The sequence below is a fragment of the Nonomuraea sp. NPDC004186 genome, from assembly GCF_053603495.1.
In genome coordinates, this window is the sequence record NZ_JBSGFQ010000027.1 from 57,672 (window position 1) to 112,121 (window position 54,450).

Annotated in this window: 59 protein-coding genes and 3 tRNA genes (2 of these 62 running past the window's edge); 32 read left to right on the plus strand and 30 right to left on the minus strand. The window is 71.7% G+C overall.

Going from position 1 to position 54,450, the window contains the following annotated elements:
* On the plus strand, positions 1 to 259 hold the end of the coding sequence (locus tag ACWEPL_RS22575) for an ABC-F family ATP-binding cassette domain-containing protein (protein ID WP_452437367.1). Its footprint begins 1,427 nt before the window's first position; only the last 259 of its 1,686 coding nucleotides appear in the window; the start codon falls outside the window, past its left edge; it ends in the stop codon at positions 257 to 259.
* Between the two features lie 37 nt (positions 260 to 296).
* Here the strand turns inward: ACWEPL_RS22575 and ACWEPL_RS22580 are convergent, their stop codons facing one another.
* Complete coding sequence (locus ACWEPL_RS22580; protein WP_452437368.1) at positions 297 to 1,109, minus strand: LLM class flavin-dependent oxidoreductase; 813 nt, start codon at positions 1,107 to 1,109, stop codon at positions 297 to 299.
* Positions 1,110 to 1,585: 476 nt separating this feature from the next.
* On the opposite strand from ACWEPL_RS22580, the gene ACWEPL_RS22585 reads away from it, so the two are divergent.
* Positions 1,586 to 1,858 (plus strand): hypothetical protein, encoded by a 273-nt coding sequence (locus ACWEPL_RS22585; protein ID WP_363972357.1) that lies wholly within the window; start codon positions 1,586 to 1,588, stop codon positions 1,856 to 1,858.
* Between the two features lie 137 nt (positions 1,859 to 1,995).
* Here ACWEPL_RS22585 and ACWEPL_RS22590 read toward each other — a convergent pair.
* The 4 genes from ACWEPL_RS22590 to ACWEPL_RS22605 form a co-directional block, all read right to left on the minus strand.
* Positions 1,996 to 2,070, minus strand: a tRNA-Val gene (locus tag ACWEPL_RS22590).
* Position 2,071: 1 nt separating this feature from the next.
* A tRNA-Cys gene (locus ACWEPL_RS22595) sits at positions 2,072 to 2,145 on the minus strand.
* 16 nt (positions 2,146 to 2,161) lie between these two features.
* A tRNA-Gly gene (locus tag ACWEPL_RS22600) sits at positions 2,162 to 2,233 on the minus strand.
* A gap of 65 nt (positions 2,234 to 2,298) precedes the next feature.
* Positions 2,299 to 2,934, minus strand: a complete 636-nt coding sequence (locus tag ACWEPL_RS22605; RefSeq protein WP_355198235.1) for an ACT domain-containing protein — start codon at positions 2,932 to 2,934, stop codon at positions 2,299 to 2,301.
* Between the two features lie 241 nt (positions 2,935 to 3,175).
* Here ACWEPL_RS22605 and dusB point away from each other — a divergent pair, with 241 nt between their 5' ends.
* Entirely contained in the window at positions 3,176 to 4,288 is a 1,113-nt protein-coding gene (gene dusB, locus ACWEPL_RS22610) for a tRNA dihydrouridine synthase DusB (RefSeq protein WP_452437369.1), read from the plus strand.
* A 21-nt stretch (positions 4,289 to 4,309) separates the two neighbouring features.
* Here dusB and ACWEPL_RS22615 read toward each other — a convergent pair whose 3' ends face one another.
* A complete protein-coding gene (locus ACWEPL_RS22615) occupies positions 4,310 to 5,089 on the minus strand; it encodes a phytanoyl-CoA dioxygenase family protein (protein ID WP_363972350.1) in 780 nt (259 codons plus the stop codon).
* 56 nt (positions 5,090 to 5,145) lie between these two features.
* Between ACWEPL_RS22615 and ACWEPL_RS22620 the strand changes: the two genes are divergently transcribed.
* On the plus strand, positions 5,146 to 6,042 hold the full coding sequence (locus ACWEPL_RS22620) for a helix-turn-helix domain-containing protein (RefSeq protein ID WP_452437370.1): 897 nt from the start codon (positions 5,146 to 5,148) through the stop codon (positions 6,040 to 6,042).
* A gap of 10 nt (positions 6,043 to 6,052) precedes the next feature.
* On the opposite strand, the gene ACWEPL_RS22625 is transcribed toward ACWEPL_RS22620, so the two are convergent.
* On the minus strand, positions 6,053 to 7,207 hold the full coding sequence (locus ACWEPL_RS22625) for an ROK family transcriptional regulator (RefSeq protein WP_363972344.1): 1,155 nt from the start codon (positions 7,205 to 7,207) through the stop codon (positions 6,053 to 6,055).
* Between the two features lie 166 nt (positions 7,208 to 7,373).
* Between ACWEPL_RS22625 and ACWEPL_RS22630 the strand changes: the two genes are divergently transcribed.
* From ACWEPL_RS22630 to ACWEPL_RS22660, 7 genes are read left to right on the plus strand one after another with little or no spacing between them, the layout of a single operon-like run.
* Complete coding sequence (locus ACWEPL_RS22630) at positions 7,374 to 8,675, plus strand: glycoside hydrolase family 36 protein (RefSeq protein WP_452437371.1); 1,302 nt, start codon at positions 7,374 to 7,376, stop codon at positions 8,673 to 8,675.
* A complete protein-coding gene (locus ACWEPL_RS22635) occupies positions 8,672 to 9,598 on the plus strand; it encodes a carbohydrate ABC transporter permease (protein ID WP_397371849.1) in 927 nt (308 codons plus the stop codon). Before ACWEPL_RS22630 ends, ACWEPL_RS22635 begins: the two co-directional genes overlap by 4 nt.
* 7 nt (positions 9,599 to 9,605) lie before the next feature.
* Positions 9,606 to 10,415, plus strand: coding sequence for a carbohydrate ABC transporter permease (locus tag ACWEPL_RS22640; RefSeq protein WP_363972336.1), 810 nt, complete (start codon positions 9,606 to 9,608; stop codon positions 10,413 to 10,415).
* A gap of 14 nt (positions 10,416 to 10,429) precedes the next feature.
* On the plus strand, positions 10,430 to 11,728 hold the full coding sequence (locus ACWEPL_RS22645; protein WP_452437372.1) for an ABC transporter substrate-binding protein: 1,299 nt from the start codon (positions 10,430 to 10,432) through the stop codon (positions 11,726 to 11,728).
* A gap of 8 nt (positions 11,729 to 11,736) precedes the next feature.
* Entirely contained in the window at positions 11,737 to 13,281 is a 1,545-nt protein-coding gene (locus ACWEPL_RS22650) for an alkaline phosphatase D family protein (protein WP_452437373.1), read from the plus strand.
* 10 nt (positions 13,282 to 13,291) lie between these two features.
* Positions 13,292 to 15,241, plus strand: a complete 1,950-nt coding sequence (locus ACWEPL_RS22655) for an NPCBM/NEW2 domain-containing protein (protein WP_452437374.1) — start codon at positions 13,292 to 13,294, stop codon at positions 15,239 to 15,241.
* Positions 15,242 to 15,252: 11 nt separating this feature from the next.
* Positions 15,253 to 16,848, plus strand: a complete 1,596-nt coding sequence (locus ACWEPL_RS22660) for a beta-N-acetylhexosaminidase (protein ID WP_452437375.1) — start codon at positions 15,253 to 15,255, stop codon at positions 16,846 to 16,848.
* A 52-nt stretch (positions 16,849 to 16,900) separates the two neighbouring features.
* Here the strand turns inward: ACWEPL_RS22660 and ACWEPL_RS22665 are convergent, their stop codons facing one another.
* Complete coding sequence (locus ACWEPL_RS22665; RefSeq protein WP_355198256.1) at positions 16,901 to 17,410, minus strand: DUF2087 domain-containing protein; 510 nt, start codon at positions 17,408 to 17,410, stop codon at positions 16,901 to 16,903.
* Positions 17,411 to 17,427: 17 nt separating this feature from the next.
* On the opposite strand from ACWEPL_RS22665, the gene ACWEPL_RS22670 reads away from it, so the two are divergent.
* Positions 17,428 to 17,991 carry a hypothetical protein gene (locus ACWEPL_RS22670; protein ID WP_452437376.1) on the plus strand — a complete coding sequence of 188 codons (564 nt, stop codon included), beginning with the start codon at positions 17,428 to 17,430 and terminating at the stop codon, positions 17,989 to 17,991.
* Positions 17,992 to 18,227: 236 nt separating this feature from the next.
* Here the strand turns inward: ACWEPL_RS22670 and ACWEPL_RS22675 are convergent, their stop codons facing one another.
* The 3 genes from ACWEPL_RS22675 to ACWEPL_RS22685 form a co-directional block, all read right to left on the minus strand.
* A complete protein-coding gene (locus tag ACWEPL_RS22675; protein ID WP_355198584.1) occupies positions 18,228 to 20,735 on the minus strand; it encodes a DEAD/DEAH box helicase in 2,508 nt (835 codons plus the stop codon).
* A gap of 41 nt (positions 20,736 to 20,776) precedes the next feature.
* On the minus strand, positions 20,777 to 21,274 hold the full coding sequence (locus ACWEPL_RS22680; protein WP_363972322.1) for a GNAT family N-acetyltransferase: 498 nt from the start codon (positions 21,272 to 21,274) through the stop codon (positions 20,777 to 20,779).
* Between the two features lie 73 nt (positions 21,275 to 21,347).
* Complete coding sequence (locus ACWEPL_RS22685) at positions 21,348 to 22,619, minus strand: acyltransferase family protein (RefSeq protein ID WP_452437377.1); 1,272 nt, start codon at positions 22,617 to 22,619, stop codon at positions 21,348 to 21,350.
* A gap of 270 nt (positions 22,620 to 22,889) precedes the next feature.
* Here ACWEPL_RS22685 and ACWEPL_RS22690 point away from each other — a divergent pair, with 270 nt between their 5' ends.
* A complete protein-coding gene (locus ACWEPL_RS22690) occupies positions 22,890 to 24,125 on the plus strand; it encodes a sensor histidine kinase (RefSeq protein WP_350727057.1) in 1,236 nt (411 codons plus the stop codon).
* Positions 24,116 to 24,763 (plus strand): response regulator transcription factor, encoded by a 648-nt coding sequence (locus ACWEPL_RS22695; RefSeq protein ID WP_350727058.1) that lies wholly within the window; start codon positions 24,116 to 24,118, stop codon positions 24,761 to 24,763. Before ACWEPL_RS22690 ends, ACWEPL_RS22695 begins: the two co-directional genes overlap by 10 nt.
* 105 nt (positions 24,764 to 24,868) lie before the next feature.
* On the opposite strand, the gene mihF is transcribed toward ACWEPL_RS22695, so the two are convergent.
* The 3 genes from mihF to ACWEPL_RS22710 all read right to left on the minus strand — a co-directional run bounded on the left by mihF (position 24,869) and on the right by ACWEPL_RS22710 (position 27,018).
* Complete coding sequence (gene mihF, locus ACWEPL_RS22700) at positions 24,869 to 25,174, minus strand: integration host factor, actinobacterial type (RefSeq protein ID WP_043641121.1); 306 nt, start codon at positions 25,172 to 25,174, stop codon at positions 24,869 to 24,871.
* Positions 25,175 to 25,276: 102 nt separating this feature from the next.
* The gene (locus tag ACWEPL_RS22705) at positions 25,277 to 25,681 is read right to left on the minus strand and encodes a GlcG/HbpS family heme-binding protein (protein ID WP_449965200.1); all 405 of its coding nucleotides are present in this window, start codon (positions 25,679 to 25,681) and stop codon (positions 25,277 to 25,279) included.
* Positions 25,682 to 25,800: 119 nt separating this feature from the next.
* On the minus strand, positions 25,801 to 27,018 hold the full coding sequence (locus ACWEPL_RS22710) for an ROK family protein (RefSeq protein WP_452437378.1): 1,218 nt from the start codon (positions 27,016 to 27,018) through the stop codon (positions 25,801 to 25,803).
* A gap of 23 nt (positions 27,019 to 27,041) precedes the next feature.
* On the opposite strand from ACWEPL_RS22710, the gene ACWEPL_RS22715 reads away from it, so the two are divergent.
* A complete protein-coding gene (locus ACWEPL_RS22715; RefSeq protein WP_452437379.1) occupies positions 27,042 to 28,277 on the plus strand; it encodes an MFS transporter in 1,236 nt (411 codons plus the stop codon).
* Between the two features lie 30 nt (positions 28,278 to 28,307).
* Here ACWEPL_RS22715 and ACWEPL_RS22720 read toward each other — a convergent pair whose 3' ends face one another.
* Positions 28,308 to 28,457 (minus strand): hypothetical protein, encoded by a 150-nt coding sequence (locus tag ACWEPL_RS22720; protein WP_452437380.1) that lies wholly within the window; start codon positions 28,455 to 28,457, stop codon positions 28,308 to 28,310.
* A gap of 296 nt (positions 28,458 to 28,753) precedes the next feature.
* Between ACWEPL_RS22720 and ACWEPL_RS22725 the strand changes: the two genes are divergently transcribed.
* Genes ACWEPL_RS22725 through rbsK form a run of 9 tightly spaced genes read left to right on the plus strand, consistent with a single transcriptional unit; the run spans position 28,754 to position 38,236 of the window.
* Complete coding sequence (locus ACWEPL_RS22725; protein WP_452437381.1) at positions 28,754 to 29,848, plus strand: LacI family DNA-binding transcriptional regulator; 1,095 nt, start codon at positions 28,754 to 28,756, stop codon at positions 29,846 to 29,848.
* Entirely contained in the window at positions 29,845 to 30,762 is a 918-nt protein-coding gene (locus ACWEPL_RS22730; protein WP_452437382.1) for a carbohydrate ABC transporter permease, read from the plus strand. The genes ACWEPL_RS22725 and ACWEPL_RS22730 overlap by 4 nt, the downstream gene beginning before the upstream one ends.
* Positions 30,762 to 31,580, plus strand: coding sequence for a carbohydrate ABC transporter permease (locus ACWEPL_RS22735; protein ID WP_355198276.1), 819 nt, complete (start codon positions 30,762 to 30,764; stop codon positions 31,578 to 31,580). The genes ACWEPL_RS22730 and ACWEPL_RS22735 overlap by 1 nt, the downstream gene beginning before the upstream one ends.
* A 9-nt stretch (positions 31,581 to 31,589) precedes the next feature.
* A complete protein-coding gene (locus ACWEPL_RS22740) occupies positions 31,590 to 32,897 on the plus strand; it encodes an ABC transporter substrate-binding protein (protein WP_355198278.1) in 1,308 nt (435 codons plus the stop codon).
* On the plus strand, positions 32,894 to 33,853 hold the full coding sequence (locus ACWEPL_RS22745; RefSeq protein WP_452437383.1) for an ADP-ribosylglycohydrolase family protein: 960 nt from the start codon (positions 32,894 to 32,896) through the stop codon (positions 33,851 to 33,853). The genes ACWEPL_RS22740 and ACWEPL_RS22745 overlap by 4 nt, the downstream gene beginning before the upstream one ends.
* Before the next feature lie 6 nt (positions 33,854 to 33,859).
* Positions 33,860 to 34,837 carry an ADP-ribosylglycohydrolase family protein gene (locus ACWEPL_RS22750; RefSeq protein ID WP_363972292.1) on the plus strand — a complete coding sequence of 326 codons (978 nt, stop codon included), beginning with the start codon at positions 33,860 to 33,862 and terminating at the stop codon, positions 34,835 to 34,837.
* Entirely contained in the window at positions 34,834 to 35,973 is a 1,140-nt protein-coding gene (locus ACWEPL_RS22755) for an ADP-ribosylglycohydrolase family protein (RefSeq protein ID WP_357735971.1), read from the plus strand. The genes ACWEPL_RS22750 and ACWEPL_RS22755 overlap by 4 nt, the downstream gene beginning before the upstream one ends.
* Positions 35,970 to 37,355 (plus strand): ADP-ribosylglycohydrolase family protein, encoded by a 1,386-nt coding sequence (locus ACWEPL_RS22760; protein WP_452437384.1) that lies wholly within the window; start codon positions 35,970 to 35,972, stop codon positions 37,353 to 37,355. Before ACWEPL_RS22755 ends, ACWEPL_RS22760 begins: the two co-directional genes overlap by 4 nt.
* A complete protein-coding gene (gene rbsK / locus ACWEPL_RS22765; RefSeq protein ID WP_452437385.1) occupies positions 37,352 to 38,236 on the plus strand; it encodes a ribokinase in 885 nt (294 codons plus the stop codon). Before ACWEPL_RS22760 ends, rbsK begins: the two co-directional genes overlap by 4 nt.
* Here the strand turns inward: rbsK and ACWEPL_RS22770 are convergent.
* Genes ACWEPL_RS22770 through ACWEPL_RS22780 form a run of 3 tightly spaced genes read right to left on the minus strand, consistent with a single transcriptional unit; the run spans position 38,233 to position 40,101 of the window.
* On the minus strand, positions 38,233 to 38,799 hold the full coding sequence (locus ACWEPL_RS22770) for a dihydrofolate reductase family protein (RefSeq protein ID WP_452437386.1): 567 nt from the start codon (positions 38,797 to 38,799) through the stop codon (positions 38,233 to 38,235). The genes rbsK and ACWEPL_RS22770 overlap by 4 nt on opposite strands.
* A gap of 54 nt (positions 38,800 to 38,853) precedes the next feature.
* Positions 38,854 to 39,378: an NUDIX hydrolase gene (locus tag ACWEPL_RS22775; RefSeq protein ID WP_452437387.1), complete on the minus strand. Its 525-nt coding sequence runs from the start codon at positions 39,376 to 39,378 to the stop codon at positions 38,854 to 38,856.
* Between the two features lie 33 nt (positions 39,379 to 39,411).
* Positions 39,412 to 40,101, minus strand: a complete 690-nt coding sequence (locus ACWEPL_RS22780; protein ID WP_452437388.1) for a FadR/GntR family transcriptional regulator — start codon at positions 40,099 to 40,101, stop codon at positions 39,412 to 39,414.
* 54 nt (positions 40,102 to 40,155) lie between these two features.
* Here ACWEPL_RS22780 and leuA point away from each other — a divergent pair, with 54 nt between their 5' ends.
* Complete coding sequence (gene leuA / locus ACWEPL_RS22785; RefSeq protein ID WP_452437389.1) at positions 40,156 to 41,877, plus strand: 2-isopropylmalate synthase; 1,722 nt, start codon at positions 40,156 to 40,158, stop codon at positions 41,875 to 41,877.
* On the opposite strand, the gene pyrF is transcribed toward leuA, so the two are convergent.
* The gene (pyrF, locus tag ACWEPL_RS22790) at positions 41,878 to 42,702 is read right to left on the minus strand and encodes an orotidine-5'-phosphate decarboxylase (RefSeq protein ID WP_363972273.1); all 825 of its coding nucleotides are present in this window, start codon (positions 42,700 to 42,702) and stop codon (positions 41,878 to 41,880) included.
* 122 nt (positions 42,703 to 42,824) lie between these two features.
* Between pyrF and ACWEPL_RS22795 the strand changes: the two genes are divergently transcribed.
* Together ACWEPL_RS22795 and ACWEPL_RS22800 are read left to right on the plus strand one after the other, a co-directional pair.
* Positions 42,825 to 43,301 carry a DUF2283 domain-containing protein gene (locus ACWEPL_RS22795; protein WP_363972271.1) on the plus strand — a complete coding sequence of 159 codons (477 nt, stop codon included), beginning with the start codon at positions 42,825 to 42,827 and terminating at the stop codon, positions 43,299 to 43,301.
* A gap of 21 nt (positions 43,302 to 43,322) precedes the next feature.
* Entirely contained in the window at positions 43,323 to 44,126 is an 804-nt protein-coding gene (locus ACWEPL_RS22800; RefSeq protein WP_363972269.1) for an HAD family hydrolase, read from the plus strand.
* A gap of 46 nt (positions 44,127 to 44,172) precedes the next feature.
* Here the strand turns inward: ACWEPL_RS22800 and ACWEPL_RS22805 are convergent, their stop codons facing one another.
* From ACWEPL_RS22805 to ACWEPL_RS22825, 5 genes are all read right to left on the minus strand, one after another.
* Complete coding sequence (locus ACWEPL_RS22805) at positions 44,173 to 44,424, minus strand: hypothetical protein (RefSeq protein WP_350727078.1); 252 nt, start codon at positions 44,422 to 44,424, stop codon at positions 44,173 to 44,175.
* A gap of 13 nt (positions 44,425 to 44,437) precedes the next feature.
* Positions 44,438 to 45,007, minus strand: a complete 570-nt coding sequence (locus ACWEPL_RS22810) for a TIGR00645 family protein (protein WP_355198303.1) — start codon at positions 45,005 to 45,007, stop codon at positions 44,438 to 44,440.
* A gap of 50 nt (positions 45,008 to 45,057) precedes the next feature.
* On the minus strand, positions 45,058 to 45,201 hold the full coding sequence (locus ACWEPL_RS22815) for a hypothetical protein (RefSeq protein ID WP_185077192.1): 144 nt from the start codon (positions 45,199 to 45,201) through the stop codon (positions 45,058 to 45,060).
* 152 nt (positions 45,202 to 45,353) lie between these two features.
* The gene (locus ACWEPL_RS22820) at positions 45,354 to 45,563 is read right to left on the minus strand and encodes a hypothetical protein (RefSeq protein WP_363972267.1); all 210 of its coding nucleotides are present in this window, start codon (positions 45,561 to 45,563) and stop codon (positions 45,354 to 45,356) included.
* An 86-nt stretch (positions 45,564 to 45,649) separates the two neighbouring features.
* Entirely contained in the window at positions 45,650 to 45,991 is a 342-nt protein-coding gene (locus tag ACWEPL_RS22825) for a winged helix-turn-helix transcriptional regulator (RefSeq protein WP_363972265.1), read from the minus strand.
* An 84-nt stretch (positions 45,992 to 46,075) separates the two neighbouring features.
* On the opposite strand from ACWEPL_RS22825, the gene ACWEPL_RS22830 reads away from it, so the two are divergent.
* The gene (locus tag ACWEPL_RS22830; protein ID WP_452437390.1) at positions 46,076 to 46,789 is read left to right on the plus strand and encodes an NADPH-dependent F420 reductase; all 714 of its coding nucleotides are present in this window, start codon (positions 46,076 to 46,078) and stop codon (positions 46,787 to 46,789) included.
* A 105-nt stretch (positions 46,790 to 46,894) separates the two neighbouring features.
* Positions 46,895 to 47,269: a hypothetical protein gene (locus ACWEPL_RS22835; protein ID WP_350727083.1), complete on the plus strand. Its 375-nt coding sequence runs from the start codon at positions 46,895 to 46,897 to the stop codon at positions 47,267 to 47,269.
* 104 nt (positions 47,270 to 47,373) lie between these two features.
* Here the strand turns inward: ACWEPL_RS22835 and ACWEPL_RS22840 are convergent, their stop codons facing one another.
* On the minus strand, positions 47,374 to 48,033 hold the full coding sequence (locus tag ACWEPL_RS22840) for an endonuclease V (RefSeq protein ID WP_452437391.1): 660 nt from the start codon (positions 48,031 to 48,033) through the stop codon (positions 47,374 to 47,376).
* A 33-nt stretch (positions 48,034 to 48,066) separates the two neighbouring features.
* Between ACWEPL_RS22840 and ACWEPL_RS22845 the strand changes: the two genes are divergently transcribed.
* Together ACWEPL_RS22845 and ACWEPL_RS22850 are read left to right on the plus strand one after the other, a co-directional pair.
* Positions 48,067 to 49,461 carry an alpha/beta hydrolase gene (locus tag ACWEPL_RS22845; protein WP_452437392.1) on the plus strand — a complete coding sequence of 465 codons (1,395 nt, stop codon included), beginning with the start codon at positions 48,067 to 48,069 and terminating at the stop codon, positions 49,459 to 49,461.
* Between the two features lie 25 nt (positions 49,462 to 49,486).
* Positions 49,487 to 50,227, plus strand: coding sequence for a sulfite exporter TauE/SafE family protein (locus ACWEPL_RS22850; protein WP_452437393.1), 741 nt, complete (start codon positions 49,487 to 49,489; stop codon positions 50,225 to 50,227).
* Here ACWEPL_RS22850 and ACWEPL_RS22855 read toward each other — a convergent pair.
* From ACWEPL_RS22855 to ACWEPL_RS22870, 4 genes are read right to left on the minus strand one after another with little or no spacing between them, the layout of a single operon-like run.
* Entirely contained in the window at positions 50,196 to 50,996 is an 801-nt protein-coding gene (locus tag ACWEPL_RS22855; RefSeq protein ID WP_452437394.1) for a type 1 glutamine amidotransferase, read from the minus strand. The genes ACWEPL_RS22850 and ACWEPL_RS22855 overlap by 32 nt on opposite strands.
* On the minus strand, positions 50,993 to 51,820 hold the full coding sequence (locus ACWEPL_RS22860; RefSeq protein WP_363972254.1) for a bifunctional 5,10-methylenetetrahydrofolate dehydrogenase/5,10-methenyltetrahydrofolate cyclohydrolase: 828 nt from the start codon (positions 51,818 to 51,820) through the stop codon (positions 50,993 to 50,995). Before ACWEPL_RS22860 ends, ACWEPL_RS22855 begins: the two co-directional genes overlap by 4 nt.
* On the minus strand, positions 51,817 to 52,422 hold the full coding sequence (locus ACWEPL_RS22865; RefSeq protein WP_363972252.1) for a cyclodeaminase/cyclohydrolase family protein: 606 nt from the start codon (positions 52,420 to 52,422) through the stop codon (positions 51,817 to 51,819). The genes ACWEPL_RS22860 and ACWEPL_RS22865 overlap by 4 nt, the downstream gene beginning before the upstream one ends.
* Positions 52,423 to 52,450: 28 nt before the next feature.
* Positions 52,451 to 52,960 (minus strand): hypothetical protein, encoded by a 510-nt coding sequence (locus ACWEPL_RS22870; RefSeq protein ID WP_350727090.1) that lies wholly within the window; start codon positions 52,958 to 52,960, stop codon positions 52,451 to 52,453.
* Between the two features lie 144 nt (positions 52,961 to 53,104).
* On the opposite strand from ACWEPL_RS22870, the gene ACWEPL_RS22875 reads away from it, so the two are divergent.
* Complete coding sequence (locus ACWEPL_RS22875; protein ID WP_363972249.1) at positions 53,105 to 54,028, plus strand: NHL repeat-containing protein; 924 nt, start codon at positions 53,105 to 53,107, stop codon at positions 54,026 to 54,028.
* 53 nt (positions 54,029 to 54,081) lie between these two features.
* Here ACWEPL_RS22875 and ACWEPL_RS22880 read toward each other — a convergent pair whose 3' ends face one another.
* Positions 54,082 to 54,450, minus strand: partial view of a chitosanase gene (locus ACWEPL_RS22880; protein ID WP_350727092.1) — the 3' portion only. The gene runs 396 nt beyond the window's last position; 369 of the gene's 765 nt are visible here — the last part of the coding sequence; the start codon falls outside the window, past its right edge — the gene reads right to left on this strand; its stop codon occupies positions 54,082 to 54,084.

The window sequence follows — 54,450 nt, forward strand, 5'->3', positions numbered from 1 at the left end:
GCGGGACGTGGACCTGCGGGTGGGCGAGCTGTCCGTCGGCCAGCGCCGGCGGCTCGCGCTGGCGCTGCTGGTGGCGGACCCGCCGGAGGTGCTCCTGCTCGACGAGCCCACCAACCACCTCTCGCCCCGCCTCTCCGACGAACTGGAGGAGGCGATGGGCTCGGCGGGACCCGGCGCGATCGTGATCGCCAGCCACGACCGGTGGTTGCGGGCACGCTGGCAGGGCCGTCACCTCCGGCTTCACCACCGTGACAGGTGACGCCGGCACCGGCCTGGAGGCGCGAACGACAAAGGCCTCAGCCCACGTGCGGCGGCCCCGCCTTGACGCGCTCCACGAGTTGCTCCATGGAGCCCCGATATCCGTGGAGGTGCTCCAGCCACCAGGTGGCGCCCGCGTCGGCGTAAGCCCTCACCGAGGAGCCAGGCTCGCTGACCCCGATGATCGCCACGTCGAAACCCGAGGCTGAAGGCCGGTGCCGGAGCACCTCTCCGACCTGAACGGCGAGCGAGTCCGGCGACAGCGTCATGCGGCACTCCTGGTCGTCGCCGCCGACGATCCACCCGTCCCAGCGAGCGGCCCGGCGAAGAGCGCCCGGAGCCGAGCCGCCGACCCACACCGGGACCCGGGGGCGCTGGAGGGGCAGCGGCGACAGGCGTACCCCGTCGATCGTGTAGTGGGCGCCCCGGTGGTGCACCTCGGCGCCGGACCAGAGCGAGGAGATGACCTCCAGCGCCTCGTCGAGCACGTGCCCACCGGGCCGGGACGAGCCGAACGCGGTGAACTCGGCGGTCACTCCGCCCAGCCCGGCACCCAGGATCGCCCGGCCGCCGCTCAGCCGATCGAAAGTGGCCACGGTGTGAGCCAGCGTTTCCGGACGGTGCCGGGCCACGGCGGTCACCGCGGTGCCCAACCGGACACGGGAGGTTTCCTGGGCCGCGGCGGCCAGCACCACCCACGGGTCGGCCGATGGCGTCCCCCAGGCGAAGGCAAGGTGATCCCACACCACCACGGCATCCCATCCGGCGGCCTCGGCCTCCCGAGCCAGATGAACCAAGCGCGATGGCTCTGCGAGCTCACCGAGGATCGCGATGTCGATGCCGTAACGCATAGGCCCACCCAAGCACGCGGCACCGACGTTTCAGGACGACGTCGAGGGCGGGATTCCGTTGCCGAGGAGGCTCGGCAGGGCTGGCCGATCACGTCGACCTGAGCTGCGACGTCAGGTGTAACCGGCTCGGGAGGGCTGTTCTTGGCGCTCACCGCCTCAACGGTGAACTCGTCGTAGTCCCTGGGACGGATGGGCGGAAGCGTTCGCGGCTGGGCTGATCTGATCAGGGAGGTATCGAAGCCGTCGGGCCATGCGTTACCTCCTCATGGCGCTTCGGAGCACTTGCTCAGTTCGGAGCGGACGGTTAGTGTTTTTTGGCGAAGCGATCCAGAGTGATGTGCTGCGGGGATGGTCACTCAGGGCCGACGAAGCGGCTGGATCATCCGCGATGCCCGTGCTGGCGGACACGCGGTCATGGGGGGAAGACGCGCAAGCGTCTGGGAAGTGACCCAACGGACCGTGGACCGGGATCGCAGATGATCGTTCTAAACGCAACCTGGCAGCGAGTGGCGCTCGGCGCGCTCTTGGTTCTTCTCCTCATCCCGCTTGTCACCATAATGGCGCCGGCGTTGCCCATCTTGATCTGGCGGTCGGAGGGGCGTGAGTTCGTTCTTGCCCTGTTCGACAAGGTCACGGAACTTGCGCGGGCACTCGTCCCACGGGATGACGGCAACGACGAAGCCGTCGAAGGTGAGGGCCTCAAGGTCGCTCCGGCCGATCAAAAGAGCGTCGAGCCGACAGCGAGCTGAGCGTGATGGAGCGGTCGTAGTGGATGAAGCTGGGCCAGACGTCAGCACCGGTGCTGACGGCAACCATGATCAACCGAGGACAACAAGAAGCCCCAGACTCTCGGCATGTGCCGTGAGCTGGGGCTTAACTCTTGAACTGGTGGACGATACTGGGATTGAACCAGTGACCTCTTCCGTGTCAGGGAAGCGCTCTCCCGCTGAGCTAATCGTCCGTGGAGGTGGCGACGGGATTTGAACCCGTGTGGACGGCTTTGCAGGCCGCTGCCTCGCCTCTCGGCCACGCCACCGAGTCGAATCTCTCCGAGCGGAAGACGGGATTCGAACCCGCGACCCTCACCTTGGCAAGGTGATGCTCTACCACTGAGCCACTTCCGCGTTGCTGCCTCGACAACTCTAGCGCGTTCGCCGACCGGATGGTTACGCGTAGCGGTGGAGTGCGCCTATTTGCGGAGCTGGCGGGCCACGCTCCGCTCGGTGGCGGGCAGGCTGAGGAAGATCTCCAGGATGCGGGTGAGCCGGTGGACCTCGATGCGGTGGAAGGCGGGGCCTTCCGAGCGGGCCAGGAGGAGGGAGAGGGCCAGGGGCGGCAGCGGGGCGTGGATGACGTGCAGCCCCTCCTCCAGGGTGACGGCCGTCGGGCGGGACGGGGTCTCCTCCGGGACGATCAGGTCTTTCGGGGCACGCCAGCTGGCGTACAGGACGCGCCGCTCGGCGGTCGTGGCGGCCCAGTCGGCGCTGAACAGGACCGGGAGCGAGTCGACGAGCGTGGTGAGCGCGCGGTCGCCCGCCGTGGTGATGTACTTGAGAATCTCCAGCTCAGGGTACGTGCCTGGAGCCTCCCGCGTGGTCCAGATGCCCTCGACCGCCACGCCCTCCACCGTCTCCAGGCTCTTGACCAGCGACTGCCTGGGCGTGCTCTCCGCGCAGAAGACCGTGATGTCGTCAACGGCCTGGCCGGCGCCCCGGTCGAGCACGGTCACCTGCGTGATGTCGGCCCCCGACGCCCCCAGGACCTTGGTCACCTGTGCGAGCGAACCCGGCTTGTCGGGCAGCGCCACCCGTACGCGAAGAAGCATCCGTCCTCTCTCCGCTCAAGATGCGAATAACAACGTCTCTGATCAGCTTAGCCATCCTGCGTCAGGCATACCCGGCTGGGATCGTTGCCCACCTGGGCGGGGAGGCGTGGGCGCTCACCCTGAGTGACCATGAGATTACCAGGCTTTGGCCGGTGCGGGTAGAACGTGTGAGCGATGCGCGGGTGGCAACGTGACGTTTACGAATACCGGTTACGACCTGACCTGCGCTACAACTGACGGAGTGAAGATTGGGCCGATTGGGGTTTGGCCGCCCGTGGTGCTGGCGCCGATGGCGGGCATCACGAACGCGCCGTTCCGGGTGCTGTGCAGGGAGCAGGGCGCGGGCCTGTTCGTCTGCGAGATGATCACGACGCGCGCGCTGGTCGAGCGTAACCCGAAGACGCTGCGGATGATCAGGTTCGCGGAGTCGGAGCGGCCCAGGAGCATCCAGCTGTACGGGGTGGATCCCGACATCGTGGGGCGGGCGGTCAAGATGATCGCCGAGGAGGACCTGGCCGATCACGTCGACCTGAACTTCGGCTGCCCGGTGCCCAAGGTGACCAGGCGCGGGGGCGGGTCCGCGCTGCCGTACAAGAGGAATCTGCTGCGGCGGATCCTGCGGGAGGCGGTGGCCAACGCGGGGTCGTTGCCCGTCACGATGAAGATGCGCAAGGGGATCGACGACGATCACCTGACGTATCTCGACGCGGGGCGGATCGCGGCCGAGGAGGGCGTCGCGGCGATCGCGCTGCACGCCCGCACGGCCAAGCAGCATTACGGGGGAGTGGCCGACTGGGAGGCCATCGCCCGGCTGAAGGAGGCCGTGCCGGAGATTCCCGTGCTGGGCAACGGCGACATCTGGTGCGCCGACGACGCCCTGCGCATGGTGGCGCGCACCGGGTGCGACGGCGTGGTGGTCGGGCGGGGCTGCCTGGGGCGGCCGTGGCTGTTCAAGGACCTGGAGAACGCGTTCAACGGCAGCCCCGAGCGGGCCCGGCCCACGCTCGGCGAGGTCGCCGAGGTGATGGCCAGGCACGCCGAAGGGCTGACCGAGTGCTTCGACATCGAGCGGTACGCGGTCGCCGACTTCCGCAAGCACGTCGGGTGGTATCTGAAGGGGTTCACGGTCGGGAGCGAGCTGCGGCGAGAGCTGGCCACGGCCGAGTCGCTCGACGGGCTGCGCGAGGGGCTGGCGAAGCTGGAGCACGACCAGCCGTGGCCGCCGAACACGGACACACCGCGCGGGAAGTCGGGGGAGCGGACCAAGGTCCTGCTGCCGGACGGGTGGCTGGACGACCCCTGGGACTGCGTGATCCCCGAAGGCGACGCGGAGTCCGACATCTCCGGCGGTTGACCTCTTCCGCGGGTACGCGGCTTAGTGGGGGCCGGTGATCTCGGTGCCGCAGGGGCCGCCGCCCACGGACGTCTCCAGCCGGACGGGTTCGCCCGACATCGTGAGCGTCGGGTAGTACTCGGCGATCCGCTCGGCCGAGCGGCCCACGTAATGGCAGATGAAGCTGCGCCTGAAGCGGTCGGCCGTGCTGTTCGGCTCCGAGCCGTGCACCAGGCTGCCGTTGAAGAACAGCACGTCCCCGGGCTCCATGTCCACCGGCACCTTCGTCAGGCCGGGCGGCGGCGGCACGTACTCCCTGGTGAAGGAGATGTCCTGGTCCGCCTCCTCCGGGCAGAACAGGTCCATGAGGTGTGTCCCCGGCACGACCTCGAGGCCGCCGTTGGCCCGGTCCACCTTGTCGAGCGCCACCCATGCGGCCACGCACGTGCCCGGCTCGACCCGGAGGTAGAAGTTGTCCTGGTGCAGCGCCTGGCCCCTGGCGCCCGGCGGCTTGAAGTAGAACATGCTCTGGGCTGCTATCGGCTCCTCTCCTAGGATGTCGCGGAGAATCGCGGCGATGCGCGTGTCGAGCAGATACCGCAGGGCCAGGTCGTTCACCTGGTGAGGGTGCATGATCCGCGGGTAGTCACGGAGGATGTCGTACGGCCGGCCGGGTTCCTGCGGCTGCGGCGCGAAGTGACCCGGGATCGGCCCCTTGGCGTGCAGCGCCATGAACGCGTCGCGCAGCTCGGCCACCTCTTCCGGGGCGAGGAGACCGGGCACCAGCAAGTACCCCTGATCGTGGAAGTCGTTGAGCCTCATGTTTCCCACGCTAGAGACCGGGATCGTGGAACGGTATGCCTGTGACCGCTGAGGACATGTCTGTTCCTGCTGCCGAGCTGACGATCGTCGGCCACTACGACAATGCGCCCGGGTACGCCACCCGCCGTCCCGCCGGGTCGCCGAGCTGGCTGCTGCTGTGGACGGAGGCGGGGGCGGGGTTCGTGGCGCAGGGCGGCGCGTCGTTCGAGGTCCGGGCGGGGGACCTGGCGGTGCTCGGGTCCGGGGTCTCGCAGTACTACCGGGTGCTGCCGGGCGCGGAGCGGTGGCGGTTCTGGTGGGTGCACTTCCAGCCCCGGCCTTCGTGGGCGGCCTGGCTGGGGCCGTTCGCCCGGGGCGACGGGTGCCATCTGGTCGGGGGCGTGCCGGTGGGCGTGCGCGGGCGGATGGGGCTGGCGTTCGAGCGCGCGCTCCAGGACGCCCGGTGGGTGCCGGCCGCGCCCCTGCCCGACGTGTACCCGCCCGTGGCGGCTTCCGCCGGGGCGCGGCTGCCCGCCGTCGTCCTGTCGGGGCCGGTGCGTGAGCTGGTGCTGGGGGCCGTCGAGGAGGCGATCGTCCTGGCCACCGCTTCCGCCCGGCCCGAGGGGGCGCGGCGGCCGGACGAGGGCGACGAGCGGGTACGCCGGGCGCTCGCGCTCATCGCCGCCGAGCCCGGAGCGGCGCACTCGGTCGCCTCGCTGGCGCGTGCCGTCGCGCTCTCGCCGTCCCGCTTCGCCCACCTGTTCGCCGCCGAGACCGGGCGCAGCCCGATGCGGGCGGTCCGCGAGGCGCGGGTACGGCACGCCGCGAGCCTGCTGGAGGTGACGGACCTGGACGTGGGGCAGGTGGCGGCGGCGTCCGGGTTCGTCAGCCCGTTCCACTTCAGCCGGGCCTTCAGCCGCGAGTACGGCCTGCCACCCCGCGACTACCGCGCCCGCCGCCGCCCGCCCTCCTGACCCAAGGGCGTCAGCGGGTGAACGGGAGGGGGCCTCTGTCGGGGGTGAAGAGCTGGTCGTCGAGGTGGTCGACCGCGTAGTCGATGGCCCCCACCACCACGCACTCGTCCCCCAGCGTCGACGCCCGCACCTCCGGCATCCGCATGCACGTACGCTCCAACCGCTCCCGCAGCCGCCCCAGCAGCACGTCGGAGGAGCGGGAGAAGCCGCCGCCCAGCACCACCATCTGCGGGTCCAGGATGAGCACCATCGCGGCCGTGCCCACCGCGAGGTCGTCCACGTACCGCTCGACGGCGGCGAGCGCCACCGGGTCCCCGTTGCGGGCGGCGGCCAGCGTCCAGCCGGCCGCGTCCTCGGGCGGCGTGCCCTCGGGGAGGGACGGGCAGGTGTTGAGGTGCTCTGCGGGGTCGTACCAGCGGGCCTCGGGCAGCATGGAGATCTCCCCGGCCGCCGCCCCGAACCCCCTGTGCACCTTCCCACCGATGATCAACCCGGCTCCCATGCGCCGGCCGACGTGCATGAACACCACGTCCCTGGCGCCCTTGGCCACCCCGCGCCGGGTCTCGGCCATGGCGGCCAGGCGGCTGTCGTTCTCGATGAGGATCTGGCAGGGGAACATCTCGCGCAGCTTGCCCGCGAGGTCGAGGTCGCGCCAGGCGGGTACGGCGGCCGAGTAGATGACGCGCCCCTCGACGTCGATCACGCCGACCGTGCCGACCGAGATCATCCACAGGTCGGAGACCGACGTACGGCTGAGCGCCAGGCAGCCGGAGACGGCGCGTTCGATCGCCGCCAGGCGCTCCTCGATCGGGTCGTCGGGCAGCACCGGCTGGCGGGTCTCGGCGAGGATCTCGCCGTCCAGGTCGGACAGGGCGGCGCGGATGTTGTGACCCCCTATGTCCACCCCGACCAGGTAGCCGCTGTCGGCGCGGAAGCGGTAGCGGCGGGCCGGCCGGCCCATCGTGCCTGGGCTCGGCGGCACCTCCTCCACCCAGCCCAGGCCCATGAGCTCGTCGGTGACCTCCTTCATGGACGGCCGGGACAGGCCGGTGCGCTCGGCGAGCGCCGACAGGGTGAGCGGCCCCGCCCTGCGCAGCTCCCGGATGGCCGTCAGCGAGTTGAGCTGCCGCAGCCGGGACAGGTCGCCGCCGCGAACGTCCGCCATCGCCGTCCTTAAGTAGGTCTCCTCTGTAACCAGAGATTATGCCAGCGATTGACGGCTGTACGCGCCGCCTCCACCTCCTGTTATTGCGGCAAAAATCCGTCATTGACCCCGCCGGAGCGCCGGTGCTACTAATGAAGTGCTCCTTCGTAAGTCGAGAGGATTGAGGATGTCGTTCGAAGACATCGGCGAGATCAGGTGCGGCCCTGGCGAGGCGCGGGTGTTCGAGCACGGCTGGCAGTCGTGGAGCCCCACCGGCGCGTACCGCCTGACGGACGCTCCGCCCCGGCCCGCCGACGAGACCATCCAGATCCTCGCCTACCGCCCCGAGACCCCCATCCCCCGGGGGGTGTTCCAGGGCGAAGGGCTGCTGGCCGTCGAGCCGGGCGACGGCTCCGTCGAGCTCTGGTCCGCGCCGAGCCCCCTCCAGGTGCCCTCGATCAGGGCGCGTGAAGAGGGCGGCCGCCTGGTGATCTCCGCCGACGGCCCGGTACGCCACCACCGCGCCGAAGGCGGCCTGGACCAGGCCCTGCGCGACTGGGCGGACACCATGACGGAGAAGCGGACGTTCCCAGCCGTCCCGCCCATGTGGTGCACCTGGTACGGCTACTGGGACAAGGTCACCGACGCCGACGTCATCGAGAACCTCCAGAGCTCCGAACGCCTCGGCCTGGGCGCCGACATGTTCCTCGTCGACGACGGCTACGAGGCCGAGATCGGCGACTGGCTGGAGGGGCGGCCGGAGTTCGGCTCGCTGGCGCGGGCCGTGGACGCCGTCACGGGCGCCGGGCGGCGGGCCGGGATCTGGACCGCGCCGTTCCTCGTCGGCCACCGCAGCCGGATCTTCCGCGAGCACCCCGACTGGCTGGTCAGGGACGCGTACGCCGGGCGCATGTGGGACCAGGAGCTGGCCGTGCTCGACGTCACCAACCCGGAGGCGGCCGAGCATCTCGTGAACGTCTTCCGCACGTTCAGCGCCATGGGCATCAGCCACTTCAAGCTCGACTTCATCTACGCGGGAGCCCTCGCGGGCGGGCGGCACGAGGACCTCGACCCGATCGCCGCGTACCGGCGGGGCCTGGAGCTGATCCGCCGGGGCGCGGGCGCGGACGCCACCCTGCACGGGTGCGGCGCGCCCATGCTGCCCAGCATCGGCCTGGTCGACGTCATGCGGGTCAGCCCGGACATCGCGCCGACCCTGCAGCCCAAGTCCGGTGACATCAGCCAGCCGTCCCAGCTCGGCGCCCGGCTCACCGGCGCGGCCCGCGAGTTCCTGCACGCCCGCTGGTGGGTGAACGACCCCGACTGCATCATCCTGCGCCCCGAGGTGGAGGCGCGGGAGGAGTGGGCCGCGCACATCGCCGGCACGGGCGGCCTGCGCGGGTCGAGCGACCCGATCGCGGCGCTGGACGACTGGGGCCTGGAGACGACCAGGCGCCTCATGGTCCCGACGGCGACGGACCCCTCGTGACCACCCACATCGCGCGGAGCAGCCTGGTGGCGGACGTCAAGGTGGCCAAGAGGCGGGGGAGCGGCTGGCACGCCTACCTCTTCGTCGCCCCCAGCCTCTTCGGGGTGATCGCGTTCCTCCTGCTGCCGATGCTCATCGTGCTCGTCCTCAGCCTCTTCGACTGGGAGCTGCTCTCGTCCCCCGAGTTCGTCGGGCTGGACAACTACCGCCGCCTGGCGGGGGACGGGCAGGCGTGGCACTCGCTCGGGGTGACGGTCGCGTACGTGCTGCTGTGCATCCCGCTCCAGACCGTGCTCGCACTGGCCCTCGCCATGCTGCTCAACCAGCGCGTCAAGGGCGTCAGGTTCTACCGCTCGCTCTTCGTGGTCCCCTGGATGGCCACGCCCATCGTCCTCGCCCTGATCTGGAACTGGATCTTCGACCCCCGCGAAGGCGCCATCAACAGCGCGCTCGCGCTCGTCGGCGTCACCGGCCCCGACTGGCTGTCCGACCCCGCGTGGGCGCTGCCCGCCGTCGCGCTGGTCAGCATCTGGCAGTACACCGGCTACAACATGCTGTTCTTCCTGGCCGGCCTGCAGGGCATCCCGAAGGAGCTGCACGACGCGGCCGAGACCGACGGCGCGACCCCGGCCCAGCGGTTCTGGCGGGTCACGCTGCCGCTGCTCAACCCCACGATGTTCTTCGTCAGCGTGACGAACCTGATCGGCGCCTTCCAGGTGTTCGACACGGTGTTCGCGATGACGGACGGCGGCCCCAGCCACACCACCGAGGTGCTGAACTTCCGGATCTACCAGACCGCGTTCAAGGAGTTCGACTTCGGCTACGCGGCCACGCTGTCGACGCTGCTCTTCCTGATCATCTTCCTGGTGACGATGGCGCAGGTCAGGTTCTTCGGCAAGCGCACCACCTACGACCTGAGCTGAGAGACTCGTGGCCAAGCGAATTTTCCTGTACGCCGTGCTCGCCATCGGTGCGTTCGTCTCCGTCTTCCCGTACCTGCTCGTGGTCCTGACCGCGTTCAAGACGCAGGGGCAGCTCAGCGAGACGGCCCCGTGGCTGCCGGGGCTGCCGCCGACCACGGACAACCTGACGAAGATGCTGGCCGGCGACTTCCCCCGCTACCTGCTCAACACGGCCGTGATGACGGCGCTGCTGACGGCCGGGCAGCTGGTGTTCACCACGTTCGCCGCGTACGCGTTCGCCCGGCTCCGGTTCAGGGGCAGGGACGCGCTGTTCTGGCTGTTCGTGGCCACGATGATGGTGCCCAGCGCCGTCACCATGATCCCGCTGTTCCTGATCATGCGGCAGCTGGACCTGGTCAACACCTGGTACGGCCTGCTCGCCCCGTACGTGCTCGGCACCCCGTACGGGATCTTCCTGATGCGGCAGTTCTTCAAGACCCTGCCCGCCGGCCTGGAGGAGGCGGCGCGGATCGACGGGGCGGGCCCGCTGACGATCCTGCTGCGCGTCATGCTCCCGCTCTGCCGCCCGGCGCTCGGCACGCTGGCGATCATCACCGTGATCTCGTCCTGGAACAGCTTCCTCTGGCCGCTGATCATCACCAGCGGCGACGACACCAAGGTCATCACGGTGGCCATCGCCACGCTCAAGCAGGGCATCGGCGTCGACTACAACCTCATGATGGCCGGCAGCCTGATCGCGCTGGTCCCGATGGTGGCCATCTTCATCTTCTTCCAGAAGCACATCGTCAGATCCGTGGTTCTCACAGGTCTCAAGTAAGAAGAGGTCAGCGAATGTTGCGCAACCCCCCGATTCGCTGGGCGCTGCTCGGCGCCGCCCTGCTCGCCCTCACCTCCTGCGGCTCGGGCGGCGGAGGCGGGTCCGATCAGGTCACGTTGACGTACCGGCTCTGGGACGACCAGCAGAAGGTCGGCTACGAGAAGGTCATGGCGGCCTTCGAGAAGGCCAACCCCGGCATCCACGTCAACATCGAGCTGCTGCCGTACGACCAGTACTGGACGAAGCTCACCGCCGACGTCGTCGCGGGCACCGCGCCGGACGTCTTCTGGATGACCCCCACCCAGTTCCCCGAGTACGTCACCAAGGGCGTCCTGTCGCCGGTCCAGGTCGACGCGTCGAAGTACCACCAGACCGTCGTCGGCTCCTTCACCTACGAGAACAAGCTCTACGGCGTCCCGAAGGACTGGGGCATCGTCGGCCTGCTCTACAACAAGGACCTGTTCAAGCAGGCCGGCGTCGAGATGCCCGACAAGCTGACCTGGGCCAAGGACGGCACCGGCACCCTGCTCGACACCGCGCGCAAGCTCACCGTGGACGAGGCCGGCAAGCACCCCGGCGACGCGGGCTTCGACCCCGCCAAGGTCAAGACGTACGGCTTCGCCTCCTGGAACCACTACCAGACGCAGTGGATGAACTGGGTCAGCTCCAACGGCGGCAAGCTCGTCGACAAGCCCTTCGGCAAGTACGCCTTCAACGACCCGGCGTCGGTCGAGGCGCTGCAGTTCGGCGTGGACCTGGTCAACAAGCACCACGTCGCCCCGCCCGCCACCCAGACGAACCCGCCCACCGGCAAGATCACCGACATGTTCAAGGCGGGCAAGGTCGCGATGTTCCCCGCCAACAACGCGCTGCTGCCGTTCGTGGCGCCGGAGGCCACGTTCGAGATGGGCGTCGCGGCCATGCCCGAGGGGCCGCAGGGCCGCTCCGTCAACCTGAACGGCCTGGCCGAGGCCGTCTACGCCAAGAGCAAGCACCCCAAGGAGGCCATGAAGCTGGCCGAATACCTCGGCACCCAGGAGCCGCAGAAGATGATGGCCGACGGCGGCTACGTCTTCCCCGCGCTCAACGGCCTCAGCCAGGGCTACGTCGACTACTGGAAGGCCAAGAAGATCGACGTCGCGCCCTTCGAGCAGGAATCCACGGGCTCGACCTTCCCGCTGCCGGTCACCACCGGCTTCACCGGCTTCGAGACCAAGCTCAACCAGATCTTCAACGAGATGTACCTCGGCAAGCTCACCCCCAAGGCCGCCGCCGACCAGGCCGTGGCCGAAGGCAACGCCACCGTCAAGTAAGGACCCCCATGATCACCCGGCGTTCACTGTTCGCCGGGGGCGCGAGCCTGGGCATTTCCGCCGCACTGGGTGCCGAACCCGTGCGCGCGGCCGTCCGGCGCGCCCCTCTCTCCGACCCCTTCCAGCTCGGCGTCGCCTCCGGCGAGCCCACGCCCGGCGGCGTGGTCCTGTGGACCCGGCTCGCCATGAACCCGGTCGCCCTCGACGGCCTCGGCGGCATGCCGGACCGCCCGGTGCCGGTCCAGTGGCAGCTCGCCAAGGACGAGAACTTCCGGCACGTCGTACGGAGCGGCGCCGAGGTGGCCCGCACCGACGCGGCCCACAGCGTGCACGTCGAGCTCGACGGCCTCCAGCCGGGCGCCGAGTACTTCTACCGCTTCAAGGCCGAGGGCGAGCTCAGCCCCGTCGGCCGTACCCTCACCGCGCCCGCCCCCGGCACCCGCAGCCGCGCCCTGAACCTGTCGTTCACCTCCTGCGCCGACTACCAGGTCGGCTGGTTCACGCCGTACCGCAGGATGGCCGAGGACCAGCCCGACCTGATCGCCTTCCTCGGCGACTACATCTACGAGTACGGCGACTACAAGTACCCGGTCCGCGACCAGGCCGGCGGCGAGTGCTTCGACCTGGCCGGATACCGGTTACGCCACGCCCAGCACAAGGCCGACCCCGAGTCGCAGCTGGCCCACGCCATCGCCCCCTGGGTCGTGGTGTGGGACGACCACGACATCGAGAACGCCTGGGCCGGCGACGTGCCCGAGCAGCCCGACCCGCCGTTCCTCGCCCGCCGGGCCGCCGCCTTCCAGGCGTACTACGAGAACATGCCGCTGCGCCGGGCCCAGAAGCCGAACGGGTCGGCGCTCAAGCTCTACCGCAGCATCCGCTGGGGCGCCGTGGCCAACCTGCACCTGCTCGACACCCGCCAGTACCGCGACCTGTACGCGTGCACCGGCAAGAGCGGCACCGTCGGCCCCGACTGCCTCGACCGCCTGGAGCCGAACCGCACGATCCTGGGCCGCGACCAGGAGGCCTGGCTGGACGGCGAGCTGAGGGGCTCGCGCGCCACCTGGGACCTGCTCGGCCAGCAGGTCTTCCTCATGGAGATGGACTGGACGAACGGCGAGGGCAAGGGCTACTCGAACGAGGGCTGGGACGGTTACGTCGCCTCCCGCAACCGTCTGACGGCCGCCATCGACACCTACAAGCGCAACGCCGTCGTGCTCACCGGGGACGTGCACAGCCACTGGGCCGGCGAGGTCAAGCGGGACTACCAGGACCCGGAGTCGAAGTCCGTGGCCGTCGAGCTGGTCACCACGTCGGTGACGAGCGCCGGCAACGGCCTGGACGAATACCCCAACACGCAGGTGCTGCTCAACGAGAACCCGCACGTGAAGTTCTTCAACGGCCGCCGGGGCTACGTGCGCACCAAGCTCACCCAGCAGGAGATGAAGGTCGACTTCCGGTCGCTGTCACGCGTCACCGAGCCGTACGCCCCCGCCTACACCTCCGGCTCCTTCGCCATCGAGCCGGGCGCCGCCAGACTCAACCCCGCCTGACAGGACTCCCATGCGCATCCTCACGGCCGCCGCCACGGCGGCCCTCCTCGCCATGCCCTTCGTGCCGTTAGCCGGCACCTTGGCCGGCACCGCCGAAGCGGCGGCCGGCCCGCCGATGGGCTGGAGCAGCCGCTCGCTCGGCTGCTCGGTCTCCGAGTCGTCGGTACGCAAGGCCGCCGACGCCCTCGTGCCCCTCGTCCCGCTCGGCTACCGGTACGTCATCGTCGACGACTGCTGGCTGGCCGCGCAGCGCGCGGGCGGCGCCCTCGCCCCCGATGCCACCCGCTTCCCCGGCGGCGTCAAGGCCCTGGCCGACTACGTCCACGGCAAGGGCATGAAGCTGGGGCTCAGCCTGTCGGCCGGCACCAAGGCGTGCTCCGGCGGCGGCCCCGGCTCGTACAAGAGCGAGGCCGCCGACGCCGAGCAGCTCAAGGGCTGGGGCGTCGACTACGTCAAGTACGACTGGTGCAACATCCCCGCCGCCGACTTCCCCGGCCAGAACGTGCAGCAGATCGCCCAGGTCCTCTACCCCCGCATGCGCCAGGCCCTCGGCGCGGACGTCGTGTTCGCCATGAACAACGAGGACGGCAGCACCGTGCCGTGGCTCTGGGGCAAGGGCGCGGGCGCCACCACCTGGCGGACGAACGTCTACAACCGCCCCATCCCCGACACCTACGCCACGATGGTGGACATCTGGGAGACCAACCAGCTCAGGGCCGAGTACGCGGGCCCGGGCAGCTGGGCCGACCCCGACCTGATCCAGGCCGGGCGCGGCGGGATGACCGAGGCCGAGTACCGCGCCCAGTTCACCCTCTGGGCCGTCGGCGCCGCGCCGCTGATCCTGCAGGCCGACCCGGCCGCCGCGCCGCCCTCGGTCGTGGCCAACCCCAAGGTCGTCGCCGTCGACCAGGACTCGCTGGGCGTCCACGGCACGTTCGTCAAGACCGACGGCTGGTACCACGTGCTGTCCAAGCCGCTGGCCAACGGCGACCGGGCCATCGCGCTGTTCAACGAGAGCGACCGGGCGGCCACCATCGCGACCCGGCTCGGCGGCTCGCGCTACCGGGTCGAGGAGCTGTGGAGCGGCGCGGTCGCCTCGTCCAAGGGCGAGCTGTCGGCCCAGGTCCCCGCGCACGGGGCGCTGCTCTACCGGGTGAGCGAGAGCCGCGAGCAGGCGCCGCCGCTGGTGACGTTCGAGGCCGACCCGGCCGCGTTCCTCGGCGACGACCGGCCCTCGGTGCTGGAGCCGGGCAAGGCCGGCGAGATCGTCACCCGGGTCACCAACACCGGGGCCACCGCGCGGCTGCGTGACGTCGAGGTCGCGGCCCGCGTACCGGACGGGTGGCAGGTCGCCGCGCGCACGCCCGCCAGGGCGAGCCGGCTCGACGGCGGCGAGACGCTCACCGTGAAGTGGGCCGTCACCCCGCCCGCCGGCGCGACACCGGGGAACTACGAGCTCACCTTCACCCAGGGCGCCCAGACCGCCGTGGCCGTCGTGACGGTCGCGACGCCGCCGGGCCCGGGGCGGACCTCCCTCAGCGACGTGGCCTGGACCAGCGCCAAGAACTACTTCGGCCCGGTCGAGAAGGACACCAGCAACGGTGACAAGGCGGCCGGCGACGGCAAGCCGATCACCATCGAGGGCGTCACCTACGCCAAGGGCCTCGGCGCCCACGCGCCCGCCGAGATCGAGTACTACCTCGCCGGGCGCTGCTCCACCGTCGAGTTCCAGGCCGGGATCGACGACGAGGTCGGCGCGGCGGGCTCGGCCGACTTCGAGGTCTGGGCCGACGGCGGCCGGGTCGCCCACTCGGGCGTGCTCACCGGCGCCATGCCCGCCCGCAAGGTCACCGCGTCCGTCGAGGGCGCCAGATATGTCCGGTTGGTCGCGACCAACGGAGGCGACAACGCGACCTCCGACCACGCCGACTTCGCCGACGCCGCCATCACCTGTAAGTAAGGAGTCTACCTTTGTTGATCGTTCCCAAGCCCGTCACGCACGAGCCCAGGCCAGGGGCGTTCGTTCTCGACCGCGAGACCTCGCTCGCCGCCGACCCGGCGCTCGGCGAGGTGGCCGCCTGGCTGCGCGGCGAGCTCGCCCCCGTCACCGGTGGCGAGCTGCTGCCGGGGGGCTCGGGAACGATCACCCTGGCGCTCGGCGACCTGCCGCCGGAGGCGTACCGGCTGACCGTCGGCGCCACGGTGGAGATCGTCGCGGGCGGCCCCGCCGGGGCCTTCTACGGGGCGCAGACGTTCAGGCAGTTGCTGCCGCCTGAGGCCTTCAGGAAGGCCGGGGGCGGTCCCTTCGAGGTGCCCGGCGCGTACGTCGAGGACGCGCCCAGGTTCGGATGGCGCGGGGCCCTCCTCGACGTCGCCCGGCACTTCATGGTCAAGCGGGACGTGCTCCGCTTCATCGACCTGCTGGCCCTGCACAAGCTGAACATCCTGCACCTGCACCTCACCGACGACCAGGGCTGGCGGGTCGAGATCCGCCGCTACCCGAGGCTGACCGAGGCCGGCTCCTGGCGCAAGGAGAGCCAGACCGGCTGGGACGGCCCGATGGACGGCCGCCCGCACGGCGGCCACTACACCCAGGACGACATCAGGGAGATCGTCGCCTACGCGGCCGCGCGGCACGTGACGGTGGTCCCCGAGATCGACCTGCCCGGCCACACCCAGGCCGCCATCGCCGCCTACCCGGAGCTGGGCAACCTGGACGCTCCCCTGGAGGTGCGCACCACCTGGGGCGTCGGCCACAACGTGGTCAACGTCGAGGACAGCACGATCAAGTTCTTCCAGAACGTGCTGGACGAGGTGCTCGACCTGTTCCCCAGCCCGTACATCGTGCTGGGCGGCGACGAGTGCCGCAAGGACCAGTGGCGGGCCAGCCCCGCGGCGCAGCGGCGCATCGCCGAGCTGGGGCTGCGGGACGAGGAGGAGCTGCAGAGCTGGTTCATCCACCAGTTCGACGCCTACCTGACGGCGCGCGGCCGCAGGCTCGTCGGCTGGGACGAGATCCTGGAGGGCGGCCTCGCGCCCGGTGCGGTGGTCGCGTCCTGGCGCGGCGAGCTGGGCGCGGTGACCGCCGCCAGGAGGGGCCACGACGTGATCAACTGCTCGAACACGAGCCTCTACCTGGACTACCGGCAGGGGCCGGGGGAGGAGGAGCCGGTCCCGTTCGGGACGGTGCTGGCACTGGAGGACGTCTACGCCTTCGAGCCCGTGCCCGCCGACCTGCGCGGCGAACCGGCGGCCGACCGCGTGCTGGGCGCGCAGTGCTGCCTGTGGACGGAGCTGATCGACTCCACCCGGCACGCGGACTACATGGCCTTCCCCCGGCTCACGGCCTTCTCCGAGACGGTGTGGAGCTCTCCCGAGCGCGACCTGGCCGACTTCCGCACGCGGCTGGCGGCGCACCTGCCCCGCCTGGAGGCGATCGGCGTGGAGTACCGGCACGAGGAGGGGCCGCTGCCCTGGCAGACCCGGCCCGGCGTGCCGGGCCGGCCGGAGGACCCGGAGCGCTGGCAGGCCAAACTCGACGCCTGGACCAGCAACCTGCGCCGCTAGACCTCTGCTGTCAGACCTCTGCTGTCAGACCTCTGCTGTCAGACCTCTGCTGTCAGACCTCTACGGTGCCGATGTCCACGTGCCCGCCGCTGCGCCAGTAGACGTTGCCCTCCCTGGAGAGCAGCCCCTCGTCCACCAGGTAGCGGCGCAGCGCCGCGTAGTCGTCGTGGAAGGCCCGCAGCGTCACGTTGACGTCCTTCTCCGGGTAGCGCACGCCCGGCTCGAACAGCGTGGCGATGTAGCGCAGCACCACGAGCCGCTTGTCGCGGCGCATCCCCATGGTCGTCAGCCGCCCGTCCACCAGGAACGTGCGCAGCACCCGCTCATCGGCGCTCAGCGCCTGCGCCGGCTCGGCCCGCGCCCGCAGCAGCTCCCTGAACCGCTCGGGCGCGGCCCGCCACTTGCCGCTCTCGTCACACGTCGCCAGGCCGCCGCCGGCGAGCTTGTGCAGTGCCTTGGGGGACAGGCCATCGGTCTCGCCCAGCACCAGGGAGGCGAAGGTCCGTAACGTGTCGTCCTGATAGAGCAGCCCGAGCACGCGCCTGAGTTCTTCGTCGTTCACCCCTACCATTTTGTCGCATGATCCCAGCGCTGTTAGTCGCGGTCTCGCTCGCCATCCCGAACAACTTCCTGCTGTACGAGAAGGCCGCCGCCACGAAGGACGACAACCCCGAGACGAGCTGGACGGCCAGCGGCAAGAGGTCCGCCGCCCTGGTCGTCAACCCGTGCCAGAAGGCCAAGCTCGCCCAGTCGGGCCGCGCCCAGGCCAGGACGCTCACCTACACCGCTGTGCCCGACTACTCCAAGTCCGAGCAGGTGATCCTCTACGCGACGGCCGAGGCGGCGGGCAAGGCGCTGCGCGACCTGGAGGCCGCCGTACGCGCCTGCTCCAGGTCCGGCTACCGCTACTCCGCCGCCGCGATGGACCTCGGCGACGAGGGGCTGAAGGTCACCGGCCAGGCCTACCAGGGCAAGAAGGCCGCCGTCGGCGGCGAGCGGGCCATCGTGACCCGCCGCGGGAACGCCCTGATCCTCTACACCGTGGCCGGCGAATGGGGCAAGCCCGCAAAGGCCGACTTCAAGCAGCAGGCCAGCGACACCAAGCGCATGCTCGCCAAGGTCTGCACCATCGCCGACTGTTGATTGCGAGAAATGTCTCGATCTTGGGACATTGTCATGACACGACCCCGACGTTCCACCGAGGACACTTGATCCGACAGGCGTGTGCCGGGGCGCCCTTGCCAGTCCGTTCCGGCACACGGCTTGTCATTTTCTGGGGCTGCATTGGGCTTCGGGGGCAGCCCCAGCGCAGCTTCCCGGCTTGTTCAGAGCCGGTTGAGGCCGAGTCCGCCTCAGAGCCGGTTGAGGCCGGGTCCGCCTCAGAGCCGGGTGAGGCCGGTCACGTGCAGGACCGCGCGGCCCTCCTCGTCGGAGGCCGCCAGATCCACCTGGGCGTCGATGCCCCAGTCACCGTCGCCGGCCGGATCCTTGATCGTCTGCCGGACCTTCCAGAGCCCGCTCTCCTCCTCGATCCGCAGCAGCGCGGGCCCGCGCGCGTCGGCGTCGGTGAAGATCTCCTCGTGGTCGGCGTAGTACGCGTCCAGCGCCGCGCCCCAGTCGACGTCGGGAGCCAGCTCCTCCAGCTCCTCCTCCTTCTCGATGGCGCACAGCTCGACCAGCCGGAACATCGCGTTGCGCACCAGCACGCGGAAGGCCCGCGGGTTGGCCGTGACCGGCCGCACCTTGGCCTCCAGCTGGTCCTTCTGCTCCAGCGCCTCGGCCGGGTTGGTGAGCTTCTCCCACTCGTCGATCAGCGAGGAGTCGACCTGGCGGACCAGCTCGCCGAGCCACTCGATCAGATCGACCAGATCATCGGTCTTGAGGTGCTCGGGCACCGTACGCGACAGCGTCCGGTAGGCGTCGGCCAGATAGCGCAGCACCGTGCCCTCGGACCTGGTCAGCTCGTAGAACTGGATGTAGTCGCTGAACGTCATCGCCCGCTCGAACATGTCGCGGATGACGGACTTGGGGCTGACCGTGTAGTCGCCCACCCACGGATGCCCGCGCCGGTAGGTCTCGTAGGCTCCGAGCAGCAGGTCCTCCAGCGGCATCGGGTACATGACCTCGGCCAGCTGCTCCATGCGCTCTTCGTACTCGATGCCGTCGGCCTTCATCTGCGCGACCGCCTCGCCGCGCGCCTTCTTCAGCTGCGCCGACAGGATCTGCCGCGGGTCGTCGAGGATCGACTCCACGATCGAGACGATGTCCAGCGCGTACGACGGCGACTCGCGGTCGAGCAGGTCGAACGCGGCCAGCGCGAACGTGGACAGCGCCTGGTTGAGCGCGAAGTCCTCCTGCAGGTCGATCGTCAGCCTGGCCCGGCGGCCCTGCTCGTCAGGCTCGGCGAACTGCTCCACGATGCCGCCCGCCAGTAGCGACCGGTAGATCGCGATGGCCTGGCTGATGTGCCGCCGCTGCCACTTGCGGTCCTCGTGGTTGTCGGTCAGCAGGTGCTTCATCGCCTGGAAGCAGTCGCCCGGCCGGTTGATGACCGCGAGCAGCATCGCGTTGCTGACCTTGAAGCGGGAGTTGAGAGGCTCCGGCTCGGCCTCCTGGAGCTTCTGGAACGTCTCCTCGCTCCAGCCCACGAACCCCTCCGGTGGCTTCTTGCGCGCGTAGCCGCGCCGCCGCTTGGGGTCGTCGCCGATCTTGGCCAGGGCCTTGGCGTTCTCGATGTCGTGCTCGGGGGCCTGGCAGGCGACGTAGCCGATGGTGTCGAACCCGGCCCGGCCCGCCCGGCCCGCGATCTGGTGGAACTCGCGGGCGCGCAGCCGCCGCACCTTGTTGCCGTCGTACTTGGACAGCGCCGTGAACAGCACCGTCCTGATCGGCACGTTGACGCCGACGCCGAGGGTGTCGGTGCCGCAGATGACCTTCAGCAGCCCCGCCTGGGCCAGCCGCTCCACCAGGCGCCGGTACTTCGGCAGCATCCCCGCGTGGTGCACGCCGATGCCGTGGCGCACCAGCCGGGACAGCGCCCGCCCGAACCGCGTCGTGAAGCGGAAGCCCCCGATCATCGTGGCGATGGCCTCCTTCTCGGCCTTCGTCGCCATGTTGATGGACATCAGGGCCTGCGCCCGCTCCATCGCCGCCGCCTGCGTGAAGTGCACGACGTAGACCGGCGCCTGCCCGGTCTTGAGCATCTCCTCCAGCGTCTCGTGCAGGGGCGTCATCCGGTAGGAGTAGATCAGCGGCACCGGGCGCTCGGCGTGCTTGACCACGGACGTCGGCCGGCCGGTGCGCCTGGTCAGGTCGCGCTCGAACATCGAGACGTCGCCGAGCGTGGCCGACATGAGGATGAACTGCACGTTGGGCAGCTCCAGAATCGGCACCTGCCACGCCCACCCGCGGTCGGGCTCGGCGTAGAAGTGGAACTCGTCCATGACGACCTGGCCGATGTCGGCTCCGGCGCCGTCGCGCAGGGCCACGTTCGCCAGGATCTCGGCCGTGCAGCAGATGATCGGCGCGCCCGGGTTGACGCTGGCGTCGCCGGTCATCATGCCGACGTTCTCGGTGCCGAAGATCGCGCACAGGTCGAAGAACTTCTCCGACACCAGCGCCTTGATCGGCGCGGTGTAGAAGGTGCGCTGGTCGCGCGTCAGCGCCGCGAAGTGGGCGCCCGCGGCCACCAGCGACTTGCCCGAGCCGGTCGGGGTGGCCAGGATCAGGTTGCTGCCGGAGACGACCTCGATGAGCGCCTCCTCCTGAGCGGGATAGAGAGTGAGCCCCCGCTCGGAGTTCCACTGGACGAACGCGTCGAAGATCGCGTCCGGGTCGGCGTCGATGTCTTCGGGCAGGCGGTCAACGAGTAGGCTCACGCTCTCTATCCTGCCGAAGTTTGCCGTGTGGTCGAACCGGCAGGGGCCCTTTATCGCAAGTCGAGCTGAAGCAGCACGGTGTCGATCCAGCGTCCGTGCTTGAATCCGACCGCCCGCAGCCGCCCGGCCTCCTCGAATCCGAACGCCTTGTGCAGCCGGGCCGACGCCGGGTCGCCCGAGTCCGCGATCACCGCGATCATCTGGCGGGCGGGGGTCTCGCCGGTCTTCTTGATCAGCTCGGCGAGGAGCAGCTTCCCGAGCCCCCGTCCGGTGAAGGCGGGCGCCAGGTAGATCGTGTCCTCGACCGTGTGCCGGTAGGCCGGCTTGGGGCGGTACTGGGCGACGTAGGCGTACCCGGCGACCGCGCCGTCCACCTCGGCCACCAGGAACGGCAGCCCCGCGCCCGCGATGCCGTCGGCCTTGGCCCGCCACTGGCCGATGTCGAGCGGCGTCTCGTCGAACGTGGCCACGCCGCCGGTCACGTAGTGGGCGTAGATGTCGGCGACGGCGGGCAGATCGGCTTCGGCAAGGGCGCGGATACTCGTCATGGCTCACATTCTGCGCAACGGCGTGTGACGGCGGTGTTTCGCGATCCTCACCCGTGCCCTGACGCCCGTGCCTTCAGGTCCGTGCCCGCGGCGCCGTCAGCAGCAGCCCGCCGAGCAGGGCGAGCACCGCGAGGAACGGCCCGCCGCCGGGCGCGAACCCGCCCACCGTCAGCGTCAGCACCCCGCCGCCGATCAGCGCGACCGAGGCGAGCGTGCCGCCCCAACCGCCCTTCCCGTACGGCAGCGCGGGCGGCGTCTCGAACCTGTGGAACCCCTTCAGCAGCGGCCACATGACCAGGCACAGCAGCCCGAACCAGATCGGCCACCCGGCCAGCCAGAACGCGCTTCCGGGCCGCGGCGTGTCGATCCCCAGCAGGACCACCACCACGCCGGTCACCGCGAACAGGGCCGGCATGTGCCAGAGGTACACGGTCATGATCCTGGGGCTCGCCCAGGCCAGCAGGCGGCCGGTGCGCAGCCGGAGCAGCCACGGCCGCAGCAGGGTGACCAGGCCGATCTGGCCGATCCCGACGGCCAGCATGGCCAGGGTGGGCGGGGCCATGTTCGACACCTCGGCGCCCGGCAGGCCGATCATGCTGCCCGGGTAGGGGCCGTAGGCCACCAGCAGGGCCGCGGCCCCGTACCCGCCGATCGCCAGCGCCCAGGGGCGCCGCAGCCGGCCCTCGGCGTAGAAGAAGCCGAGCTGGTGCACCGCCAGCCAGACGAACACGATGTTCAGGTAGCCCAGCGCCTCGAAACCGGTCGAGAAGCGCACCACGTCCGTCAGCACCGCCCCGGCCGCCAGCGCCGCGGGGACGCGCAGGCCGTACCGCTCGTGCAGGCGCAGCGCGTACGGGGTGGCCGTGACGGCGATCAGGTAGACGGCCAGGAACCACAGGAGCTGGCCGGTCAGCCGCGCGCCCGTCTCCAGCGGCTGCGGCGGCACCCCCAGCGTGAGCAGCACGTGGGGGAGCGGGATCCACACCGCCGCCAGCGGCAGCAGCGGCCAGGCCAGCCGGCGCAGCCTCGTGGCCAGCCACCGCTGCGCGCCCTTGTCCGCCCGGGCGAAGCTGATCGCGTTCGCCGCGCCGCCCGCGAAGAACACCAGCGGCATGACCTGGCTGATCCACGTCACCACCCACACGCCGGGCGTCGAGAGCGCGTTCCCCGTGGTCAGCCGGCCGCCGTCATAGGTCAGCACCGGGATCGTCCAGTGCTGGAACACGATGAGCGCCATGCCGAAGACACGCAGCAGGTCGATGAACGGGTCCCGCACCGCCGTGCGGGTGCCCGCGCGGGACGGCGCCGCGGGAGCGGCGGTGGGGCGGTCCAGCAGGACGGTCATGGGGGAGCCTCGATTCGCACGGAGCGGTGAGCCTGGGGCGGAGAGCGGTAGCTTGCGTGACCAGCGGAGCCCCGTGCGAGCGCGACCAACAGGCACGAGGAGATGAATCAAGGCTCCCGTCGGGGGCGTCCGCGCACATTGCCGCTCACCACCGTCTTGCGGTGGAGATCACGTGACCCTCCGGGGTAGGGCTGGCCCTACCCTCAGACACCCGTACACCCGCTCGTGCCGGTGACCGCCACGCCATACGGTGATTCCATGCGCTCCCGGATGAGGCGTGTCCTTCTCGACACCCGTTACACGCTCGTCGGCTTCCCCACGGCCGTCATCGGCTTCGTGATCATGCTCGCCGGCTTCGCGGCCGGCCTGGGCACGGCGATCGTGTGGCTGGGCGTGCCGCTGCTGGCCGGCACGCTGCTGGCCGCCCGGGGCTTCGCCGACGCGGAGCGCGGCTGGCTCGCCGACGTGCTGGACCGCCCGCCCGTACGGCCGCGCTACAAGCCCGCGCCGCCCGGAGCGGGCCGCTTCCGCCGGGCCGTCAACCCGCTGACCAGCGGGCAGTCCTGGCTGGATCTGCTGCACGGCATCATCAACCTGCCGTTCGCCATCCTGTCGTTCGTGCTCACCGTGGTGTTCTGGGCGCTCCCGCTGGCGGGCCTGACCTACCCGGTGTACGGCATCATCACCTCGCGCATCCCCGGCAACGTGGAGCTGCCCGAGCTGCTCGGCCTGGGCGACGGCTACGGCGTCAACTCGATCTTCTACGTCTCCCTCGGCCTGGTCTTCGCCCTGATCATGCCGTTCGCCGTGCGCGGCTCCGCGCTGCTGCGCGCCGGGCTCGGCCGGGCCCTGCTGACCGGCGTGGCCGAGCTGCAGGAGCGCATCGACGACCTGGCCCAGGGCCGCGCCGCCGCCGTCTCCGCCGAGGCCAACGCGCTGCGCAAGCTGGAGCGCGACATCCACGACGGGCCGCAGCAGCGGCTGGTCTCGCTGGCCATGGAGCTGTCCAGGGCGCAGCGGCAGATGGCCAAGGACCCCGAGGCGGCGCAGGCCACCATCAAGTCGGCCATCTCCGCCACCCGTGAGACGCTCGACGAGCTGCGTGCGCTCTCGCGCGGCATCGCGCCGCCCATCCTGTCCGACCGCGGCCTCGCGCCCGCGCTGGCGGCCCTGGCCGGGCGCTGCACGGTCCCCGTCGATCTCGACGTGCAGACCGCCGAGCGCTACCAGGCGGCGGTGGAGAACGCCCTCTACTTCGTCTGCGCCGAGACCCTCACCAACGTGGCCAAACACAGCCGCGCCACCAGTTGTGCGATCCAGCTGGTCCGCATCGGCGACATCCTCATGCTCACGATCGGGGATGATGGGGTCGGCGGCGCGCACGTCGCCAAGGGACACGGTCTCGCCGGGCTGGCCGACCGGCTCCGCGCCGTCGACGGGGAGCTGAGCGTGCAGTCGCCGGACGGCGGGCCGACAGTGATCGTGGCGGAGGTGCCGTGCGGGTAGTCGTGGCCGATGACGCGGTTCTGATCAGGGAGGGCCTGGTCAGGTTGCTGGAGGAGTTCGGCTGCGAGGTGGTCGCGACCGTCGGTGACGGCGACGCCCTCGTGCTGGCGATCGCCGAGCACAGGCCGGACGTGTCGGTGGTCGACGTGCGCATGCCGCCGTCGTTCACCGACGAAGGGCTCAAGGCGGCCGTGGAGGCGCGGCGCAGGGTGCCCGGGGCGCCCGTGCTGATCCTTTCGCAGTACGTCGAGGTCTCCTACGCCGACGACCTGCTCGCCGACGCCAGGGGCGCGGTGGGTTACCTGCTGAAGGACCGGGTCGTCGACGTGGACGAGTTCCTGGAGGGCCTGCGGCGGGTGGCCGCGGGCGGGACGGTGTTCGATCCGCAGGTGGTGTCCCAGTTGATGGTGCGCAGACGTAAGGACGATCCGCTGGCGCAGCTGACGCCGCGGGAGCGCGAGGTGCTCGGGCTGATGGCCGAGGGGAAGTCCAATCCGGCCATCGGACGGCAGCTCGTGATCAGTGACGGGGCCGTGGAGAAGCACATCAGGAGCATCTTCAACAAGCTCGGCCTCTACGCGGAGGACAGCGACCAGCATCGCCGGGTGCTCGCCGTCCTGACCTACCTGCGTTCCTGATCGTCCCACCGGTCGAGAGCCGGTCCGGGGGAGGGGGCGAGGGGGGTGTCGAGGGGTGGTGGCCGGTCCGCGCGGCGTCGCGCGCGGACCTGGCCGCTCGGGGGATTAGCCGAGCGCGTCGACCAGCTTCTTGCGCTGCTGGGCGCCCAGGCCGCCGAGGCGACGCTTCTCGTCGACGCCCGCCTCCTCCATCAGCGCGGTGGCCTTGGCCGGGCCGACGCCCTTGACGGCGCGCAGGGCCTGCGACACCTTGATCTTCTTCGCGATGTCGTCGTCGCGCTCGAGCAGCTGGGCGAACGTCAGCTCGCCGGCCTTGACCTTGGCGAGCAGGGCGGTGCGGGCCGCACGCGCCTCGGCGGCCTTGGCCAGAGCCGCCTGACGCTGCTCGGGGGTGAGAGTGGGAAGTGCCATCTCGGTTCTCTCCTCGGGGAGTTTACGTTCGGGCTTCTGTTACCCGTGGTGCAGTGGCTAATCATGGCGGATACCAGCGGTTCGTGTTGCGAAAAGCGCCGCTCAACGTGTCCGCCAGACCTCCGCGGCCGCTTCCGCGCACACCACGTCCTGCGTGATCGCGCCTCCGCTGACGCCTATGCCGCCGACCACGCGTGCTCCCCCACCGTAGTCCGCCCAGAGCGGGATGCCGCCTCCGACGCAGACGTAATCATGCCTGGGCAGGCCGTACAGGTCACCTCCCGGAGCCGTCCGCACGGCCAGCTCCGCGGTGGGTCTGCGCAGGGCCACCGAGGTGTACGCCTTGCCCTGCGCGAGACCCGGCCCCGCGATCTCCGCACCCTCCATACGCTGGAAAGACACCAGATGTCCGCCCTCGTCGACGACCGCCACGGAGATCACCGCGCCTTCGCGGATCGCCCGCCTGACGGCGGCCTCGGTCATGCGGAGCGCGAGCTCGAGATTCACGCGTGCTTCCCTCGGATCGCCGGGGTCATGATGGGTCTTCCTCTCATGCGTACAGTCCTTGGCCGGGCGCGGCAAGATCGCTGGCATGGCTCGGAAGGGGGGAGGGAGCCGGAGGGGCTTCATCCCTTCAGCGTGGAATTCATCACATTCTGCCGCTCGGGCGTGTCGCGACCCTGGTCAGGCCGGTTTTCCCGCCACATTTCGACACACTCCGGCGTGAGGAACGCGTCGAACACCGACTCCATCGCCCCCACCAGCGCCCCGCGCCAGCCCAGCGCCGAGCCCTCGATCCTGGGCGGATGGTCGCGGCGGATGGCCATGAGGCGGGGCTCGCAGGCCGCGAGGAGCGCCTTCCCGGCGCGCTCGCGCAGCTCCACGCCGTGGCCCGAGAGGGTCACGACCTCGGGGTCGTGGGCGTTGACGAGTGCCGCGATGCCGCGTCCGAGCGCTCTGGCGTTGGCCGCGACCGCCTCCTCGCTGGTGGCCAGCACCCGCTCGGCCTGGGCGCGCCCCTTGCCGCCGCCGTGGGCGAGGCCGACGTGGCGGAGCAGGGCGTTCGTGCCGACGTCCATGCTCCAGCAGCCGATCGCGCCACATGGGCAGGGGCGGTCGCCGCCGGTCAGCGGCATGTGACCGAACTCGGCCCCCGCGCCGCTCGCCCCGCCCAGCGGCCGCCCGTCCACGACGAGCACGCCGCCGAGGTCGAAGTCCACGTGCAGGTGCAGGCCCACCTGGACGCCCCGCAGCCGCCCCCTGCGCGCCTCGGCCAGCGCCGCGAACGCGGTGTCGTTGCCCACGACGGGCGCCGGGACGTCCGGGCCGAGCAGGCGCGGGACGTCGACCGACCGCCAGCCCAGGTGGGCGATGTCCACCAGGCCGCCGTGCCGGACCGGACCCGCGAAGGCCACCCCGAGGCCCACCACCCGGTGCCCGAGGCGGTGCCGGTGGGCGGCGACGGCCTCGCCCAGGGGTCTCAGGACGCCTTCGGGGGTGCCGTCGTGCGGGCGCAGGTCAAGCGTCTCCGTCCGGCCGCCGAGCTCGCAGGCCGCCAGCTCCCAGGCGTCCTCCCGTACGTCGACGGCCAGGGCGAGCGGGCCGCGCGGATGCGGCCCCGGCACCTGCGTCGGGCGTCCCCGGGCGTGCTCCCTGGCGGGCTCCTCGTGCAGCAGTTCGTCCTCGGCGAGCCCGGCCACCAGCACCGACGCCGTCCCTCGCGCCAGGCGCAGGTCGCGGGTCAGCTGCGACCTGGTGCGGGTGGCCCCGCAGTCGTGTACGGCGCGCAGCAGCCGGACCCGGTTGTGCGCGCGAAGCTCGCCACTCGTCGTAGCACCGATCACGGACCACAGTTTATGCTCTAGCCGTGAACAAAAGCCTCATTGACGCCAGACGTGCTCGTGCCGGAGTGTTCGGATTCTTCTTCCTCGCCGGGTTCGTGATGGGTTTGTGGGCCGCCGGGCTCCCGTCCCTGAACGACCGGCTCGGCCTCGGCCCCGCCAGGCTGGGCAGCGTCCTGCTGCTGATCTCGGGTGGCGCCCTGGTGTCGATGCTGGTGGCGGGGCCGCTGGTGGACAGATGGTCCAGCCGCCGGGTGTGCTGGTTCGCCGGTCCCTTCTCGGGGCTGGTGCTGCTCGGCCCCGCCCTCGCGTCCTCGTACTGGGCTCTGGCGGTGCTCGCGGTGCTGTTCGGGATCGGGCTCGGGGTGACCGAGGTCGCCATGAACGCCCACTCCGTCGAGGTCGAACGCCGCTACGGCCGCCCGATCATCTCGGCCTTCCACGGCACGTGGAGCCTGGGCGGGGCGGCCGGCGGCGGGCTCACCTCGCTCGCGCTGCAGACCGGCGTGGACGCGCAGTGGCTGCTCATCGTGGCGGCGCTGGTCGTGCCCCTCCTGTACGTGCCGGCGGCCCGCCTCCTGCTCCCCGACCCGCCCGCCCACGCCACCGCGTCGGAAACCGGCGCCTCCTCCGGCTCGTCGCTGGGCTGGGGCCTGATCGCCCTGCTCGGCCTGGCCGCCTTCGCGGCGCACCTGAGCGAGGGCGCCGCCATCGACTGGGCCGCCCTGCACGCCCGGTGGGTGCTGGACACGGATCCGGCCATGGCGCCGCTCGCGTACACGATCTTCTCGGTGGCCATGACCACCGTCCGCCTGCTCGGCGACCCCATCCGCGCCCGGCTCGGCTCGGTGCGCACCATCCAGCTCGCGGGTGTGTTCGCCACGGCCGGCTACATCCTGGTCCTGGTGTCGCCCGTGGCGGGAGGCGCTCTCCAGATCGTCTGCGCCTGGACCGGCTGGGCGCTGGCGGGCGTCGGGCTGGCCACGGTGATCCCGGTCCTCTTCAGCGCGGTCGGGGCCGCCGGAGGCCGCGTCGGCCGCGCCCTCGCCATGGTGACCGCCTTCGGCTACAGCGGCCTCCTCCTGGGGCCCGCCGTCCTGGGCTACGTGGCGGAGGCCTCGTCCCTGCCGGTCGCCTTGATCATCCCTGCGGTCCTCGCCGCCGTCGTCGCCCTCAGCGGCGCCCCCGCCATCCGCACCCTGACCCACCTCCCCACCTCAACACCCCACCCTGACCCCACCCCGGCCCCTGCCCACGACTGACCCCGCGCACGGCGGGTACGACGGGGCGCCTCACAGCGGCTCCCGGTCCCCGCCGCCCACCGGACGCCGGGTGGGCGAGGTGCGGGCGGTGGTGCTCGGCGGCACGGCGCTGAACCGGCGCGTGACGGCGGTGGCGCGTGTGGAGAGCGCGTCCTGGTGGCCTGTGGTCGCCGTCGGCACGGCCGCGCACCGGGCGCCGGGTCGGCGGGGTGCGGGGCGGTGGAGTTCGGCGCAACGCGCACGGCGCTCAACCGGTGCGCGACGGCGGCGGGCCGGCCGGCGGCGGGCCTGGAGGGGGCGCGTCTCGGCGGCTTGTGGTCGCCATGGTCGCGTGGGAAACTGCGGAAAGTGGCTTTGACCTGGCGTTATGCGATCGTGACTTGACCTGCAAGTTACGCGCATATTTCATGTCCCAAACACCGTAAACGTTTACAGCATCTAGATCGTAAACGTTTACAGGACATGGAAGGACAGCCTTGGCCGACGGACCCACGATCAACACGATCGCCGAGCGCGCCGGTGTCTCGATCGCCTCCGTCTCGCGGGTGCTGAACGGCCTGCCGACCAGGCAGGAGACCGTGCGCAAGGTGATGGCCGCCGCCGACGAGCTCGGCTACGTGCGCAACGCCGTGGCCAGGTCGCTCAAGTCGCGCCGCACCCACCAGGTCGCCTTCGCCATGGCCGACGTCGGCAACCCCGCCTACCTGGCCATGCTCCGCCAGATCCAGCCCGTGCTGAAGGCCGCCGGGTACCGGCTCGTGCTGCACTCCACCGACGCCGTCGTGGCCGACGAGATCGACGTGCTGCACAGCCTGGGCGAGCGGTACGTGGACGGGCTGATCATGAGCCCGCTGCGGGTCACCGAGGCGCATCTGCAGATGCTGGCCGCCGCCCGCACCCCCGTCGTGATCATCGGCTCGGTGCCCGAGGGCACCCGCGTGGACAACGTACGGGCCGACTCGCGGACCGGTGTCAGGCTGGCGATCGATCACCTGTACGCGCTCGGCCGCCGCCGGATCGCCATGGTCAACGGCCCGCTGGACACCGTCCCCGGCGCCGCCCGCGGGGCCGCGTACCGGGAGGCGCTCCAGGACCTGGGCCTGCCCTACGACGAGAACCTCGTGCAGATCGGCGACTTCTACCGCGCGGAAGGGGGCCGGGCGGTGGCGGAGCTGCTCGCCAGGGTTCCCGACGTGGACGCGCTGATGTGCGCCAACGACCTGATCGCGCTCGGCGCGCTCGACGTGCTGCGCGCGGCCGGTCGGCGGGTGCCGGAGGACGTGGCGGTGGTCGGCATGGACGACACCGACCTGGCCGCCGCCTCCTGGCCGTCGCTGACCAGCGTCTCGCTGGGGTCCGCCGAGCGCGGCAAGGCCGCCGCCGAGCTGCTGCTCGAACGGCTGCAGGGAGGCGATCGCGAGCCGAGGCTGGTCACCGTGCCGCCCGAGCTCGTGGTCCGCGCCTCCACCGCCGGACACGAGCCCGGACACGAGCCCGGATACGAGCCCGGATACGAGCCCGGATACGAGCCCGGATACGAGCACCGTACGGACGAAAGGGGAGAGGCGTGACGGCGACCGTGACGAGACCGGCGCCGCCGCGCGGGACGCGGCGCGCCAAGCGCCGCCGGATCTCGCGCCAGACGCGCGAGATGTGGCTGCTCATGCTGCCCGCCCTGGTGCCGGTGGCGCTGTTCAGCGTGGGCCCGCTGCTGTACGGCATCGGCCTGGCGTTCACCGACGCCCGCAACACCCGCAACCACGAGACGAGCTTCGTCGGCCTGGAGAACTTCGGCCGGCTGCTGACCGACGACGAGTTCTGGTCCTCCTTCAAGATCGGTGCGATCTGGGGCGTCTCCGTGACCGTGCTGCAGTTCCTGGCCGCGCTCGGCCTGGCGCTGCTGCTCAACGAGAACCTGCGGTTCCGGGGCGTGGCCCGGGTGCTGGCGGTGGTGCCGTGGGCGATGCCGCCGGTGGTCATCGGCCTGATGTGGAAGCTCGTCTACCACCCCGACGCGGGCATCCTGAACGGCCTGCTGGGCACGGACATCAACTGGCTGGCCGACTTCTCGCTCGCGCTGCCGGCGATCATCGTGGTCGGCATCTGGACCGGCATGCCGCAGACCACGGTGGTCCTGCTGGCGGGCCTGCAGGGCATCCCGAAGGAGCTCTACGAGGCGGGCGAGGTGGACGGCGCGACCCGCTGGCGGCGGTTCTGGAACATCACGCTGCCGCAGCTGCGGCCGGTGATCGTGGCGATCACCTCGCTCGACTTCGTGTGGAACATCAACCAGTTCGGCCTGGTCTACGTGCTCACGCAGGGCGGGCCGGGCGGGCAGACGCGGCTGCCGATGCTGTTCGCGTACGAGGAGGCGTTCAGGTACCGGATGGCCGGTTACGCCTCGATGCTCGGCCTCGCGATGGCGATCGTCGTGCTGGCCGTGCTCGCGCTCTACCTGGGACGCCAGATGAGGGAGGCCAAGTGATGAGGCGCTTCTCGCAGTACGCGGCGCTGGTCGCGTACATCGTCTTCCTGGCGTTCCCGCTGGTCTGGCTGCTGTCGACGGCGCTGAAGACGCCGCGGGAGATGGCCCTGGCCGACCCCACGTGGATCCCGCGCGACCCGACGCTGGCCAACTTCGCCGACGCGTTCGGCGAGCAGGACCTGGTGGGCGCGGGGCTGCGCAGCCTGGTCGTGGCGCTGTTCAGCAGCGTGATCACGGTGCTGATCTCGCTGCCCGCCTCCTACGCGATGGCGCGCTACCGCAGCCTGCTCAACCGGATCGCCATCGGGTGGGTGCTGGTCAGCCAGGTGTTCCCGTTCATCCTGATCATCATTCCGCTCTTCATGATCCTGCGCGATCTGGACCTGGTGAACACGCTGCCCGGCCTGGTGGTCGTGCACGTGACCTTCACGCTGCCGTTCGCGCTGTGGATGCTGCAGGGGTACGTGCGCTCGGTGCCGCGTGAACTGGAGGAGGCCGCGGCCGTGGACGGCGCGACCCGGCTGCGCTCGATCGTGAGCGTGGTCGCGCCGCTGCTGGCGCCGGGCGTGGTGGCCACGCTGCTGTTCTCGTTCATCTCGTCGTGGAACGAGTTCATGTTCGCGCTCGTGGTCCTGCAGAACCCCGATGTCATGACACTCCCGCTCACTCTGGTGCGGTTCACCGGTCCTGAGGGGGTGGCCAGGCTCGGCCCGCTGGCCGCGGCGTCGCTCATGGCGACGATCCCGAGCCTGATCTTCTTCGCAATCATTCAGCGGCGACTGAAGTCCGGCCTGATGGCCGGCGCCGTGAAGGGCTAGGAGGCTCACATGCGAATCACGTCCGCTCTGGCGGCTGCGGCGATCCTCACGCTGGCCGCCGCGTGCGGCGGGGGAGGCGGCGGCACGCAGTCGTCGTCCGCCCCCAACGAGCCAGTAAAGATCAATTTCCTCAGCCTGGCGTGGCAGAAGGAATCCGTCGCCGCGAACAAGCAGCTCGTGGACGAGTGGAACAAGGCCAACCCCAACATCCAGGTCACCTACGTCCAGGGCAGCTGGGACAACGTCAACGACCAGCTCGTCACCCAGTTCGCCGGCGGCACGGCGCCGGACGTCATCCACAACGACTCGCCCGCGCTGTCCGGCTTCGCCTCCGACGGCTACCTGCTGGACCTCAAGGACAAGCTGCCCGCCGAGCTCAAGAGCGACATCCCGCAGCCCGCCTGGGACACCGTCACCTTCGACGACGGCAAGGGCCAGCAGGGCGTGTACGGCGTGCCGTTCCTCCAGGAGTCGCAGGTCATCATCGCCAACAAGAAGCTGCTCGACGCCTCCGGCGCGCGCGTCCCGACGGCCGACAACCCCTGGACGTGGGACGAGTTCTCCGAAGCCGCCAAGAAGATGACCAAGGGCGGCAACTTCGGCGTGGCCTGGCCGATGAAGTCGCCGGTCAACAAGACGCTCAACCTGGCGCTCAACTTCGGCGGCACGTTCTTCCAGACGGCCGACGGCAAGACCACGGTCAAGGTCGGACCCGAGGAGCGCGAGGTGCTCCAGCGCATCCACGACCAGCTCTACAAGGACAAGTCCGCCGACCCGGCCGCGCTCGGCCAGGGCACCGCGGACCCGCTGCCGGCCTTCTACAAGGGCAAGTTCGCGCTGCTGCCCGCCGGCGTCTACCTGCGCCAGCAGGTCGCCGAGCAGGCTCCGCAGGGCTTCGAGTGGGTCACGCTCCCCGCGCCGAAGGGCACGAGCGCCCAGCAGGGCGCGGTCTCGCAGACGCTGTCGATCGCGCAGGACAGCAAGCACGCGGACGAGGCCATGAAGTTCATCGCCTTCTTCCTGAACGGCGCGAACCAGGCCAAGCTCGCCAAGGGTGACTGGCTCCTGCCGACCTCCCAGGCGGCCGCCGCCGACCCGGCGATGACCACCAAGGAGAACGGCTGGGACGTGGCCACCGCCTCCGCCAAGAACCTCGTCGTGGCGCCGTTCCTCAAGGTGAACGGGTTCGACGAGTGGAAGACCAAGGTGGCCACGCCGACGCTGCAGGAGTACTTCGCCAATAAGATCACCATTGACCAGGCGGCCTCGAAGCTGGTCGAGGACGGCAACAAGGTGTTGGAGCGGTACCAGCGGTGATTTATCGGGATAAAGCCCGTGGGTGTCTCCTCGGCCTCGCGGCCGGGGACGCCCTCGGGGCCCCGGCCGAGAACCTGTCGCCGTCGGAGATCCGGCGGCGGTGGGGCCGGCTCACGGAGATCGAGGGCGGCGGGACCGACGACACGGAGTACGCCATCTTCGCCGCCTCGCTCCTGGTGCGGCACGGGCACGCGCTGACCTCCGCCGACGTGGCGCAGGCGTACCGGCGGGAGATCATCCCGCGGATCGCCGGGCCCATGCGCGGAGCCGGGTTCTCCGAGCTGGGCACTATCGAAGCGCTTCGCCGCGGGCTGGAGCCGCCGCTGACAGGGCTGGTGCACTCGCACGGCTGGTCGGACGGGCTCGCGATGCGCGCGGCGCCGTACGGGGTGTTCTGCCCGGGCGATCCCGCGGAAGCGGCCCGGCTGGTGGAGCAGGACGGGCTGGTCAGCGGGTCCGGCGAGGGCATCCTGGGCGGCCGCGCGGTCGCCGGGGCCGTGGCCGCCGCGATGGGCGGGGCCTCGGCCCAGGACGTCGTACGGGCGGCGCTGTCGGTGATCCCCGCCGACTCGTGGACGGCCCGCAACGTCGTACGGGCCTGCGCGACCCTGCCCACCACGGACGAAGAGGCGCTCGTCGAGGCGCTGCACGAGGCCGTGGTCGTCAGGCACTACCCCTGGACCGACGTCGCCCCCGAGGCCGTGGGGCTGGCGCTGGCGGCCGTGCTGGCCGGGGACGGCGACGTCGAGGCGTCCGTGACGTTCGGGGTGAGCCTGGGCAGGGACGCCGACACGATCGGCGCCATCGCCGGGGCGATCGCCGGAGCCATGCGCGGCGAGGGCGGCGTGCCCGAGCGGTGGGCGGCCAGGATCGGACCCGTGACAGGCAAATGCCTGCCCGTCGTGGCCGGAAAACACGTACTGGACGTCGCCGACGAACTGGCGGGAGGACTGTAGATCACGATGTCGGGGGACAGAATCAGAGGGGCCTTCGCCGGGCTCGCCGTCGGTGACGCCGCCGGATGGCCGGCGGCCAGGCACCGGGCGGCGCTGCACGCCCCCTGGAGCAGACGCCTGCACAGAGAGCTGGACGCCTTCGCGGAGGAGCACGAGGTCACCACGCTGCCGGTCCCGTTCGCGCTCAACCAGCCCACGGCCCCGCTGGCCGTAGGCCCGTCCGACGACGCCGAATGGCTCGCCTGGACGGCGCTCACGATCGACCGTCCGAGAGCCGAGGCGTTCAGGGAGCTGCGCCGGGACGGCGTCAGAGGGCGGATCTCGGTGGCCACCGCGCTCGACAACCTCGCCAAGGGCGTCGAGCCGCCCGCGTCCGGGCACGACAACCCGCACCATTTCGACGACGCCGCCGCCGTCAGGGCCGTGGCGTTCGGGGTCCTGGGACGGGACCCCACGCAGGACGCCCAGGTGACGAACGCGTACGACGGCGTCCTGGGCGCCGTGGCCATGGCCGCCGCCGTGGCCGAGGCCGTGCGGTCGGGATCGGTGGCCGGGGCGGTGGAGGCGGCGCTGGCCGTGCTGCCCGAGGACACCGCCATCGGCCACAACGCCCGCGCGGCGCTGGCCGTCACGCGCAAGGCGGGCGACCCGTTCGCGGCCGTGCCCGCGCTGGACGCCGCGCTGCTCGACCACGTCTACAGCTACGGCGTCGGCGCCGCGCAGACCGTGCCGGTGGCGCTGGCGCTGGCCGAGGCGGCGGGCGGCGAGCTCACGCGGGCGGTGCCCGCGGCCGCCTGCCTGGCCGCGCTGGCCGACTCGGCGCCCGCGCTGACCGGCGCGCTCGCGGGCGCGTGCCGTGGATTGGAGGCGATCCCGGAGGGGTGGATCGCGTCGGCCCGCACGCTGGCCGGTTGTTGCCTGCCTGATCTGGCGGGCCGGGATCTGATCCAGCTATCGACAGGACTATCGGAGGGAATCGCATGACGCCGCTTGAAGACAGGGCCACTGGCTGCGTGGCGGGGGCGGCGGTCGGTGACGCGCTGGGCGGCGCCACCGAGGGCTGGACCCCCGAGCAGATCGTCGAGAGGTACGGGGGCCGCGTCGAGGGCATCGTGCCGCCGTTCAACGAGGACTGGCGCAACGCCCGCCCCATCGCCCCGTACCACAAGGGCGACGGCCACATCACGGACGACACGTTGATGACGCACGCCCTGATCCGCGTGTACGAGAAGGCCGGCGGGCACCTGACCGCGTACTCGATGGCCGAGCACCTAGTGCCCGAGCTGATGGGCGAACGGCGCTGGATCCCCGAGCTGGAGGCCGAGGCGCTGCCGCTGCAGCGGATCTTCCTGGCCGAGAAGTGGATCGTGGCCAGGCTCCACTACGGGCACGTGGACCCGCGCGAGGCCGGTGTCGGCAACATCGTCAACTGCGGCGCCGCCATGTACGTAGCCCCCGTCGGCATCGTGAACGCCGCCGACCCCGACGCCGCCTACGCCGAGGCCGTCGACCTGGCCGGGGCGCACCAGTCCAGCTACGGCCGGGAGGCCGCCGGGGTGATGGCCGCCGCCGTGGCCGAGGCCATGCGACCGGGCGCCACCGCGGACTCCGTGATCGCGGCCTGCCTGCGCCTGGCCAAGGACGGCACGAGGGCCGCCATCGAGTCCGTCTGCGAGGCCGCCGCCGGGCTGGGGCACTGGGACGGGTCGTTCGAGACGCTGCGCGCCGCCATGCGGCCCTACGACACGGTCGCCGACACCTACCGCGACCAGGGGCTGGGCGCGCGGCGGCCGAGCCGGGTGCACAGCATCGAGGAGCTGCCGCTGGCGCTCGGGTTCCTGGTGATCGCCAAGGGCGACTACCGCGAGACCGTGCTGGGCGGTGTCAACTACGGGCGCGACGCCGACTCGATCGCGTCCATGGGCGGGGCCATCGCGGGCGCTCTCGGGGGGCTGTCCGCGGTGCCGTCGCAGTGGGTCTCGCAGGTGGGGGCGGCCAGCCGTACGGACCTGGTGGCCCCCGGGCTCGCGATCGCGGAGGTGGCGCGCCGGGTGCACGCCGACGACCTGGTACGGCGCCGCGGCCACGAGGCCGCCTTCGCCGACCTCGACCGCCGGTGATCCGCCTCACCTGGGTCCAGCCGGAGGACCTGATCGGGCACGAACTCCGCCAGGCCGCCGAGGACGGCCGGGCCACCGGCCCCGACGCGGAGCGCGTTCGGGAGATCGCGGCCCGCTGGCACGCGGTCGGCGGCCACGACGCGCCCCCGCGCGCCGGGGCCTCCGAGCCGGGCGCGGCCCGGCTGCGGGACCTGGCCGGAGAGCTGCTGGACGAGCTGGCCGCCGTCCCGTCCCCGCTGCCCGAGCCCTCGGACCTGGCGGGCATCGTCGCCGCCTGCCCGTCCTGGCCGGGCACAGCCCCGGGAGCGGCCCAGGGAGCGGCCCAGGGAGCGGCCTCGCGAGCGGCCGTGGATCCGGCGCGGGTGCTGGGCGCGTGGCAGGGGAGGGCGGCCGGGTGCGTGCTCGGCAAGCCCGTGGAGAAGATCCCGCGCGAGGGCATCAGGCAGATCGCCGAGGCCACCGGCAACTGGCCCATCCGCGGCTGGTTCACCGCCAAGGGGCTCCCGGACGACGTCGCCCGCCGCTGGCCGTGGAACCGGCGCAGCGCCGTCAACTCCCTGGCCGAGAACATCGACGGCATCCCCGAGGACGACGACCTCAACTACCCGCTGCTGGCCCTGTCCGTCCTGGAGCGCCACGGACGCGGCTTCACCACGGACGACGTGGCCAAGCTGTGGCTGGACGAGCTCCCCGCCGGCCGTACGTTCACCGCCGAGCGGGTCGCGTACCGCAACCTCCTGGACGGCGTCGAGCCGCCCGCCACGGCCACCCGCCGCAACCCGTTCAGGGAGTGGATCGGCGCCCTGATCAGGGCCGACGTGTACGGCTGGAGCAACCCCGGCGACCCCGCCACGGCGGCGGAGCACGCCTGGCGCGACGCCCGCCTGACCCACACCGCGAACGGGATCTACGGGGCGATGTTCGTGGCCGCCATGTGCGCGGCCGCCCTGGTCGCCACCTCCCCCGAGGAGGTCGTACGGGCGGGCCTGTCGGTGGTGCCGGAGCGCTCGCGCCTGCACGAGGCGGTACGCCTGGCCGTCGCGGACGCCGCCCGCGAGGACGACTTCGAGCGGGTCGTCGACCTCCTGCACGAACGCCATGGCGGCCTGCACTGGGTGCACACCATCAACAACGCCGCCCTCGTCGCCGCCACGCTGATCCACGGCCGCGGCGACTTCACCGCCACGATCGCCGGAGCGGTGGCCGGCGGCTGGGACACCGACTCCGCCGGGGCCACGGCCGGCTCCGTCGCGGGCGCGCTGAACGGCGGCGTGCCGGACCAATGGCGGATGCGCGACAGCCTGGCCAGCAGCCTGACCGGGTACGACGGGGTGGGGCTGGCCGCGCTGGCCGCCCGCACACAGGAGATGATGGGGCCATGATCTCGGTTTTCGGCAGCGCCAACATGGACCTCGTCGCGTACGTCTCCGAGGCCCCCAAGCGGGGCGAGACGGTCACCGGGCACCGGTTCCGCACCGTGCCCGGCGGCAAGGGCGCCAACCAGGCCATCGCCGCCGCCCGCGCGGGCGCGCACGTGGCCTTCCTCGGGGCGGTGGGCGACGACGGGTTCGGGGCGGAGATGCGCGCCACGCTGCAGGAGGCCGGAATCGACGTACGCGGCCTGCGCGAGGTGCCCGGGCCCAGCGGCATCGCGCACATCGTGGTGGACGACCAGGGCGGCAACTCGATCATCGTCGTCCCCGGCGCGAACGGCACCATCGCCGGCCCCTCGGGCGAGGACCTGGCCGCCATCGCCCGCTCGGACGCGCTGCTGCTCCAGCTCGAACTGCCCATGGAAGCCGTCGTGGCGGCCGCGCAGGCCGCCCAGGTCTCCGGCGTGCATGTCTACCTGACCCCGGCCCCAGCCCGGCCGCTGCCGGACGAGCTCCTCGACGCGGTCACCACGATCGTCCCGAACGAGCACGAGGCCGCCGCCATCACCGGCGCCGCCGGCCCGGACGCCGCCCTCGACGCGCTGCTGGAGCGGGTCGAGGAGGTGCTGATCACGCTGGGCTCCGAGGGCGCGCTGTACGGGTCGCGCTCGGGGGAGCGGCTGCGGGTGCCCGCTGTGAAGGTGGAGGCCGTGGACACGACCGCGGCGGGCGACACCTTCGTGGGCGCGTTCGCCGTGGCCAGGTCGGAGGGGATGAGCGTGGCCGACGCGCTGGGCTTCGCGTCCACGGCGGCGGCGCTGTCGGTGCAGCGGGAGGGGGCCAGCACGTCCATGCCGACCCGCCACGAGATCGAGGCCGCGCTGCCCTAGCCCTCGGCCCGCTCGTAGCGCAGCAGCGCCACCCCGGCGTCGAACGTGCGCGTCTCCACCAGGCGCAGGCCGGTCCGCTCCTTGAAGGGCGGGAACAGCGGCCGGCCGCCGCCGAGGACGACCGGGTGCACCATGATGTGGTACTCGTCGATCAGCCCCAGCTCGGTGAGCGCGCCGGCCAGCCGGGAGCCGCCGTTCAGCAGGAGGTCCTTGCCGGGCCCGCCCTTCAGCTCGGCGACCTCCTTGGCGAGGTCCCCGGAGATGATCCGGGCGTCCCAGCCGGCCTCCTGCAGCGTGGTGGAGAAGACGACCTTCGGGGTGCTGCGCCAGACGGGGGCGAACTTGAGGTCGTGCGGGTCGTCCGAGATCGACTCCGCGTGGGGCCAGTAGCTGGACATCATCTCCCAGACGACGCGGCCGTACAGGAAGGTGCCGACGCGGGCGTGGACCTCGTCCCCGTACGCCGACAGCTCCGGCCCCATGGTCGGCCAGTCGAACTCCCCGTTCGGGCCCTCGATGTGGCCGTCTACGGAGGTGTGGACCCAGTAGATGAGCTTGCTCATGGTGTGCTCCTTCGCGTTGTGCTCATGACTGGGTCGGAGCCGCCCGCGCGTTCTTCACATCCCTTCCGAAGATTTTTTCTCCTGCGTCCAGAGAAGCCTCACGGGGGCCTGGGGCCGTACGCCGGCCAGGAGATCGGGCAGCAGCGCGGCCAGCCCGGGCGGGAACACGCGCTCCTCGGTGGCGGCCAGCTCGTCCGCGCGCCACCAGCGGTGGCCGAGCTTGAACTCCTCCGTCTCGTACTCCTCCAGCGCCGTGGGGGTGACGGTCGCGGACAGCACGCGGGCGAAGAAGTACGTGTGCACGGTGTAGAAGTGGCGGCCCAGGTTGGACCACGCGCCTTCGTTCACCGCCACGGGGTCGCCGAGGTCGGTGGCGCCGAGCACGTGGCCGGTCTCCTCCAGCGCCTCGCGTGCCGCCGCCTGCGCCGGTGACTCGCCCGGCTCCAGGCCGCCGCCGGGCAGGTGCCAGGCGGGCTCCTTCGGCCACGGGTCCGGCGGGATGAAACGGAGCAGCAGGACGCGGTCGTCGGGGGCGGCCAGGATGACGCGGGCCGCGGGGCGCTGCGTGCGGATGGTCACGGTCGAACCGTAACGAACGGGGGCTGCGCGGGGCTACGAGTCGTGCAGGTGGGCGAGCGTCTGCTCCAGCTCCGCCTGCAGGATCGCGCCCGCCGCGTCCCCGTCCCCGTCCCGGACGGCGGCCACCAGCTCCGCGTGCGTGTCGTGCCCGGGATTGCGATCGTGCGCGCGCAGCCCCAGCACCTCCACCAGGCCGATCAGCCCCTCGCGCAACGCCGGCGCGAACTCGGCGAACAGGTCCGTCAGCACCGGGTTGCCGGCCGCCGCGACGACCGCCGCGTGCAGGGCGATGTCGGCGTCCACGAACGCCGCGTCGTCCTGCGCCGCCGCCCGCGCCCGCGCCGCCAGCGCCTCCTCCAGCGCCGCGACGTCCTCCTCGGTACGCCGCCGCGCGGCCATCCGGGCCGCCTGCGTCTCGACCATCATGCGCACCTCGTAGACGTCCGTGATGGCGGCCCGGCGCAGCCGGGCGGGCCAGTCCTCGGCGATGTCCGTGGCGATCACGAACACCCCGGAGCCCTGCCGGGCCTGCACGAGCCCGGCCCCCGCCAGCGCGCGCAGCGCCTCCCGGACGGTCGAGCGCCCCACTCCCAGCGCCTTGGCCAGCGCGTTCTCGCCGGGCAGGCGGGTGCCCACGGGCCATTCGCCCTGCGTGATCTGCTCGCGCAGGTGCTGGGTGGCCTGCTCGACGAGCGGGCTGGGACGGAGGGAGCCGAGCGGCATCGAACGAACCTCTCAGGTTGTCTGAGGACCTGTGTTGTGATTAGTGTAGCCGCCATGACGCCGTCCGTGTACGCCTGGAACCGTCAACGTCCCAGCACCATGCCCTACCACCGCTACCGGCCCGCCCACGAGCGCGTCGAGGTGCCGCTCACCGAGCGCGACTGGCCGTCCGCGCGCATCACGCGGGCCCCGCTCTGGGTGCCCGTGGACCTGCGCGACGGCAACCAGGCGCTGGCCGAGCCGATGGACCCGGCCCGCAAGCGCCGGATGTTCGACCTGCTGACGGGCATGGGGTTCAAGGAGATCGAGGTCGGCTACCCCTCCTCCAGTCAGCTCGACTTCGACTTCGTCCGCCACCTGGCCGAGCCCGGCGTCGTGCCGGAGGACGTGACCGTGGTCGTCTTCACGGCCGCCAGGCAGGACCTGATCGAGCGGACGTTCGCCGCCATCGAGGGCCTGCCCCGCGCGGTCGTGCACCTCTACACCGCCACCGCCCCCACCTGGCGGAACGTGGTGCTCGGCCACGACAGGAACGAGCTGCGCGGCCTGATCATGGACGCCGCCGGGCACATCGCCCGGCTCGCGGACGGCCTCGACGTGCGCTTCCAGTTCTCGCCGGAGGTGTTCAACCTCACCGAGCCCGACTACGTGCTGGAGGTCTGCAACGACCTGACGGCCCTGTGGGACGCCGCGCCGGACCGCCCGGTGATCCACAACCTGCCCGCGACGGTCGAGGTGGCCACCCCCAACGTGTACGCCGACCAGATCGAGTACATGCACCGCCACCTCGACCGCAGGGACGCGGTGATCCTCTCGGTGCACCCGCACAACGACCGCGGCACCGGCGTGGCCTGCGCCGAGCTGGCCGTGCTGGCCGGCGCCCAGCGGGTGGAGGGCTGCCTGTTCGGCAACGGCGAGCGGACCGGCAACGTGGACCTGGTGACCCTCGCGCTCAACCTGCACACCCAGGGCGTGGACCCCATGCTCGACCTGTCCGACATCGACGAGATCCGCCGGGTCGTGGAGCACTGCAACCGGCTGCCCGTGCCCGAGCGCCACCCGTACGCGGGAGACCTCGTCCACACCGCCTTCTCCGGCACCCACCAGGACGCCATCGGCAAGGGCCTGGCCCACCACGCCAAGCGGGCCGCCGAGCTGGGCGTGCCGCCGGAGCAGGCGCCGTGGGAGGTGCCGTACCTGCCCATCGACCCCGCCGACGTGGGCCGCGGCTACCAGGCGGTCATCCGGGTCAACAGTCAGTCGGGCAAGGGCGGCATCGCCTACCTCCTGCGCACCCGCTACGGGCTGGAGCTGCCCCGCCGCCTGCAGATCGACTTCTCCTCGGTCGTGCAGCGGGCCACCGACGGCAGCGGCGAGGAGATCACGGCCGAGCAGCTGTGGGAGCTCTTCCACGCCACCTATCTGGCCCCGGGGGAGACCGGCGCGCTGGCCGAGTGGAGCACGAGGGAGACGGCGCCGGGGGTGCACGAGTTCGAGGGCACGCTGAAGTCGGGGCGCCGGCTGCGCGGCACCGGCAACGGGCCGCTGTCCGCGCTGACCGCCGCGCTCGGCGACGACGGGATCGACGTGGACATCCTCCACTTCGCCGAGCACGCCCTGGACCCGGGCCGGGGCAGCCTCGCGATCGCCTACGTGGAGGCCCGCGTCGACGGCGTCACCAGCTGGGGCGCGGCCCAGGACACCTCGGTCCTGACCGCCTCGGCGCACGCCGTGCTGGCCGCCGTCAACCGCGTGCTGGCCTCCGTGCCGGCCTGATCAGGTCGTGGTGGTGATCTTCGCGTCCAGGTGCGCCGCGCACTCGTCGCGGAAGTAGAGCGTACGGGAGCGCAGCCGCTTGGGGTCGGCCAGGACCGCCCGGGAGACCGAGGGCACGACGGCGTGCCGTACGGAGGCGAACAGCCGCGCCACGTCGGCGGGAGAGGCTCCCTGGGCGCCCAGCCCCGGCGCGAGGATGGGGCCGTTGAGGTCGTCCAGCGAGTGCTCCAGCTCGGGCAGCGTGGCCCCCATCACGACCCCGATGGGCCCCAGCGGCTCGTGCCCGGCGTTCGCCGCGGCGACCCCGGCCAGCACCTGGTCGGCCACGAGCCGCTGCAGCGGGGCCGCCTCCGGGTTGGAGGTGCGGGCCAGCACGAAGACGCCGGCGTCGTTGGCCAGGGCCGACAGGATCGCGCCCTCCAGCGACCCGAACCCGAGGTACGGGCTCAGCGTCACGGCATCGGCGGCCAGCGGGCTGCCCCGGTCGAGGTAGGCCTCGGCGTAGGCGGCCATCGTGCTGTCGATGTCGCCCCGCTTGACGTCGAGGAGCACCAGCGTCCCGGCCTCGCGCAGGTCGGCGATGGTGCGTTCCAGCACCGCGATGCCGCGGCTGCCCCAGCGCTCGTAGAAGGCGGACTGCGGCTTGACCAGGGCCGCCACGTCGCCGACAGCCTCGACGACCGTGCGGCTGAAGCGTTCCAGACCGGCGGGCGAGTCGTCGAGCCCCCAGGCGTGCAGCAGCGCCGGGCTCGGATCGATGCCCACACAGAGCGGCCCGCACTCGTCGAGCCTGGCTCGAAGGCGCGTCCCGAATGACTCGTTCATTTCAAGGGCCCCCTTATGACCGTACGCAGCCTAGCTTGCGGCGGCCGTGGCCAGGAATGCTTACTTCGGCGCCGGTATGGGATCGGGCCTTCAAGTGGCTTTCCGGGGGTAGATCAGGCTATATGTACGAGATCGCCCATCGGGTGCTGGTGCTGCGTACCGATCCGCCGCGTGATGTCACCGTCACGGTCGGCGTTCCTTACGAAGAGCCGACGGGGGACTGGTCGTGCCCGTACCGGATCGACGGGCTCGACGGGTGGGAGCACGAGCGGAAGGTCACCGGGGTCGACTCGCTGGAGGCGATCGAGCTGGCCCTGGCCATGCTGCGGGCGGCGCTGGCGGGCTCGCACGAGGCCAAGGAGGGGCTGCTGAGCTGGGACGAGGCGCCGTCGGGGCAGCGGCCGCAGACGGTGTACGTGAGCTTGGACAAGCTCCGAGATATCGCCTATATCGCGATGAAGCACGAAATAGCGCCAGAAGAGGTTGTAAGTCAGGTTGAAGTGGCGAATGTCGTTCTTGATTTCGGCGACGCCGGGCAACTCCTCGGCCTGGAGATCTCGAACGCGGCCGGGCGGCTCCCGTCCGAGATGCGGATCTGAAAGATCGGCATAATCGGCACCATGAGCGCCGGCATCCTCCCCCGCCTTGTGGCCACCGACCTCGACGGCACCCTCCTCAACTCCTCACGTGCCATCACCCCTCGCACCCGAGAGGCCCTTCAGGCCGCCCGCGCGGCCGGAGCCGAGATCGTCTTCGTCACCGCCAGGCCGCCGCGCGGCATCCGCGCGATCGCCGAGCAGGCGGGCGTCACGGGCGTCGCGATCTGCAGCAACGGCGCGATCGTGTACGACCTGGCCACCGACGCGGTCGTCACCAGCCATCTCCTGGACCGGACGGCGGCGAACAAGGTCGCGCAGGCCCTGGCCGCGGCCCTGCCCGGGGTCGGCCTGGCCGTCGAGACGGGCCGGGGCGTGCTCGCCGAGGCCGCCTACACCAGGCGCATCGTGGAGGACCTGGCCTACCTCCGCGAGGTGAGCTCTGTCTTCGACGGCGACGACCCCATCATCAAGTTGCTCGCCCAGTCGCAGACCAGCACGGCGGACGAGATGATCGCGGCCGTCATGGCGGGGATCGAGGGGCTGGCCGAGGTCACGCACTCCGGCGGGACCGGGCTCCTGGAGATCAGCGCTGCCGGGGTGACGAAGGCGAGCACGCTCGACGTGCTGTGCCGGGAGCGGGGGATCGCGCCCGGCGAGGTGGTGGCCTTCGGCGACATGCCGAACGACCTGGCCGTGCTCGCCTACGCGGGCGCCGGGTACGCCATGGCCAACGCGCACCACCTGGTGCTGGCCGCGGTCGAGCGCCGCACGCTGTCCAACGACGAGGACGGCGTGGCCGCGGTGCTGGAGGAGCTGTACGGCTGAGGATCCGTACGTGCCCGCCCGCCCCCGCAGGCGGGCACGTACGGTGTCAGGCGTCGTCGTCCGACACCCGCGAGGCGCCCTTGCAGGTGGTGGGCGACTTGCCGAGCAGTGGGAGCAGCGACCCGCAGGTGCTCACGGGCAGCGACACCGGCTCGATGATCTCGTCGTTGAAGATGGTCACGTTGCCGATCAGCGGCGGGGGACCGCTCGGCCTGGCGGCCTCGCCCTCGGCGTGCGCGGCGCCCGCGAGCGAGCACACGAACACCGCGATCGTCACGATGACGGCCGGCCGCCTCACCGGAGCGCCCCGGCTAGGCGGCGACCCGTTCCTGCTTCAGGGTCGACTGCCGCTCGCCCCCGTTCGTCTCGGCGTCGCGCCGCGCGCCCGCCATGATGCGGTCGATCAGCGCCAGCGTCAGCGCCGAGACCACGAAGGTCAGGTGGATCAGCGTTTTCCACAGCAGCTCCCGGTCGGTGATGGTCGGTCTGGACGCGTTGATGAAGATCTGCAGGAGGTGGACGGACGAGATGCCGATGATCGCCATGGCCAGCTTGACCTTCAGCACGTTGGCGTTGACGTGGGAAAGCCATTGGGGCTGGTCGGGGTGCCCATCGATGCGTATTCGGGAGACGAACGTCTCGTAGCCGCCGATGATGACCATGATGAGCAGATTGGAGACCATGACCACGTCCACGAGGCCGAGGACGATCAGCATGACGGTGGTCTCCGGTGGTGAGCCGCCGAAGCCGAGCTCGATCAGATGGAGCAACTCCAGCATGAACCGCCACGTGTACACGATCTGGGCGAGGATCAGCCCCATGTAGAGCGGCGCCTGAATCCACCGGCTGAGGAACATGAAGTAGCCGACATAACCAGACATGGTCCGTGACTCCGGTGGAGGGTCGGCCACGGGCACCTGCGCGAGCCGCACTAGGACGTGAAGACGTTGACGTGCTGGACCCAGGTCTCGACGCGCACGATGGGCGGGTCGGTGGTGAGCTTGTCGAAAGCGATGGAGGGTAGGGCGCCCGCCAGCGCGAGTGCGGCGACGGCGGTCAGGACGCGGACCTTCAAAGGATCTCCTAGCTGCTCTGCGCTATCGGATGGACTGGGCTTGCGCTGCAGGGGGAACTGATCGGGCCACCGTGGCGGGCGGCGCGGCCGGCTTCGCCGCGCCGCCTGCCCGGATAACCGGATCGGCCGGGGACGTGCCCAGGCTGAGCCGGTCAGGGCTGCAAGCAGCTCACGGCCGGGACCTCGGCCGGCACGGCCGGGGCGGTCGGGTCGATCAGCGTCGTGGCGCCGGCGCCGGCCTCGGCCAGGCAGGGGACCAGGGCGAGAGGATCCACCACGGCGTAGGAGGCCGGGGCGGAGAGCAGGGTCAGGCCACCGGCCAGGGCCGCGACGGCGGCGATCCTACGGGGGGAGAAAAGCATAGAACCTCCTGGGAGACGGTAATGAACAACCGTCGTCTAGCTACCCAGGGTAGTGATCCAGTAACGCTCCGTATATTAGAAAGCTCTCACGTCTCCCAGCGGTCCTGCGCGGCCATGACCTCGTCGGCGTGGTCGTGCGCCCACGCCCCGAACGCCTCGATCGGGGCGAGGAGCGTGCGGCCGAGGTCGGTCAGCTCGTACTCGACGCGGGGCGGGGCCTCCGCGTACGTGCGGCGCGTGACCAGGCCGTTGAACTCCAGGCGGCGCAGCGTCTCGGTGAGGACCTTGGTGCTGATGCCGCCGATCTCCTCGCGCAGCCGCCCCGGCCGGCGCGGGCCGTGGCGCAGCGCCCACAGGACGACCGCGTTCCAGGTGTTGGCCAGCAGGTCGAAGGCCAGCCGGGCCTGGCAGTCGGCGATGAACCCCAACGAGGCCTCCGTTAGTCACCAAACGGTGTGTGACGGGCTTTCTACAGTCCTTCTACTTACCAGTTCATACGACGGAGGACGAACATGCGTATCGGGATCCTGGGGGCGGGCGGCATGGCGGACGCCCTGGGCACGCAGTGGGCCAGGGCGGGGCACGAGGTGATGATCAGCGGCAGGGACGCGTCCGCGAGCGCGGCCCGGGCCGCGACGATGACGGCCGAGGCGGCCCGCACGTCGCCCGAGGTGGCGGGCGCGCGGGCAGGCGCGGCAGGCGCGGACGCTCAGGTGGCGGGTGCGCGGGGCGAGGTGGTGGGCGTGCGGGCCGGGAGTTGGGCGGAGGCGGCGGCGTTCGGGGAGGTCGTGATGGTGGCCGTCAGGCAGGCGGGGCTGGCCGGCGTGCTCGAGTCCGCCGGCGGCGCGCTGCGCGGCAAGCCCGTCATCGACGTGGCCAACGCCGAGGGCCCGTACGACCCCGCCCGCCCCATCGCCCCGCTGATCCGCGACCTCACGGGAGGGCACGTGGTGAAGGCGTTCAACCTGTGCCACGTGGACGTGTGGCGGCTGACACCGCCGGTGTTCGACGGCAGGCCGCTGGCGGTGCCGCTGTGCGGTGACGACCCGGCCGCCCTGGCCGCGGTGCGTACGCTGGTCGCCGACCTCGGCTGCACGCCGGTGGACGGCGGCGGGCTCGACCGGGCCGTGCTGCTGGAGGCGACGGCCGCGTTCATGATCGGGCTCTGGTTCGGCGGCGCCGACGCCCAGGCCGTGCTCCCCCCGGTGGCCTATTCGGGCGTCTGAGTCGTACGACCGGCGGTGTATCGGGGATGACGACGAGCGGCGGATGCCCTCCGGCGGGCCTGGCAAGATCCTGGAGACCTCAAACCAGGTCGAAGGAGAGATCCAGTGGTAACCCAGGTCGCCAAGGGGAACGGGTACGTGACCGCGTTCAAGGCCGTGGTCGTCCTCAACACGCTGTCCGTCCTGGCGCAGGCCGTGACGGCCGGGCAGCTGATGAGCGGGGGAGGGGCGGGCTCGCACGGCATGGGGGCGTTCGCCGTGCACGTGCTGGGGCTGCTGCAGCTCGTCGCGGCCGTCCTGCTGTGGCGGCCCGGCCGGGGCCCGGGCTGGCCCGCGCTGGTCGGCCTGGCGGTGCTGCTGCTCGGCTTCGTCCAGTCCGCGCTGGGCGGATCGGGCGTGCTGGCGGTGCACGTACCGCTCGGGATGACGCTTTTCGGGCTCAGCGTCTGGCTCCTCGTCTGGGCCTGGCGCCCGCGATGATGGCGGGGGTCAGCCGGGCTGGTGGGTTCGGGCATCAGCCCGGGTGAGGGCCGGTGGTCGGCGCGGGCATCAGCCGGGGTGAGGGTCGGTGGTCGGCGCGGGCATCAGCCGGGGTGGCGGGCCAGGTGGTCGGCGCGGCGGATCGGGTCGGGGAGGCGGTAGCGCGGGGCGAGCCGCAGGACCTGGTCGGTGACCGTGTCCAGGGAGATGCGGTGGCCCTGGGAGACGTACACCGGCTTGATCTCCCGCTGCGTGCGCAGCGCGCGGCCGACGACGGCGCCCTCGTGGACGATCGGCGCCCAGTCGCCCCGCTCCTGCCCCGGCGGCTCGTGCGTGCCGACGAAGGGCGTCTTGCCCACGCCGAGCGCGGGCAGGCCGGTCAGCACGCCCAGGTGGCAGGCCAGGCCGAAGCCGCGCGGGTGCGCCAGCCCGTACCCGTCGCAGATCAGCAGGTCGGGCGTCACCGTGAGTCGTTCGAGCGCCTCCACCAGGGCGGGCAGCTCCCGGAAGGCGAACAGCCCCGGCACGTACGGGAACGCCACCCGCCCGCGCACCGTCACCTCCTCCACCGTCGCCATCGTGCCGGCGTCGAGGACGACCACGGCGGCCGTGAGGTCGTCGTCGCCGTGATAGTGCACGTCCAGGCCCGCGACCAGGGAGAAGTCGGCGGGGCCGGTGAGCTCGACGCGTCCGCGGAGCCGGTCCTGGACGGCCTCGGCCTCGGCGGTGGTGGTGGGCCATGGGTGAAGCTGCTGTACCTGCACCCGGCCTAAGCTAGTACGCGTAGGGTCAGGCTCATGATCGAGGTGCTGGTGGTCGTCGGCCCCGGCGTGGTGGCCGACGCGGGGTTGCTGGAGGAGATCGCGGCCCGCGAGTTCGCCGCCGCGGGGGTCTCCGGGACGCTCGTCCACGCCCGCGACGCCTCTCACGTCCTCTCGCTGCTGTCGTCGCCGTCCTCGCCGGAGGGGGCGGGCGGTGTGGTCGTGCTGCCGGGGCCCTCGGCCGAGGTGCGCTCGCTGATCGGGCGGGACCTCGGGGCGGTGGTCTGGGTGGACGTCGAGCGCGCCGACGGGGTGACGGCCGGGGATGGCGCCACCCACCTGCACGGGCGCGGCGTCGGCGGGCTGGCCTGGGGGATCCGCCATGCCGTGCACCGGGTACGGCATCCGTCGCGGCGGATCGCGTACGGGCCGCTGCCGGAGCAATGGGGCGAGCTGTACCTTCCGGACGCGGACGAGCCGCCCGTGGTGATGCTGATCCACGGCGGGTACTGGCGGTCGATCTGGGCGGCCGACATCATGGGGCCGCTCTGCGCCGACCTGGTCGGGCGCGGGCTCGCGGTGTGGAACCTCGAATACCGGCGGCCGGATCTGCACGGCTGGGACGCGACGACGGCGGACGTGGCGGCGGGACTGTCCGCCCTCGCGACGGCGCACGCCGCGCCGCACGGCTCGGACGCGCTCCCGCCGGACGCGCTCCCGCCGGACGCGCTCCCGCCGGACGCGCTCCCGCCGGACCTGCTCCCGCCGGACCTGCTCCCCTCGGGCGCGCTTCCGGCGGGCGTCGATCGGACGGTGGCGCTGGACCTCACCCGGGTGACCGTCGCCGGCCACTCGGCAGGCGCCCAACTCGCCCTCCGCGCGGTTGCGGACGTGGTGGCCGGCGAGGCGTCCGCCACCGGCGGCGCCCAAGCGGCGGCGGGTGAGGCTCACGCACCGGATGCTCGCGAGGCCGGTGGGGCTCACGCGGTGGACAGGGCTCGCGGGGACGGTGGGGCTTGCGCGGACGGTGGGGCTCGTGCGGTGGGTGGGGTGCGGGTGGTGATGGTGGTGTCGCTCGCCGGGGTGCTCGATCTTGTGGAAGGCGACCGGCGGTGGGTCGGGACCGGCGCCGTCGGAGCCGCCCTGGGCGGGCGCGCACCCGAAGGCCAGGTGGCGGTGCCGCCGTACGCGGACGCCTCGCCGTTGCTCCGGCTCCCGCTCGGTGTACGCCAGCTCGTCGTCCAAGGCGCCGCCGACGACCTGGACCTGGTCGACTTCAGCCGCCGCTACGCCCGCGCGGCCGAGGAGGCCGGCGACGAGGTGACCTACCTCGAAATGCCCGGCGACCACTTCGACGTCATCAACCCCGCCACCCCGATCTGGCAGGCCACTGCCCGAGCGCTGGCGGGAGGCCCCGCCTCAAGGGGATAAAACGGACAACAACTAACATAACCGGGTGATCGTCGGAGAAACGCTCGGCCTGCTCGGAGCCGGGGTGGCGGCCGGAGTGGTGAGCACGGTCGTCAGCCTCGCCTCGATCGTCTCCTACCCGGCGCTCCTGGCGTTCGGTCTGCCCCCGCTCACCGCGAACGTCACCAACACCGTCGCCCTCGTCTTCACCGGCATCGGCGCCGCCGCCGGATCGCGGCCGGAGCTGGCCGGGGAGGGCGCCCGGGTGCTCAAACTCGGCCCCGTGGCCGCGGTCGTCGGCGCGACCGGCGCGTTGCTGCTGCTGGTCACCCCGGCCAGGACGTTCGAGCTGATCGCGCCCTGGCTGATCGCGATGGCCTCGCTGCTGCTGGTCAGGCCGCCGTCGGGGCGGGCGCACGGCGAGCACGGCGTGCTGGGGCGGGTGGCGCTGTTCGCCGTGACGATCTACACGGGGTATTTCGGCGCGGCCGGCGGGCTGATGGTGTTCGCCGTGCTGGCCCTCATGTTCGACCACCCGGCGGCCAAGCTGAACGCCATGAAGAACGTGATGTCCGGGCTGGCGAACGCGGTGGCCGCGCTCGGGTTCGCGCTGTTCGGGCCGGTGAACTGGGCCGCCGCGGCGCCGCTGGCAGCCGGGTTTCTGCTCGGGGGGTGGATCGGGCCCAGGATCGCGCGCCGGCTGCCGGGCAACAGCCTGCGCTACCTGGCGGCCGCCTGCGGGCTGGCGGTGGCGGTCAAGCTCGGCTGGGACTCGTACGCGCGCTGACCCCCTCGGGCGCCCCGATGGAGAGCCCGGTGGAGAGCCCGGTGGAGAGCCCAGTGGAGAGCCCAGTGGAGAGCCCGGTGGAGAGCCTGGTGGCGAGCGCGGCGAAGCGGGTGGTGACCCGGTGCCAGATCGGCGTGGAGACCGGCTCGTCCGCCACCGCCCGCGCGTAGACCTCCTCGGGGTCGAACCCGTCCGGCGACCACTCGCGGATGCGCGCCGGCAGCACCTCGGGATGGAACTGCACGCCCCAGGCCCGCTCGCCCATCCGGAACGCCTGGTACGGGCAGGCGCCCGTCTCCGCCAGCCAGACGGCCCCGCCGGGCAGCCGGGTGACCGCGTCCTTGTGGTGCTCGATCGCGGGCACCACCTCCGGCAGCCCGTGGAACAGCGGATCGCCCGCGGCCTCGGGCCGGATCGTGAGGGGGAGGCTGCCGTTCTCCGGCGCGCCGGTGTCGGCGGTCACCTCGCCGCCCGCGACCTCCGCGAGCAGTTGCCCGCCCAGGCAGATGCCGAAGAAGGGCACGCCCTCCTCCAGCGCCTGCCCCGCCAGCCGCCGGGCGTCGGCCAGCCACGGCGCCCGGTCGTCCTCGCCGGGCAGGTAGCCGCCGCCGAGCATGATCATGGCCGCGTGGTCGAGGCGGCCGGGCAGGGGAGCGCCCTCGTGGGCGAGGACGACGTCGAGCTTCAGCCCGGCCTCCTCCAGCCAGCCGCCCAGCCGGCTGGGGCCGCCGCTCCTGCTGTTCTGGACGATCAGGATCTGTTCGTTCACGGGAGGTTCGCCGCCCTGGCCGTGTGGCGCAGCAGCAGCGCGGTCGTCACCGGGCCGACCCCGCCCGGGACGGGCGTGAGCGCGCCCGCGACCTCCGACACCGCGTCGAAGTCCACGTCGCCGACCAGCCCGCCGTCGTCCGTGGGGTTGGTGCCGACGTCGATCACCACCGCGCCCGGCGCCACGTGCCCGGCGCCGATCAGCCCGGCGCGGCCCACGGCCGCGACCAGCACCTCGGCGGTAGTGGTGACCGAGGCCAGGTCCCGGGTGCGCGAGTGGCAGACGGTCACCGTGGCGTTCCGGTCGAGCAGCAGGTGGGCCAGCGGCTTGCCCACCACGGTCGAACGCCCGACCACCACCGCCCGCCGGCCCTCCAGCTCCACCTCGTAGTGGTCGAGCAGCGCCATCACGGCCGCAGCCGTGGCGGGCGGGAACGCGGGCAGCCCGGCGGCGAGCCGGCCCAGCGAGAGTGGGTTGGCGCCGTCGACGTCCTTGCGCGGGTCGATGGCCGCGGCCAGCCGCTGCGCGGAGGCGCCCGCGGGCAGCGGGGTCTGCAGCATGAGCCCGTGGACGTTGGCGTCGGCGCTGAGCTTGGTCAGCGTCTCGCCGATCCGCTCGGGCGCGGCCTCGGGCCCGAGATCGACGAGGTCGCAGGCGATGCCCACGCCGGCCGCCGCCTTGGCGATCGACCTGACGTACCACAGGCTCGCCTCGTCGTCCGTCGCCACCACCACGGCCAGCCGCGGCTGCGGGCCCGCCGCGGCCTCGGCCTCCGTCTGGGCCCTGATGGCGGCGGCCAGCTCTTTCCCGGTCAGGGTTCTCACGGGTTGATCTCCTCGCGTACTTCGGCGGTCACCCAGTCTGCCCTGGCCACGGCCGCGTCCACACCGTGGACACGGGCTTTCAGCTCCTCGCGTATCCGCTCGTCCTTGATGCCCGACAGGTTGACCTCGACGTTGATCCGGGCGGTGGTGAGCGCGGCGCGGGCGGCCTCCGCGGCGGCGGCGACGTCGGTGACGACGTTGCGATTGCAGATCGGCAGCAGCACCTCGCACAGCTCGACCACCCGCGTGGCGGTCTCGACCACCCTGGCGGGCGGCTCGGCGGCGCCGGCCAGCGCCCGGGCGATGGCGGCGCTGCGCTCCTCGCCCTTGGGCAGCCGGTACGCGTTCGTGACCGCGGTGAACGCCGCCGCGTCCGCCTCGGCCAGCCGCAGCGCGCGGACCCGCAGGGTGTCGGTCTCCCCGATCACGCCGACGACGGTCTCGGCGTGGCCGGCGTACTTCTCCCCGGTCGTGTAGCGGGCGACCATGCCGAGCAGCGCGGCGCCCTGGGCCGCGTGCAGGGCGGCCGTGGCGCCGCCGCCCGGCGCCGGCACTCTGTCGGCCAGCTCGGTCAGGAAGTCGACGATCTTTGAGTCGCGCATGGCGGCATTCTGTCAGGCCACGCGTCCCTCATTCCCGATGCATGGGCCGCGTGGCGTCCTCCGGTCCGCTGTACGACGCGTACGGCGAGGGCGCCGGCCCGTACTCGGGCTCGTAGACGGCCTGCTTCCCCGAGGACCGCCACCGCGACGGGAACAGCGAGACGACCACCAGCGCCACCCCCAGGAACAGCAGCACCCCCGAATCCGCCACCGTCCGGAACCCCTGCTCCATGACGTTCGGCAGCCAGTGGTCGGGCAGCACCCGCACGCCCCGCAGCTCCACGATGGGAAGGACGCCGAGCGCGGTGAACGCCAGGCCGCCGAGCAGCGAGGCGATCGGCGACAGCCGCGAGCCGGCCAGGAACGCGAACGCGATCCCCGACGCCACGATCGCGGACAGCCCGAGCCAGGACAGCTCGAACGCCGACTGGAATCTGAGCAGGTGGTCGCCGATGCCGTACCAGAGGCTCGCGGCGATGATCGGAGGGAGGAGCAGCCCCGCGACCACTCCCAGAACATGACGGGCACCGTTTGACATGTCTAAACCCCGTTTGTTCGCTTGTGCCCCAACCTACCGCGCGATCCCGCGGCGTGCGGGTGGCCTTCCCCCCTTGCTGAAAGCTCCCTGTGAAGGCTGCCTTCAGGCTTTGCCCGGGCCGCGGGCGCGGGCATCGTGGGCCGCATGAGATCCGCGATCCTGAAGACCGCACTCAGCACCCTCGTCGTGGTCCTGCTCAGCGGCGTGCCCGCGCAGGCCACTGTGCAAGCCACTGGGAAGCCCGACACGTTCGCGCTGCCGAACGGGTTCCAGCCGGAGGGCATCGCGATCGGGCCTGGCCCGTACGCCTACTTCGGCTCCCGGGCGAGCGGTGACATCTACCGGGCCGACCTGCGGACCGGCGAGGGGTCCGTCATCAGCAAGGGCCCGGGCACGCCCTCGCTCGGGCTCAAGACCGACGGGCGCGGGCGGCTGTTCGTGGCCGGAGGCGCCGGCGGCGACGCCCGCGTGATCGATCTGCGTACCGGCGAGGTCGTCAAGTCGTACAAGCTGACCGCCGACCCGGCGTTCGTCAACGACGTCATCCTCACCAGGGGCGCGGCGTACTTCACCGACTCCCGCAACCCCGTCCTGTACAAGCTGGAGCTCGGGCGCGGCGGCGCGCTGCCCGGCGAGGCCGTCAAGATCCCGCTGTCCGGCGCCATCCAGTACACGACCGGCAACAACGCCAACGGCATCGCCCCCAGCCCCGACCGGGAGTCGCTGCTGATCGTCCAGTCGAACACCGGCAAGCTGTTCGAGGTCGACCCGTCCTCCGGGGTCACCACGGAGGTGGACCTGGGCGGCGAGTCGCTCGTCAACGGCGACGGCCTGCTGCTGGAGGGGCGGACCCTGTACGCGGTGCAGAACCGCCTGAACGCGATCGCCGTCGTCAACCTGACGCGCGACGGCGCATCCGGAAAAGTCGTGAAACGGCTGACCGATCCGCGGTTCGACATCCCGACGACGGTCGCCGCCTCCGGCAAGCGCCTCTACCTGCCCAACGCCCGCTTCACGACGACCCCGGCCCCCGACACGCCGTACTCGGTGGTCGCCGTCAAGCGCTGACAGCCCGGGACGGGCAGCGGGCCGGGCAGGGGGCCGCCCTGCCCGTCCGGGCCCTACTTCTTGATCGTGTAGCTGTCGCCGTAGACCTTCCAGGTCAGCGGCGGGTTCAGGTCGAGGTTGCCGTTCTTGAGGAAGACGCGCTGCATCGTGTCCACGCGCGTCGTGTCCTCGTGCGCCTCCTCCGCCTTCATCGCCGCCTTCCTGGCGTCAAGGAACGCGTTCAGGTACGTGACCTCGTTCCCGCCCTGCGCGGGCGGCTTGGCCTTGGCCAGGGCCGACTTCCTGATGCCGCCGAAGCTCAGCTTGTCGCTGCCCGGCCCGTGCATGACCATGGCGTCGTAGTAGACGAACTGGCCGAGCGCGCGCAGCCCGTCCTGCTTGGCCTGGTTGACGGCCGGGTTGAAGTACACGCGGTCGCGCTC

Excerpts from the sequence above, each read along its gene's own strand:
- ACWEPL_RS22580 (WP_452437368.1), bottom strand. The coding sequence starts at position 1,109 with ATGCGTTACGGCATCGACATCGCGATCCTCGGTGAGCTCGCAGAGCCA.
- ACWEPL_RS22585 (WP_363972357.1), top strand. The coding sequence starts at position 1,586 with ATGATCGTTCTAAACGCAACCTGGCAGCGAGTGGCGCTCGGCGCGCTC.
- ACWEPL_RS22605 (WP_355198235.1), bottom strand. The coding sequence starts at position 2,934 with ATGCTTCTTCGCGTACGGGTGGCGCTGCCCGACAAGCCGGGTTCGCTC.
- ACWEPL_RS22615 (WP_363972350.1), bottom strand. The coding sequence starts at position 5,089 with ATGAGGCTCAACGACTTCCACGATCAGGGGTACTTGCTGGTGCCCGGT.
- ACWEPL_RS22620 (WP_452437370.1), top strand. The coding sequence starts at position 5,146 with ATGTCTGTTCCTGCTGCCGAGCTGACGATCGTCGGCCACTACGACAAT.
- ACWEPL_RS22625 (WP_363972344.1), bottom strand. The coding sequence starts at position 7,207 with ATGGCGGACGTTCGCGGCGGCGACCTGTCCCGGCTGCGGCAGCTCAAC.
- ACWEPL_RS22630 (WP_452437371.1), top strand. The coding sequence starts at position 7,374 with ATGTCGTTCGAAGACATCGGCGAGATCAGGTGCGGCCCTGGCGAGGCG.
- ACWEPL_RS22645 (WP_452437372.1), top strand. The coding sequence starts at position 10,430 with ATGTTGCGCAACCCCCCGATTCGCTGGGCGCTGCTCGGCGCCGCCCTG.
- ACWEPL_RS22650 (WP_452437373.1), top strand. The coding sequence starts at position 11,737 with ATGATCACCCGGCGTTCACTGTTCGCCGGGGGCGCGAGCCTGGGCATT.
- ACWEPL_RS22655 (WP_452437374.1), top strand. The coding sequence starts at position 13,292 with ATGCGCATCCTCACGGCCGCCGCCACGGCGGCCCTCCTCGCCATGCCC.
- ACWEPL_RS22670 (WP_452437376.1), top strand. The coding sequence starts at position 17,428 with ATGATCCCAGCGCTGTTAGTCGCGGTCTCGCTCGCCATCCCGAACAAC.
- ACWEPL_RS22680 (WP_363972322.1), bottom strand. The coding sequence starts at position 21,274 with ATGACGAGTATCCGCGCCCTTGCCGAAGCCGATCTGCCCGCCGTCGCC.
- ACWEPL_RS22685 (WP_452437377.1), bottom strand. The coding sequence starts at position 22,619 with ATGACCGTCCTGCTGGACCGCCCCACCGCCGCTCCCGCGGCGCCGTCC.
- ACWEPL_RS22690 (WP_350727057.1), top strand. The coding sequence starts at position 22,890 with ATGAGGCGTGTCCTTCTCGACACCCGTTACACGCTCGTCGGCTTCCCC.
- mihF (WP_043641121.1), bottom strand. The coding sequence starts at position 25,174 with ATGGCACTTCCCACTCTCACCCCCGAGCAGCGTCAGGCGGCTCTGGCC.
- ACWEPL_RS22735 (WP_355198276.1), top strand. The coding sequence starts at position 30,762 with ATGAGGCGCTTCTCGCAGTACGCGGCGCTGGTCGCGTACATCGTCTTC.
- ACWEPL_RS22740 (WP_355198278.1), top strand. The coding sequence starts at position 31,590 with ATGCGAATCACGTCCGCTCTGGCGGCTGCGGCGATCCTCACGCTGGCC.
- ACWEPL_RS22750 (WP_363972292.1), top strand. The coding sequence starts at position 33,860 with ATGTCGGGGGACAGAATCAGAGGGGCCTTCGCCGGGCTCGCCGTCGGT.
- ACWEPL_RS22755 (WP_357735971.1), top strand. The coding sequence starts at position 34,834 with ATGACGCCGCTTGAAGACAGGGCCACTGGCTGCGTGGCGGGGGCGGCG.
- rbsK (WP_452437385.1), top strand. The coding sequence starts at position 37,352 with ATGATCTCGGTTTTCGGCAGCGCCAACATGGACCTCGTCGCGTACGTC.
- ACWEPL_RS22770 (WP_452437386.1), bottom strand. The coding sequence starts at position 38,799 with ATGAGCAAGCTCATCTACTGGGTCCACACCTCCGTAGACGGCCACATC.
- ACWEPL_RS22780 (WP_452437388.1), bottom strand. The coding sequence starts at position 40,101 with ATGCCGCTCGGCTCCCTCCGTCCCAGCCCGCTCGTCGAGCAGGCCACC.
- leuA (WP_452437389.1), top strand. The coding sequence starts at position 40,156 with ATGACGCCGTCCGTGTACGCCTGGAACCGTCAACGTCCCAGCACCATG.
- pyrF (WP_363972273.1), bottom strand. The coding sequence starts at position 42,702 with ATGAACGAGTCATTCGGGACGCGCCTTCGAGCCAGGCTCGACGAGTGC.
- ACWEPL_RS22795 (WP_363972271.1), top strand. The coding sequence starts at position 42,825 with ATGTACGAGATCGCCCATCGGGTGCTGGTGCTGCGTACCGATCCGCCG.
- ACWEPL_RS22800 (WP_363972269.1), top strand. The coding sequence starts at position 43,323 with ATGAGCGCCGGCATCCTCCCCCGCCTTGTGGCCACCGACCTCGACGGC.
- ACWEPL_RS22810 (WP_355198303.1), bottom strand. The coding sequence starts at position 45,007 with ATGTCTGGTTATGTCGGCTACTTCATGTTCCTCAGCCGGTGGATTCAG.
- ACWEPL_RS22820 (WP_363972267.1), bottom strand. The coding sequence starts at position 45,563 with ATGCTTTTCTCCCCCCGTAGGATCGCCGCCGTCGCGGCCCTGGCCGGT.
- ACWEPL_RS22830 (WP_452437390.1), top strand. The coding sequence starts at position 46,076 with ATGCGTATCGGGATCCTGGGGGCGGGCGGCATGGCGGACGCCCTGGGC.
- ACWEPL_RS22845 (WP_452437392.1), top strand. The coding sequence starts at position 48,067 with ATGATCGAGGTGCTGGTGGTCGTCGGCCCCGGCGTGGTGGCCGACGCG.
- ACWEPL_RS22865 (WP_363972252.1), bottom strand. The coding sequence starts at position 52,422 with ATGCGCGACTCAAAGATCGTCGACTTCCTGACCGAGCTGGCCGACAGA.
- ACWEPL_RS22870 (WP_350727090.1), bottom strand. The coding sequence starts at position 52,960 with ATGTCAAACGGTGCCCGTCATGTTCTGGGAGTGGTCGCGGGGCTGCTC.
- ACWEPL_RS22875 (WP_363972249.1), top strand. The coding sequence starts at position 53,105 with ATGAGATCCGCGATCCTGAAGACCGCACTCAGCACCCTCGTCGTGGTC.